The sequence below is a fragment of the Chromatium okenii genome (assembly GCF_002958735.1).
Taxonomy (GTDB): Bacteria; Pseudomonadota; Gammaproteobacteria; order Chromatiales; family Chromatiaceae; genus Chromatium; species Chromatium okenii_A.
The window spans coordinates 931512-987384 of sequence record NZ_PPGH01000037.1 but is presented as its reverse complement, the minus strand read 5'-3'; the positions used below and the strand labels follow the sequence as shown (position 1 = coordinate 987384).

General features: G+C 51.0%; 59 protein-coding genes, 1 tRNA gene and 10 pseudogenes (2 of these 70 only partly in view). 33 read left to right on the top strand and 37 right to left on the bottom strand.

The genetic code is table 11. The annotated features are described in order from the left end of the window. The 4 genes and pseudogenes from CXB77_RS16625 to CXB77_RS16610 all read left to right on the top strand — a co-directional run. A protein-coding gene (locus CXB77_RS16625; RefSeq protein ID WP_105074702.1) for a type II toxin-antitoxin system Phd/YefM family antitoxin crosses the window boundary here: on the top strand, positions 1 to 43 show its end. 233 nt of this gene lie to the left of the window's left edge; 43 of the gene's 276 nt are visible here — the last part of the coding sequence; the start codon falls outside the window, past its left edge; its stop codon occupies positions 41 to 43. 166 nt (positions 44 to 209) lie between these two features. Next, positions 210 to 1192 (top strand): annotated as a pseudogene (locus tag CXB77_RS16620) (IS701 family transposase). A 21-nt stretch (positions 1193 to 1213) separates the two neighbouring features. Further along, entirely contained in the window at positions 1214 to 1705 is a 492-nt protein-coding gene (locus tag CXB77_RS16615) for a Rha family transcriptional regulator (protein WP_105074701.1), read from the top strand. Further along, entirely contained in the window at positions 1706 to 1999 is a 294-nt protein-coding gene (locus CXB77_RS16610) for a hypothetical protein (protein WP_105074700.1), read from the top strand. An 87-nt stretch (positions 2000 to 2086) separates the two neighbouring features. Here CXB77_RS16610 and rng read toward each other — a convergent pair whose 3' ends face one another. From rng to rlmH, 3 genes are read right to left on the bottom strand one after another with little or no spacing between them, the layout of a single operon-like run. Next, entirely contained in the window at positions 2087 to 3544 is a 1458-nt protein-coding gene (gene rng / locus CXB77_RS16605; protein WP_105074699.1) for a ribonuclease G, read from the bottom strand. Positions 3545 to 3576: 32 nt separating this feature from the next. Beyond that, positions 3577 to 4194 (bottom strand): Maf family protein, encoded by a 618-nt coding sequence (locus CXB77_RS16600; RefSeq protein ID WP_347338169.1) that lies wholly within the window; start codon positions 4192 to 4194, stop codon positions 3577 to 3579. Further along, entirely contained in the window at positions 4187 to 4657 is a 471-nt protein-coding gene (gene rlmH / locus CXB77_RS16595; protein WP_105074811.1) for a 23S rRNA (pseudouridine(1915)-N(3))-methyltransferase RlmH, read from the bottom strand. Before rlmH ends, CXB77_RS16600 begins: the two co-directional genes overlap by 8 nt. Positions 4658 to 4802: 145 nt before the next feature. On the opposite strand from rlmH, the gene tatA reads away from it, so the two are divergent. The 6 genes from tatA to CXB77_RS16565 all read left to right on the top strand — a co-directional run bounded on the left by tatA (position 4803) and on the right by CXB77_RS16565 (position 10318). Then, the gene (gene tatA / locus CXB77_RS24125) at positions 4803 to 5057 is read left to right on the top strand and encodes a twin-arginine translocase TatA/TatE family subunit (protein WP_105074697.1); all 255 of its coding nucleotides are present in this window, start codon (positions 4803 to 4805) and stop codon (positions 5055 to 5057) included. A 38-nt stretch (positions 5058 to 5095) separates the two neighbouring features. Then, positions 5096 to 5446 (top strand): Sec-independent protein translocase protein TatB, encoded by a 351-nt coding sequence (gene tatB, locus CXB77_RS16585; protein WP_105074696.1) that lies wholly within the window; start codon positions 5096 to 5098, stop codon positions 5444 to 5446. A 154-nt stretch (positions 5447 to 5600) separates the two neighbouring features. Continuing rightward, complete coding sequence (locus tag CXB77_RS16580; RefSeq protein WP_242445798.1) at positions 5601 to 6911, top strand: citrate transporter; 1311 nt, start codon at positions 5601 to 5603, stop codon at positions 6909 to 6911. 84 nt (positions 6912 to 6995) lie between these two features. Then, positions 6996 to 8534 (top strand): ATP-binding protein, encoded by a 1539-nt coding sequence (locus tag CXB77_RS16575; protein WP_105074809.1) that lies wholly within the window; start codon positions 6996 to 6998, stop codon positions 8532 to 8534. Beyond that, the gene (locus CXB77_RS16570) at positions 8534 to 9199 is read left to right on the top strand and encodes a response regulator (protein ID WP_105074695.1); all 666 of its coding nucleotides are present in this window, start codon (positions 8534 to 8536) and stop codon (positions 9197 to 9199) included. Before CXB77_RS16575 ends, CXB77_RS16570 begins: the two co-directional genes overlap by 1 nt. 93 nt (positions 9200 to 9292) lie before the next feature. Further along, positions 9293 to 10318, top strand: coding sequence for an IS630 family transposase (locus CXB77_RS16565; RefSeq protein ID WP_105074390.1), 1026 nt, complete (start codon positions 9293 to 9295; stop codon positions 10316 to 10318). A 124-nt stretch (positions 10319 to 10442) separates the two neighbouring features. Here CXB77_RS16565 and lysS read toward each other — a convergent pair whose 3' ends face one another. Both lysS and prfB read right to left on the bottom strand, forming a co-directional pair. Continuing rightward, positions 10443 to 11960, bottom strand: coding sequence for a lysine--tRNA ligase (gene lysS / locus CXB77_RS16560; protein ID WP_105074808.1), 1518 nt, complete (start codon positions 11958 to 11960; stop codon positions 10443 to 10445). A gap of 20 nt (positions 11961 to 11980) precedes the next feature. After that, positions 11981 to 13079, bottom strand: a protein-coding gene (prfB, locus tag CXB77_RS16555; RefSeq protein WP_105074694.1) for a peptide chain release factor 2 whose coding sequence is annotated in 2 segments (ribosomal slippage) — positions 11981 to 13003 and positions 13005 to 13079 — 1098 coding nt in all. Because the reading frame shifts where the segments join, the coding sequence is not laid out codon by codon here. 23 nt (positions 13080 to 13102) lie between these two features. Between prfB and CXB77_RS24120 the strand changes: the two genes are divergently transcribed. The 10 genes from CXB77_RS24120 to CXB77_RS16515 all read left to right on the top strand — a co-directional run bounded on the left by CXB77_RS24120 (position 13103) and on the right by CXB77_RS16515 (position 22015). Next, a complete protein-coding gene (locus tag CXB77_RS24120) occupies positions 13103 to 13417 on the top strand; it encodes a DUF2065 domain-containing protein (RefSeq protein ID WP_338032726.1) in 315 nt (104 codons plus the stop codon). Further along, complete coding sequence (locus tag CXB77_RS16545) at positions 13418 to 14617, top strand: ATP phosphoribosyltransferase regulatory subunit (RefSeq protein ID WP_105074693.1); 1200 nt, start codon at positions 13418 to 13420, stop codon at positions 14615 to 14617. 33 nt (positions 14618 to 14650) lie between these two features. Next, positions 14651 to 15949 (top strand): adenylosuccinate synthase, encoded by a 1299-nt coding sequence (locus tag CXB77_RS16540; protein ID WP_105074692.1) that lies wholly within the window; start codon positions 14651 to 14653, stop codon positions 15947 to 15949. A gap of 50 nt (positions 15950 to 15999) precedes the next feature. Further along, a complete protein-coding gene (locus CXB77_RS16535) occupies positions 16000 to 17652 on the top strand; it encodes a methyl-accepting chemotaxis protein (protein ID WP_105074691.1) in 1653 nt (550 codons plus the stop codon). A gap of 3 nt (positions 17653 to 17655) precedes the next feature. Beyond that, positions 17656 to 18876, top strand: a complete 1221-nt coding sequence (locus CXB77_RS16530; protein WP_105074690.1) for a DUF2868 domain-containing protein — start codon at positions 17656 to 17658, stop codon at positions 18874 to 18876. A gap of 346 nt (positions 18877 to 19222) precedes the next feature. Further along, positions 19223 to 19357, top strand: coding sequence for a hypothetical protein (locus CXB77_RS23360; protein ID WP_277949425.1), 135 nt, complete (start codon positions 19223 to 19225; stop codon positions 19355 to 19357). Beyond that, positions 19329 to 19508, top strand: a complete 180-nt coding sequence (locus CXB77_RS20485) for a hypothetical protein (RefSeq protein ID WP_197711086.1) — start codon at positions 19329 to 19331, stop codon at positions 19506 to 19508. Before CXB77_RS23360 ends, CXB77_RS20485 begins: the two co-directional genes overlap by 29 nt. A 22-nt stretch (positions 19509 to 19530) precedes the next feature. Then, entirely contained in the window at positions 19531 to 20079 is a 549-nt protein-coding gene (locus tag CXB77_RS16525; RefSeq protein ID WP_197711098.1) for a DUF2868 domain-containing protein, read from the top strand. Beyond that, positions 20079 to 21515 (top strand): GTPase/DUF3482 domain-containing protein, encoded by a 1437-nt coding sequence (locus CXB77_RS16520; protein WP_105074689.1) that lies wholly within the window; start codon positions 20079 to 20081, stop codon positions 21513 to 21515. Before CXB77_RS16525 ends, CXB77_RS16520 begins: the two co-directional genes overlap by 1 nt. After that, complete coding sequence (locus CXB77_RS16515; RefSeq protein ID WP_105074688.1) at positions 21515 to 22015, top strand: hypothetical protein; 501 nt, start codon at positions 21515 to 21517, stop codon at positions 22013 to 22015. The genes CXB77_RS16520 and CXB77_RS16515 overlap by 1 nt, the downstream gene beginning before the upstream one ends. A 59-nt stretch (positions 22016 to 22074) precedes the next feature. Here the strand turns inward: CXB77_RS16515 and CXB77_RS16510 are convergent, their stop codons facing one another. The 6 genes from CXB77_RS16510 to CXB77_RS16485 form a co-directional block, all read right to left on the bottom strand. Then, complete coding sequence (locus CXB77_RS16510) at positions 22075 to 22653, bottom strand: isochorismatase family protein (RefSeq protein WP_105074687.1); 579 nt, start codon at positions 22651 to 22653, stop codon at positions 22075 to 22077. Between the two features lie 234 nt (positions 22654 to 22887). Beyond that, positions 22888 to 23628, bottom strand: coding sequence for a beta-ketoacyl-ACP reductase (locus tag CXB77_RS16505; protein ID WP_105074806.1), 741 nt, complete (start codon positions 23626 to 23628; stop codon positions 22888 to 22890). 87 nt (positions 23629 to 23715) lie between these two features. Further along, the gene (locus CXB77_RS16500) at positions 23716 to 24129 is read right to left on the bottom strand and encodes a phasin family protein (protein WP_347338167.1); all 414 of its coding nucleotides are present in this window, start codon (positions 24127 to 24129) and stop codon (positions 23716 to 23718) included. 61 nt (positions 24130 to 24190) lie between these two features. Continuing rightward, entirely contained in the window at positions 24191 to 24667 is a 477-nt protein-coding gene (gene phaR / locus CXB77_RS16495; protein ID WP_105074804.1) for a polyhydroxyalkanoate synthesis repressor PhaR, read from the bottom strand. Positions 24668 to 24754: 87 nt separating this feature from the next. Beyond that, the gene (locus tag CXB77_RS16490) at positions 24755 to 26083 is read right to left on the bottom strand and encodes an MFS transporter (RefSeq protein WP_105074686.1); all 1329 of its coding nucleotides are present in this window, start codon (positions 26081 to 26083) and stop codon (positions 24755 to 24757) included. A 157-nt stretch (positions 26084 to 26240) separates the two neighbouring features. Beyond that, positions 26241 to 27425, bottom strand: coding sequence for an acetyl-CoA C-acetyltransferase (locus CXB77_RS16485; protein ID WP_105074685.1), 1185 nt, complete (start codon positions 27423 to 27425; stop codon positions 26241 to 26243). Between the two features lie 127 nt (positions 27426 to 27552). Here CXB77_RS16485 and phaE point away from each other — a divergent pair, with 127 nt between their 5' ends. Together phaE and CXB77_RS16475 are read left to right on the top strand one after the other, a co-directional pair. Further along, positions 27553 to 28611 (top strand): class III poly(R)-hydroxyalkanoic acid synthase subunit PhaE, encoded by a 1059-nt coding sequence (gene phaE, locus CXB77_RS16480; protein ID WP_105074684.1) that lies wholly within the window; start codon positions 27553 to 27555, stop codon positions 28609 to 28611. A 15-nt stretch (positions 28612 to 28626) separates the two neighbouring features. Beyond that, positions 28627 to 29694: a class III poly(R)-hydroxyalkanoic acid synthase subunit PhaC gene (locus CXB77_RS16475; protein WP_105074803.1), complete on the top strand. Its 1068-nt coding sequence runs from the start codon at positions 28627 to 28629 to the stop codon at positions 29692 to 29694. Positions 29695 to 29772: 78 nt separating this feature from the next. Here CXB77_RS16475 and CXB77_RS16470 read toward each other — a convergent pair whose 3' ends face one another. Beyond that, complete coding sequence (locus CXB77_RS16470; RefSeq protein WP_105074683.1) at positions 29773 to 30291, bottom strand: OmpH family outer membrane protein; 519 nt, start codon at positions 30289 to 30291, stop codon at positions 29773 to 29775. Between the two features lie 252 nt (positions 30292 to 30543). Between CXB77_RS16470 and CXB77_RS22525 the strand changes: the two genes are divergently transcribed. From CXB77_RS22525 to CXB77_RS24115, 4 genes and pseudogenes are all read left to right on the top strand, one after another. Then, the gene (locus CXB77_RS22525; protein WP_242445797.1) at positions 30544 to 31515 is read left to right on the top strand and encodes a PDC sensor domain-containing protein; all 972 of its coding nucleotides are present in this window, start codon (positions 30544 to 30546) and stop codon (positions 31513 to 31515) included. An 89-nt stretch (positions 31516 to 31604) separates the two neighbouring features. Further along, complete coding sequence (locus CXB77_RS22520) at positions 31605 to 32408, top strand: GGDEF domain-containing protein (protein WP_242445796.1); 804 nt, start codon at positions 31605 to 31607, stop codon at positions 32406 to 32408. Then, entirely contained in the window at positions 32408 to 32764 is a 357-nt protein-coding gene (locus CXB77_RS22515) for a glutaminyl-peptide cyclotransferase (RefSeq protein ID WP_242445795.1), read from the top strand. Before CXB77_RS22520 ends, CXB77_RS22515 begins: the two co-directional genes overlap by 1 nt. After that, a pseudogene (locus CXB77_RS24115) lies at positions 32658 to 33167 on the top strand (glutaminyl-peptide cyclotransferase). The gene CXB77_RS22515 and the pseudogene CXB77_RS24115 overlap by 107 nt, the downstream one beginning before the upstream one ends. Before the next feature lie 10 nt (positions 33168 to 33177). Here the strand turns inward: CXB77_RS24115 and CXB77_RS16455 are convergent. The 5 genes and pseudogenes from CXB77_RS16455 to CXB77_RS19960 all read right to left on the bottom strand — a co-directional run bounded on the left by CXB77_RS16455 (position 33178) and on the right by CXB77_RS19960 (position 35003). After that, complete coding sequence (locus CXB77_RS16455; RefSeq protein ID WP_105074682.1) at positions 33178 to 33459, bottom strand: hypothetical protein; 282 nt, start codon at positions 33457 to 33459, stop codon at positions 33178 to 33180. A gap of 60 nt (positions 33460 to 33519) precedes the next feature. After that, positions 33520 to 33742: pseudogene (locus CXB77_RS24805) on the bottom strand (methyl-accepting chemotaxis protein); the annotation flags it as partial. Between the two features lie 172 nt (positions 33743 to 33914). Further along, on the bottom strand, positions 33915 to 34568 hold the full coding sequence (locus tag CXB77_RS16445; protein WP_172452717.1) for a methyl-accepting chemotaxis protein: 654 nt from the start codon (positions 34566 to 34568) through the stop codon (positions 33915 to 33917). 112 nt (positions 34569 to 34680) lie between these two features. Further along, positions 34681 to 34848, bottom strand: a complete 168-nt coding sequence (locus CXB77_RS19965; protein WP_172452716.1) for a hypothetical protein — start codon at positions 34846 to 34848, stop codon at positions 34681 to 34683. Then, positions 34842 to 35003: a hypothetical protein gene (locus CXB77_RS19960; RefSeq protein ID WP_172452715.1), complete on the bottom strand. Its 162-nt coding sequence runs from the start codon at positions 35001 to 35003 to the stop codon at positions 34842 to 34844. The genes CXB77_RS19965 and CXB77_RS19960 overlap by 7 nt, the downstream gene beginning before the upstream one ends. 230 nt (positions 35004 to 35233) lie before the next feature. On the opposite strand from CXB77_RS19960, the gene msrA reads away from it, so the two are divergent. After that, on the top strand, positions 35234 to 36499 hold the full coding sequence (gene msrA / locus CXB77_RS16435) for a peptide-methionine (S)-S-oxide reductase MsrA (protein WP_105074678.1): 1266 nt from the start codon (positions 35234 to 35236) through the stop codon (positions 36497 to 36499). Here the strand turns inward: msrA and CXB77_RS19955 are convergent. From CXB77_RS19955 to CXB77_RS16415, 6 genes and pseudogenes are all read right to left on the bottom strand, one after another. Continuing rightward, positions 36496 to 37041 (bottom strand): annotated as a pseudogene (locus tag CXB77_RS19955) (diguanylate cyclase domain-containing protein); the annotation flags it as partial. The gene msrA and the pseudogene CXB77_RS19955 overlap by 4 nt on opposite strands. 72 nt (positions 37042 to 37113) lie before the next feature. Further along, positions 37114 to 37473: pseudogene (locus tag CXB77_RS22500) on the bottom strand (PAS domain-containing protein); the annotation flags it as partial. Positions 37474 to 38044: 571 nt separating this feature from the next. Continuing rightward, positions 38045 to 38590, bottom strand: a pseudogene (locus tag CXB77_RS20480) (diguanylate cyclase domain-containing protein); the annotation flags it as partial. Between the two features lie 75 nt (positions 38591 to 38665). Beyond that, positions 38666 to 39139 (bottom strand): annotated as a pseudogene (locus tag CXB77_RS22495) (PAS domain-containing protein); the annotation flags it as partial. Between the two features lie 63 nt (positions 39140 to 39202). Continuing rightward, entirely contained in the window at positions 39203 to 39388 is a 186-nt protein-coding gene (locus CXB77_RS19950) for a hypothetical protein (protein WP_172452714.1), read from the bottom strand. Between the two features lie 240 nt (positions 39389 to 39628). Beyond that, positions 39629 to 39964: a PAS domain-containing protein gene (locus CXB77_RS16415; protein ID WP_105074675.1), complete on the bottom strand. Its 336-nt coding sequence runs from the start codon at positions 39962 to 39964 to the stop codon at positions 39629 to 39631. 105 nt (positions 39965 to 40069) lie between these two features. On the opposite strand from CXB77_RS16415, the gene arsB reads away from it, so the two are divergent. Further along, positions 40070 to 41140 carry an ACR3 family arsenite efflux transporter gene (arsB, locus tag CXB77_RS16410; protein WP_105074674.1) on the top strand — a complete coding sequence of 357 codons (1071 nt, stop codon included), beginning with the start codon at positions 40070 to 40072 and terminating at the stop codon, positions 41138 to 41140. A gap of 86 nt (positions 41141 to 41226) precedes the next feature. Here the strand turns inward: arsB and CXB77_RS19945 are convergent. The 3 genes and pseudogenes from CXB77_RS19945 to CXB77_RS16400 form a co-directional block, all read right to left on the bottom strand. Beyond that, positions 41227 to 41802 (bottom strand): annotated as a pseudogene (locus tag CXB77_RS19945) (diguanylate cyclase domain-containing protein); the annotation flags it as partial. Between the two features lie 72 nt (positions 41803 to 41874). Continuing rightward, positions 41875 to 42234, bottom strand: a pseudogene (locus tag CXB77_RS22490) (PAS domain-containing protein); the annotation flags it as partial. Positions 42235 to 42642: 408 nt separating this feature from the next. Further along, positions 42643 to 45654: a chemotaxis protein CheB gene (locus CXB77_RS16400; protein ID WP_105074672.1), complete on the bottom strand. Its 3012-nt coding sequence runs from the start codon at positions 45652 to 45654 to the stop codon at positions 42643 to 42645. A 153-nt stretch (positions 45655 to 45807) separates the two neighbouring features. On the opposite strand from CXB77_RS16400, the pseudogene tsaD reads away from it, so the two are divergent. From tsaD to CXB77_RS16380, 4 genes and pseudogenes are all read left to right on the top strand, one after another. Next, a pseudogene (gene tsaD / locus CXB77_RS16395) lies at positions 45808 to 46832 on the top strand (tRNA (adenosine(37)-N6)-threonylcarbamoyltransferase complex transferase subunit TsaD). A 67-nt stretch (positions 46833 to 46899) separates the two neighbouring features. Next, positions 46900 to 47367: an outer membrane lipid asymmetry maintenance protein MlaD gene (mlaD, locus tag CXB77_RS16390; protein ID WP_105074671.1), complete on the top strand. Its 468-nt coding sequence runs from the start codon at positions 46900 to 46902 to the stop codon at positions 47365 to 47367. A 4-nt stretch (positions 47368 to 47371) separates the two neighbouring features. Beyond that, entirely contained in the window at positions 47372 to 48001 is a 630-nt protein-coding gene (locus CXB77_RS16385) for an MlaC/ttg2D family ABC transporter substrate-binding protein (RefSeq protein ID WP_105074670.1), read from the top strand. Positions 48002 to 48006: 5 nt separating this feature from the next. Beyond that, a complete protein-coding gene (locus CXB77_RS16380; protein WP_242445794.1) occupies positions 48007 to 48324 on the top strand; it encodes an STAS domain-containing protein in 318 nt (105 codons plus the stop codon). A gap of 3 nt (positions 48325 to 48327) precedes the next feature. Here CXB77_RS16380 and mutM read toward each other — a convergent pair whose 3' ends face one another. From mutM to CXB77_RS16350, 10 genes are all read right to left on the bottom strand, one after another. Next, on the bottom strand, positions 48328 to 49164 hold the full coding sequence (gene mutM, locus CXB77_RS16375) for a bifunctional DNA-formamidopyrimidine glycosylase/DNA-(apurinic or apyrimidinic site) lyase (RefSeq protein WP_105074800.1): 837 nt from the start codon (positions 49162 to 49164) through the stop codon (positions 48328 to 48330). Between the two features lie 22 nt (positions 49165 to 49186). Next, complete coding sequence (locus CXB77_RS16370) at positions 49187 to 50266, bottom strand: hypothetical protein (protein WP_105074669.1); 1080 nt, start codon at positions 50264 to 50266, stop codon at positions 49187 to 49189. Then, positions 50263 to 50499 (bottom strand): hypothetical protein, encoded by a 237-nt coding sequence (locus CXB77_RS22485; RefSeq protein ID WP_242445793.1) that lies wholly within the window; start codon positions 50497 to 50499, stop codon positions 50263 to 50265. The genes CXB77_RS16370 and CXB77_RS22485 overlap by 4 nt, the downstream gene beginning before the upstream one ends. 260 nt (positions 50500 to 50759) lie before the next feature. Beyond that, a complete protein-coding gene (locus CXB77_RS22480) occupies positions 50760 to 50936 on the bottom strand; it encodes a hypothetical protein (RefSeq protein ID WP_242445792.1) in 177 nt (58 codons plus the stop codon). 40 nt (positions 50937 to 50976) lie between these two features. Continuing rightward, positions 50977 to 51174, bottom strand: coding sequence for a hypothetical protein (locus CXB77_RS22475; RefSeq protein WP_242445791.1), 198 nt, complete (start codon positions 51172 to 51174; stop codon positions 50977 to 50979). Then, complete coding sequence (locus tag CXB77_RS22470) at positions 51162 to 51647, bottom strand: DUF7088 domain-containing protein (protein WP_242445790.1); 486 nt, start codon at positions 51645 to 51647, stop codon at positions 51162 to 51164. The genes CXB77_RS22475 and CXB77_RS22470 overlap by 13 nt, the downstream gene beginning before the upstream one ends. After that, positions 51647 to 52072 carry a hypothetical protein gene (locus CXB77_RS22465; protein ID WP_242445789.1) on the bottom strand — a complete coding sequence of 142 codons (426 nt, stop codon included), beginning with the start codon at positions 52070 to 52072 and terminating at the stop codon, positions 51647 to 51649. The genes CXB77_RS22470 and CXB77_RS22465 overlap by 1 nt, the downstream gene beginning before the upstream one ends. Then, positions 52069 to 52380, bottom strand: a complete 312-nt coding sequence (locus CXB77_RS22460) for a hypothetical protein (protein ID WP_242445788.1) — start codon at positions 52378 to 52380, stop codon at positions 52069 to 52071. Before CXB77_RS22460 ends, CXB77_RS22465 begins: the two co-directional genes overlap by 4 nt. Then, positions 52377 to 53294, bottom strand: a complete 918-nt coding sequence (locus tag CXB77_RS16355; protein ID WP_105074799.1) for an ABC transporter ATP-binding protein — start codon at positions 53292 to 53294, stop codon at positions 52377 to 52379. The genes CXB77_RS22460 and CXB77_RS16355 overlap by 4 nt, the downstream gene beginning before the upstream one ends. A 117-nt stretch (positions 53295 to 53411) precedes the next feature. Next, positions 53412 to 53487 (bottom strand) — tRNA-Asn (locus CXB77_RS16350). Between the two features lie 129 nt (positions 53488 to 53616). Here CXB77_RS16350 and CXB77_RS16345 point away from each other — a divergent pair. Continuing rightward, positions 53617 to 54492, top strand: a complete 876-nt coding sequence (locus CXB77_RS16345) for an SDR family oxidoreductase (protein WP_105074668.1) — start codon at positions 53617 to 53619, stop codon at positions 54490 to 54492. Here CXB77_RS16345 and CXB77_RS16340 read toward each other — a convergent pair. Continuing rightward, positions 54481 to 55873, bottom strand: partial view of an ABC transporter transmembrane domain-containing protein gene (locus tag CXB77_RS16340; protein WP_105074667.1) — the 3' portion only. Its footprint extends 395 nt past the window's final position; only the last 1393 of its 1788 coding nucleotides appear in the window; its start codon lies beyond the right edge, outside the window; its stop codon occupies positions 54481 to 54483. The genes CXB77_RS16345 and CXB77_RS16340 overlap by 12 nt on opposite strands.

The window sequence follows — 55873 nt, the reverse complement described above, 5'->3', positions numbered from 1 at the left end:
GGAACATCCCAAAGCGGTACGACCGGAATTGAGACCCTTGTAGGAGTTACGCAGTTGAAAAGTTAATCTACTGATTTATCAAGAAAACTTTTTTTGCGCCACACAAACTAGATTCTAATAAAATCAGGTATTCAGAAGAAGCCGTTTAACCACAGATTTTACAGTGTAAGTGTTGTACCATTAAATAAAAATAGCCTTAAAATACAAAGATGAACGCCACAAAATGTGTTGAACAAGATTATATCCAGTTTTTAATCGCTACTCCGCGAACATGTAGCTATACCGAGGCGGCTAAGGTGTCACCAAAACTCGAATTACCACCCGCACATGATTCATTTACGCGATTGTTAAAGCGATTAGAACCCAACTCCGAAGCGTTGTGGAGAGAAGTTGCGCCTGAAATTATAAAAGATAGCGGTGTGTTGGTTATTGATGATTCGACACTTGACAAACCATATGCCAAAAAAATGGATTTGTTTGGTCGTCACTGGTCTGGAAAACATCATGCCGCAGTAAACGGAATTAACCTTATCACTTTATTGTGGACAGATGGTGATAGTTATATTCCTTGTGATTATCGCATTTTTGATAAAAATACCGATCATTTGACCAAAAATGATCACTTTAGAGCAATGTTTAAAATTGCAAAAGAAAGAAGCTTTAACCCGACTGTTGTAGTATTTGATAGTTGGTATTCTAGTTTGGAAAACCTAAAATTAATCAAGGAATTAAAATAGATTTGGCTGACGCAACTCAAATCAAACAGGCTAATAAATCCTGATCGAACTGGAAACAAAGCTGTTAGCGAATGCTCTCTTTCGACCAAAGGAGAAATTGTTCATCTGAAGGGTTACGGTTTAATAAAAGTATTTCGGATTGTTGCTAAAAACGGCGACACGGAGTACTGGGCAACCAATGATCTTTCAATGTCGAATTTGACGCGCCAAAGTCTGGCTGAAAAACGCTGGATGATTGAAGTTTATCATCGTGATCTCAAACAAAATTGCGGTGTAGAACGTTGTCAAGCTCGCTCAGCAATCGCATTGGTCTTGCTATTCGCGCTTTCGTGCGTTTAGAACGCTACTTCTATCGAACTGGAATAAGCATCATGGAAGCTAAAAATAGAATCGTGCGTAATGCCGTGAAACTTTATTTGTCAGCTCCATTGTACGAATTGTTGCCAACTGCGTAACTCCTACTAAGGTTATCCGTCATGGAAACTAGCAACACCTTCACCGTTTTTTCCCTTAGCATGACCTCCCGCGAAATCGCAAGCCTCGCTAATAAACGCCACGACAACGTGCTCCGCGACATTGACGCACTCACAGAAACGCTCTCCTCAGAACTGAAATGTGGCTTCAAATCAAGCACTTATATTTCAGGCGATCCACCACGCGAGTACCGTCAATTTATCCTCGACCAATTTTCCTACAATTTAATTTTAGAGCGTTATAAAGGTTTGCAGCGTGTTCCCAACAGACTGCAAGAGGAGGCTGCATTAAAAACGATAGAGCAGCTTTTGAAAATAAAACTCATAAGACAATATAAAGTGTTGTCTTATCGTATTGATGGTTATGATCCTATCAACAACATTGCTTATGAAATAGACGAGCCAGATCATAAGCACAACAGATCAAAAGACAACGATAGACAAAAACATATAGAAAAAATACTAGGCTGTTCCTTTGTTCGTATTCAACTGTAATTGCAACATCGCAATGGCGTTCCGCAAGGTTATTTATCTCGATCTCAGGCGCATGTTTTACACGGCGTCGGTTTATCCGAAAAAGTTTTTCATCTCGCGTTACATCAACTTGAAGTGCCGACCACGCCGTATATTCATCATGCTGAAGATGGCAATGACGTTGCGACTTTTGCTTATTTGGAGAGCGATATTGCCGATGCAGTGCGGACATTTATTGATGATGCGATTCAGGTCACGCGCTGCATGTGTGAATCGCCATTATTGAATGGCAGACGCTTTCGCTACTTTAAATAGCAATGTAACGCTAATGCAGCGTTAACGGAACAACGTTTATTTTACGCAGCAGCGCATTTTTTATTAAGGCGCTGCTGCGTAATGACATCAAATCAATACTACATCATATTGCTCTTGCGTATACAGCGCCTCTGCTTGCAACCGAATAGGATGACCAATAAATGCTTCCAATTCGGCAAGATGCGCTGATTCTTCATCAAGCATTCGATCTACTACTTCCTGCGATGCCAGCACCAATAGCGTTTCTACATCGAATTGCCGTGCTTCTCGCAAAATCTCACGGAAAATTTCATAGCAGGTGGTTTCCGCAGTTTTAATGGAACCGCGCCCGCCGCAACATGGACAGGGTTCGCATAACACATGCTCCAATGATTCGCGGGTGCGCTTGCGAGTCATTTCCACTAAACCTAATGATGACACCTCGGTAATGTGCGTTTTTGCATGATCGCGGGCGAGGCATTTTTCTAATGCACGCAGCACTTGGCGCTTGTGTTCATCCTCATCCATATCAATAAAATCAATAATGATAATGCCGCCAAGATTGCGCAGTCGCAATTGCCGACAAATGGCTTGCGCGGCTTCAAGATTAGTTTTGAAAATCGTTTCTTCGAGATTACGATGACCAACAAATGCGCCGGTGTTAATGTCAATAGTGGTCATGGCTTCAGTTTGGTCAATCACTAAATGACCACCGGATTTCAAACATACTTTACGCAATAAGGCTTTTTTAATTTCTTCTTCAATGCCGTATAAATCAAATAACGGACGTGCACCCTGATAATGTTCAATACGACCTTGAATTTCTGGAATGTAATTTGCGGCAAAAGGCAGTGCCTGTTCAAACATGGCGCGAGAATCAATCCGAATACGTTCTACTTCTGGTGTTACCAAATCGCGCAGCGCCCGCAGTGTTAAGGGTAAATCATCGTGAATTAATTGAATGTTAGTGGCTTGGGCGCAGCGTTGTTGAATACCGCACCACAGTTTGGCTAAAAAGTACATGTCATTAATTAATACTTCTTCATTCACGCCTTCCGCGGCAGTGCGCCCAATAAAACCGCCTTCATTCGGATGCGCATCGACATGACGCTGCAAAATGTCGCGCAGTCGTCGTCGTTCTTCTTCATCTTCGATCTTTTGGGAAATACCGGTATTGCGCAGCGTGGGCATACACACCAGATAGCGCGAGGCGAGCGAGACATTGGTGGTTAATCGCGCACCTTTGGAGCCGAGTGGGTCTTTCACCACCTGCACCATTAACATGTCGCCTTCGTGCACCAGCTCATGGATTTGATCGGTGCGAATGTCATGCAGTGCCGCGCTGAAAATATCGGAAGCGTGGAGAAATGCTGCCCGCGATAGTCCAATATCGACAAATGCTGCTTGCATTCCCGGCAGCACTCGGCACACGCGCCCTTTGTAGATATTGCCAACTAAACCAGCACGTTCGGCACGTTCGATGATGATCTCCTGCACCACACCGTTTTCGACCACAGCAACCCGAGTCTCAGGCGGCGTTACATTGATGAGGATTTCTTCAGTCACGGAATCACGATCTCGATGGATGGATAAAGTTGTCAGTTTTCAGTTGGCAGCATGAGCGCGATTCCTGCCTGTTTGAGCAAACGCCCGGTTTCACAAATCGGCAATCCCATGACGCCGGAATAGCTGCCGTTAAGTGCGGTTACGAATAACGCGCCATAACCCTGAATGCCATAACTTCCGGCTTTATCTAGCGGCTCTCCAGTGCGGCAATACCACGTAATTTCCGCCTCACTCAGGGTGCGAAAAGTGACATCGCTTTTACTGAGTGCCAGCCATTCTTGCGGTTTGGGAGTGGGAATCAGTAGTGCAACTGCAGTCAATACCTGATGACGACGCCCGGACAACAGTCGCAACATCGTTGCTGCATCGTGCACATCACGCGGTTTTCCTAAGATACGCGCATTGCAGATAACAGCGGTATCCGCTGCCAATATCGGACGCAGTGGCAACTGCTGCGCCACCATTTCCGCGCTACCGGTGTTCGCCTTGAGTCGCGCCATGCGTTGTACATAATCACGCGGCGCTTCGGCAGGCAGCGGCGTTTCATCACAATCAGCATCAATCACCGCAAACTGTACGCCAATTTGGGTGAGCAACTCCGCTCGGCGCGGTGAACTGGATGCGAGATAAAGCTGCGGAAATTTAGCCACGATGATAAGGATGCCCTTGTAACAGCGTCCAAGCGCGATAAAGCTGCTCGGCGACGATAACCCGCACCAGCGGATGCGGAAATGTCAAGGCTGATAACGACCAACGCTGTTCGGCGCGACTTAAACAATCTGCTGCCAAGCCGTCCGCACCACCAATTAATAACGCGCAATCCTGCCCAGCGGCTAACCAATGCTTGAGCTGCAATGCCAGCGTTTCCGTACTCCAACATTGTCCAGCCACATCGAGCGCGATCACGCCCGCACCTTTCGGAATTGCTTTCAAAATGCGTCGCCCTTCATCCTCGCGGGCCTGCGCGGCGACCGTGGTTTTGGTGCGCCGCACCGATTCAATTTCTACCAGTTTAAGTGTGCATTCGGGCGGAAGCCGTTTGGCGTATTCGCTATAACCAGTGGCAACCCAATCGGGCATTCGTTGTCCAACACAGAGAAGATGAATACGCATAATGACCTGAATTGATAATGGGAATGACGCAATTGGCAACAGGAAACGCCATGTTCACTGATAACTGAAAAATTCTTTCAGCGGTGACATGTCGTGATTCGGTTATAATCAAAACACTGCTTTTTCAGATACAACGGAGTAATTTATGGGACTTGGCGGCGTTAGCATTTGGCAGTTATTGATTATCTTGCTCATCATTGTGCTGATGTTTGGCACGAAACGTTTGAAAGACATCGGCTCCGATCTCGGCAGCGCCGTGCGCGGATTCAAGAATTCCATGTCCGATGCGGAAAAAGGTAATGACGACACTGCGACCACTGCAACAGGTGCTGATGCGCCAGCAACCGCGAAAACCCAGCCAGCTTCCGATAAAGATCGGGATTCGGCAGCGCGTTCGTAGTCAGTGACTGCGCTAACACAGCAACAGGATTTACTCCCATGTTCGATGTTGGTTTTTCGGAACTGGTGTTGGTCGCCATCGTTGCGCTGCTGGTCGTTGGTCCAGAGCGTCTGCCTAAAGTCGCACGGGTGGCGGGTATGTGGCTGGGACGTGCTCGTCGCACCCTCGGCGCAGTGAAACAGGAAATTGACCGCGAAATGAAAGCGAGCGAACTTGCCGATATTCTCAAACAGCAGGCGCTTTCGCAGTCGGTTGAAAGTATTATTGAAATGTCCACGCAAACTTCCGCCGCGCCAGTGACTTCCACCTCGGCGATACCTATTCCCGCAGATTCCGCAACTACTGCGCCAACATCAGTGCCCACTGATCCAACGACGCACCGCGACTAACCGATCTCCTGTTCGACCTTCCCGCTGTTCAAAACCCCGTCAGCAGTGCTGTTACCACAGCGCCGGTGACGGGAAATTTGTGTTTCGACACATTCACTTAAATGAGGCTAACCGTTTGAATTATTTTGCACTTTCGATCACTCGCATCCGTATATTGAGCCTGATCGCACTGATAATCATTCCCTTTGCTGCCAGCGCCGCGACCCATGAAATCACGGTGTTTGGTATTCCAACCGAATTCATCCTGTTCGCAGTAACGCTGCTCGGCGTGGCGCTGTTCCACCATCACACGCTGCCGGTCGCACTCAGCGGTTTAACCGCAATTATCCTGTATAAACTTGCATTTACGGGTTTTCATGCTGGCGCGGGACTGGCGGGTCTCGCCGGACACATGGCGGGCGAATGGGTCATCTTGACCAATTTACTGGGGCTGCTACTCGGATTCGCACTGCTGGCGCGACATTTTGAAGACAGCGGCGTTCCACAAATTCTGCCGCGTTATCTGCCCGATGGCTGGCTAGGCGGGCTGGCGCTGTTGGTGGTGATCTTTGTATTGTCGAGCTTTCTCGACAACATCGCCGCTGCGCTCATCGGCGGCACCATCGCCCTGACCGTGTTTCAGCGGAAAGTACACATCGGCTATCTCGCCGCCATCGTCGCAGCATCCAACGCGGGCGGTTCCGGCAGCGTGGTCGGCGACACCACCACCACGATGATGTGGATTTCCGGCATCGCACCGATCGAAGTGTTCCACGCCTATGTTGCCGCTGGCGTTGCGCTCGTCGTTTGCGGAATTCCCGCTGCAATTCAACAACATCGCTTCTCGCCCATCGTCTGCGATGCCCCAGCCGGCGCAACCATCGACTGGCCACGCTTGGGCATTGTCGCGTGGATTCTTATTGCCGCTGTCGTTACCAACATCGTAATGAATCTCGGTTTCAAAGAATTAGCCAGCGCATTTCCAGTACTTGGCATTGCAGTATGGGTCGCTATTTTATTGGCAACGCGAATACGCCAACCAGAATGGAGCCTATTGCCCGAAGCATTAAAAGGCAGCTTATTTTTATTGACGCTGGTCATTTGCGCCTCAATGATGCCGGTTGAACGTTTACCAGAAGCATCATGGCATTCTGCATTAACGCTGGGCTTTGTTTCCGCCGTATTCGACAACATTCCATTAACGGCATTAGCCATTAAACAAGGTGGTTTTGATTGGGGAATGCTGGCGTATGCCGTCGGTTTTGGTGGCTCAATGATTTGGTTCGGCAGCTCGGCCGGCGTTGCATTATCGAATATGTACCCTGAAGCGAAATCCGTTGGCGCTTGGCTGCGTCACGGCTGGCATGTTCCATTAGCATATGTGATTGGTTTTGCTGCGTTAATGCTGACACTTGGCTGGCAACCACATCAAGCGAAACCCATTACAGCCGCAATTGAAACTGCACCACATTTCAATCCACAATAGCACCGTGATTTCATCACATTCGGATTAACCGAATTGACTGAACCCACCGCTCCAACTCCATCTGTTGCTGATGTCGCGGCGCTCATGCGCCGCGCACATCTGCAACGTCCGCTATTAACCCTCATTGGCGCATTAGCATTGCAACTAGGCTTGGCACTTTGGTCAAGGTCAAACTTTAATCCAATAGCGACGTGGTTAAACCTACTCTTAATCTTGATTAGTGCAGGTAGTGTCGCCATCATTTGGTGGCAATTGCGCCAGCAATTATTCATTTCACTAGCGCGACTTGAACAATCTTTAACACTGGTTTGTCAAGGCGAACCCAATGCCAGTGACGCATTAAAAGACAATGGCGTATTAGCACGAATCGCGCAGGATATTCGCGCTTTGAATGATGAATTAACCGACCTTTATGAAGATATGGATAACCGTGTCGCACGGCAAACTATGCGTTTAGCGCAGAAAACTGCCTCACTCAAAATTCTTTACGATGTTGCTGCCGGCATTCAACAAACAGAAAGCATTGAAGAATTACTACTGCGTTTTTTGCGCGTATTGAAAGAAATGATTAACGGACGTGCTGCAACCGTGCGTTTGATATTGCCAGACGGCACACGGCGATTAATAGGTTCTATTGGTCTAAATAATATATTAGTACATGAACAAGACATGACTCCAGTAGAGCTTTGTTTATGCGGAAAAGTACTTACTCCCGGCGATATTTTATGCGACAACAACATTCGTTATTGTGCGCGTAACGGTCGGCGCATGTTTAAAAGCACTGAAATTGAAGCGGTGAAAGTGCCATTAAAACATCGCGGTGAATTGCTGGGCATATACGTTATTTTTGTCGATCGGGCTGGTGTCACTGCGCGAGAAGACATTATGGATATGCTATTTACAGTGGGTCATCATCTCGGCGTGGCGATTGCAAAACAGCGTTCTGATGCTGAAACGCGCCGACTTTCAATTATTGAAGAACGCAACTCTCTGGCGCATGAATTACATGATTCACTGGCACAAACATTAGCGAGTTTGCGTTTTCAATGCCGAATGCTCACCGATTCATTGGCGACAACACCTATTTCTGAAGAAGCGCACAATGATTTAATCCGCATTCGCAATGGTCTTGATGAAGCGCATACTGAATTGCGCGAATTGCTGACTAGTTTTCGTGCACCACTTGATCGGCGAGGATTAGTTCCAGCATTGGCAAAACTCAGCAATCGCCTTGGTCTCGAAACCGGCGCACATGTCTTATTTCAAAACGATTGCCGACCCTTTGAATTATCTGCAACCGTCGAATTACAATTGCTGCGTATTGTTCAGGAAGCACTCACCAATATCCGCAAACACGCACAAGCGCAAACGGTGCGGGTATTATTAACCCGCATTGTTAATGGGCGCTATTTACTTTTAATTGAAGATGATGGCGTTGGCTTTAGTACACCTACACATCGGCAACATTCTGGCGAGCGTATTGGATTATCTATTATGGAAGAACGCGCTCGGCGCATTGGTGCGACACTGACATTAGAAAGTGAACCAAGCGAAGGCACTCGCATTGAAATTGTATTTGAAATCAATCGGCGCAATACTCGCCATTTGCCGGAAATTATGTAATGCGCGTTTTATTGATTGATGACCACGCTTTATTCCGTTGTGGACTGCAAGAATTATTAGAACGACGTGGTTTAGAAGTGATTGCAGTTGGCGATGCCGCGAGCGGATTACAGCGCGTGATTGATACCAGTCCAGATGTGATTTTGCTCGATATGCGAATGCCACAGCTTTCAGGATTGGAATTGTTACGCCAATTACGTGCCGCGCAGCAAATGATGCCAATTGCGATGTTAACCACCAGTGCCGAAGAACGCGATGTGATTGAATCATTGCAAAGCGGCGCACAAGGCTATTTATTAAAAGATATGGAGCCAGAAGCATTAATTGCTGCGTTGGGTGAAATTGTTCAGGGGCGAACAGTGGTTGCACCAGAATTGGCAATTGTATTGGCGCGAGCAGTGCAGGCAGAAGCGCGAGGCATTCAATCCAGTAGCAGAATTGCTGATTTAACCCCCCGCGAGCAAGAAATTCTGTGTCATCTGGCTGAAGGTCAGAGTAATAAAGCAATTGCGCGGCAGCTTGGTATTTCTGATGGTACGGTCAAATTGCACGTTAAAGCAATTCTGCGCAAACTCGATGTTCATTCACGGGTTGAAGCAGCGGTGATTGCGGTGGAACGAGAATTATGTAATCGAAGTTTAAATCATGGAAATCATGGGCAGTAATACCAGTTGAAAGCGCATCTATACCCTTTTCATTTAGCTTTTTCGTTAATATGCTTGGTGCAATCAACTAAGTGATGTTGTGGAATTCTACCTATGATTGACTACCACCTTCCAACAGATAAACTAAACGAGTTGCGTAATTTGCATCGGCATACCCGCAATAAACGAGAGGCTGACCGAATTAAAGCTGTCGTTCTTTTAGCCACAGGCTGGACTGCCGAACAAGTCGCCGAAGTCTTGCAAGTAGACCCTAATACTGTGCGCAATCATTTTAAGCGTTATCAGCAAGGCGGCATTGAATTACTTGTGCATATTGCTTTTCGTGGCTCAGAGTGTTTGCTTGACGATATAGAACTCGCTCTTCTCAACAACCACTTACAAGAAAACCTTTATCTGACGGCAAAAGAGATAGCTCATTGGGTTGAAAATACCTTTGAAGTGACCTATACCGAAAGCGGTATGACAGCACTGTTGCATCGTCTTGGTTATGTTTACAAAAAACCGAAGTTGATTCCAGGAAAAGCTGATCCAGAAGCGCAAAAAGAATTTTTAGTTGAATACGAAAAAGTTAAAGAAAACAAAGGCGAAGAAGACCCAATATACTTTATGGATGCGGTACATCCTCAACATAATCCAGTGATCTCCAATGCTTGGATTAAGCGTGGTGATGAACAAGAAATTCGTTCTAACACTGGTCGTAAACGTATCAACATTAACGGTGCTATGAGTCTAGATAAGCTAGAACCAGTCGTGCGTTATGACGACACAATCAATTCAGAATCTACTATTGCACTATTGAAACAATTGGAGCAGTTACATCCGACCGCTGCTGTAATCTACGTCATTTGTGACAATGCTCGCTATAATCGTTCAAAAGCGGTTAGTAAGTATCTTGAAACTTCACGAATTAAACTAATGTTTCTTCCACCTTATGCGCCAAACCTTAATCTTATTGAACGACTGTGGAAATTTTTCAAAAAGAAAATTCTCTACAACCGCTATTTTGAGTCATTCGATGATTTCAAGTTTGCCTGTCAATCGTTTTTTAGTAACGCAAATCAATACCATGATGAAATACTGTCGTTAATGAGTGATAAGTTCACTATTATCGGAGATTAAGAACCGAAAATCTGATATTAACTTGGTATAATTCGTAAACAACCGAGTTTATTTTATACAAATTAATCAACATAAAAAAACCGCCAACGGCAAACCGAGGCGGTTTTTTCTAGCAATAAGAATTCTATTCTGGGCGCATGTGCGGAAATAACAACACATCCCGAATGGATGGCGCATCCGTGAATAACATCACCAGCCGATCAATGCCAATTCCTTCTCCCGCAGTGGGCGGCAAACCATGTTCCAACGCTCGAATATAATCGGCGTCAAAATACATTGCCTCTAAATCACCGGCATCTTTTTCCGCGACCTGTTGGCGAAACCGTTCCGCTTGATCTTCGGCATCATTCAATTCTGAAAAGCCATTCGCAATTTCACGTCCGCCCACAAAAAACTCAAAGCGATCAGTGACCAGCGGATTGTCATCATTGCGCCGCGCTAATGGTGAGACTTCCGTGGGATATTCAGTGATAAACGTCGGATTCATTAAGCGACTTTCCACCGTGTGCTCGAATAATTCAATCTGCACCTTGCCTAAACCCCAATTTGGTTTGACGGCAATTTTTAAGCGCGTGGCGACCGCAGTTGCTCGCGTTAAATCATCCACATCAGCTGCGTTTAATTCGGGATTGAATTGTAAAATCGCCTCACGCACCGTCAATCGCGCAAACGGTTGGGCGAAATCATAGCATTCACCTTGATAGGTGATGTCAGTACGACCGAGCACCGCAATTGCCATCTTGCGCAATAAATCCTCGGTCAAATCCATTAAATCGCGGTAATCGGCATACGCCTCATAAAATTCAACCATCGTGAATTCAGGATTATGCCGCGTGGATAACCCTTCATTGCGGAAATTGCGGTTAATTTCATAGACTTTTTCGAGTCCACCCACCACCAGCCGTTTCAAAAACAATTCTGGCGCAATGCGCAAAAACAATTGCATATCCAGCGCGTTGTGATGCGTCACAAATGGACGCGCTACTGCGCCGCCGGGAATGGTTTGCATCATCGGCGTTTCTACTTCGAGATAGCCGCGTTGATTCAAATAATCGCGCACGAATTGCACCACGGCGCTGCGAATCCGAAACGTCTCCCGCGTCGCACTATTCATAATTAAATCGAGATAACGCTGGCGATAACAGCTCTCTAAATCAGTCAAGCCGTGAAACTTTTCTGGCAGCGGACGCAGTGCTTTGGTTAATAAGCGCAGACTGTCGCAGCGAATGGATAACTCGCCAGTTTTGGTTTTGAATAACACGCCAGTTGCGCCCACGATGTCGCCCAAATCCAACTCATGTTTGAATTGTTCGTAATGCGCCTCACCAATGCCATCACGTTGCAGAAAAATCTGCATTTTTCCAGACATATCCTGCACATGCGCAAAGCTGGCTTTACCCATCACGCGCCGCGTCATTAACCGCCCGGCAATACTGACCTGATGCGCAGCGGTCGCCAATGTTTCCGCATCTAATTCAGCGTATTCATTCAGTAAATCGGCAGCCAAACTATCGCGGCGGAAATCATTCGGAAAGGCATTGCCGCGCTCGCGCAGATGCGCCAATTTATCACGCCGCTGCGCGATTAACTTATTCTCATCCTGCACCGATGCAGCGCCAGCCGTTAAATCCTGTTCATTCATTGGTTCACTCACTCCGGTCATCACAGACCACTCTTCAAACTCGCTTCAATAAAGGGATCAAGATTCCCGTCTAATACTGCCTGCGTATTCGCAGTTTCTACGCCGGTGCGCAGGTCTTTAATCCGCGATTGATCGAGCACATAAGAACGAATCTGGCTGCCCCAACCAATATCAGATTTGGTCTCTTCCAGCGCCTGTTGCGTTGCTTGGCGCTTCTGCATTTCCAATTCATACAGCTTGGCTTTGAGCTGCTTCATCGCTTGATCTTTATTCTTGTGTTGTGAGCGATCATTCTGGCATTGCGTCACAGTATTGGTCGGTAAATGGGTGATCCGCACCGCCGATTCTGTACGATTGACGTGCTGACCACCTGCGCCGCTGGCGCGATATACATCAATGCGCAAATCTGCCGGATTGATGTCAATTTCAATGCTATCGTCAATTTCCGGTGAGACGAATACGGATGCAAAAGAGGTGTGGCGACGATTGCCAGAATCAAATGGCGATTTACGCACTAAACGATGGACGCCAATTTCAGTGCGCAGCCAGCCAAAAGCGTAATCACCATCAAATTTAATGGTTGCCGATTTAATTCCCGCCACTTCGCCCGGTGAGACTTCCATCAATTCGGTTTTGAAGCCGCGCCGCTCGCCCCAGCGTAAATACATCCGCAAGAGCATTTCTGCCCAATCTTGCGCTTCGGTGCCGCCCGAACCGGATTGAATATCCACAAACGCATTATTCGGGTCCATTTCACCCGCAAACATGCGCCGGAATTCTAAATCCGCCACTCGCGCTTCATGAATTTGTAAATCGGCAACTAATGAAACAACGGTGGTTTCATCATCTTCAGCCACTGCCAGCGCCAGCAATTCATCTGCATCCGTTAATGCCGCAGTTAATTCGTCAACGGTGAGGACAATCGCTTCTAATTGCGCCCGTTCTTTGCCCAGCGCCTGCGCTCGCGGCGGATCATTCCAAATGCTGGGGTCTTCGAGTTCGCGCAGGACTTCGACGAGACGTTCTTGGCGGTTGACGTAGTCAAAGATACCCCCTGAGGGCAGTCACGCGACCCTGCAAATCATTGATTTGAGAAGTAATTGGGTTGAGATCAAGCATGTTGCGGCTCCAGTGCGGAAAAGTTGCGCATTATAGACGCTGCGCTCCAGCGGCGAGCGCGGCACTGCACAGAGCGCAATCTGGTTTTGCGTTATTCTTACGCATCAATTTTGGCTGCCGGTCACGCCATCACCCGTTTGTGGATTGCAGATTCCATGCACGATTTTCTCGTCGCTTTTGCGCTGCTGTTAATTTTTGAAGGCATCTGGCCATTTCTCAATCCTGCGAGTTTTCAACGGGCGCTGGCTGCCATTGCAACCGAACCCGCAGCGGCGTTGCGCCTCGGCGGACTGCTGACGATGGCGTCCGGTCTCGTCCTTCTTTATCTGGTGAATTGAATGACTGCACGCAACGAAGAACGCTGGCTGCTGCCGGCTGGCATTGAGGAAGTGCTGCCCGCTGAGGCGCACATCGTTGAGGCGCTGCGGCGCGAATTACTCGATCTGTACGCCAGTTGGGGCTATGAGCTGGTGTTTCCGCCGTTCATTGATTATTTGGAATCGCTGCTGACCGGCACCGGGCAAGACCTTGATTTACAAACCTTCAAACTCACCGATCACCTCACCGGACGCTTGCTCGGCATTCGCGCCGACATGACGCCGCAAGTAGCGCGGATTGATGCCCATCATCTGCGCCGCGACACGCCGACCCGCCTTTGTTATCTCGGCACCGTGCTCCACACCCAAGCCGATGGTTTTGCCAGCACCCGCAGCCCGCTACAAATTGGTGCAGAGATTTACGGTCACGGCGGCATCGCCAGCGAGCTGGAAATTTTGCGGCTGATCGTGTTGACGCTGCGCACCGCTGGCATCGCCGACAGCTATCTTGATCTTGGGCATGTCGGCATTTATCGCGGGCTGGCGCGGCAGGCAGAATTAGACGCAGTGCAGGAACACGCGCTGTTTGACGCGCTGCAACGCAAAGCGATTCCCGAAATTACCCAGTTAATCAACACGTTTGGCGTGACCGGCGCAGTGGCGGACATGCTGCTGGCGCTGGCGGAATTGAACGGCGCAGCCGCGTTGACCGAAGCCGCAACGGTACTACGCGCAGCAGCCGCGCCAGTCCGCGCTGCCGTCGATGAACTGCGCCAGCTCGCCGCTGAACTCAACCGCTGGCATCCTGAAATCTCAGTTCACTACGATCTCGCCGAGCTGCGCGGCTACCATTACAAAACCGGCGCAGTCTTTGCGGCTTTCGTGCCCGGCTGGGGCTTGGAAGTGGTGCGCGGCGGGCGCTATGACGACATCGGGCAAGTCTTCGGACGCGCACGACCGGCAGTCGGCTTTAGCACCGATTTGAAAAGTTTGCTGCAACACGGGCACGGACTCGCCGCCCGTTATCAACTGCTGCCGCCAATCACCGCGCCTTGGTCAACCGATCCGGCGCTCCACGCAGCGATTGACCAGTTACGCGCCAGCGGACGGCGCGTCATTCAGGCGCTGCCGGGCGCAGTGCCCGAGACGGCGCAGCACGAGATGCAGCAGTTGGTGCTGCGCGATGGGCGCTGGGAAATACAAGCAGTTTCAACGCTTTAATCATTCAACCGACATTTTAGGAAGGCGCAAGCGATGGGCAATAACGTGGTAGTCATTGGTGCTCAGTGGGGCGACGAGGGCAAGGGCAAGGTCGTTGACTTGCTCACAGATCGGGCAGCGGCGGTGGTGCGGTTTCAAGGCGGCCACAACGCCGGGCACACGCTGGTCATCAACGGCGTTAAAACTGTGCTGCATCTGGTGCCTTCCGGCGTGCTGCGCGAGAACGTGCGCTGCTTGATCGGCAACGGCGTGGTGCTCTCACCGGCGGCGCTGTTTGAAGAATTGGCGATGTTGGAACAAGCCGGAGTGCCAGCGCGAGAACGGCTCGGCATCAGTGCCGCCTGCGCCTTGATTTTGCCGTATCACATCGCGCTCGATCAGGCCCGCGAGCTGGCGCGGGGAGCCAAAGCGATTGGCACGACTGGACGCGGCATTGGGCCGGCGTATGAAGACAAAATCTCGCGGCGCGGCATTCGGTTGGGCGAATTGCTCAACGCAGCGCATTTTGCCGAGCGGCTGCGCGAAGTGCTTGATTATCATAACTTTGCGCTGGAGCATTATTTCAAAGTCGCGCCGGTGGATTATCAAGCCGTGCTGGATGAAGCGCTCGGACACGCCGAGGCGCTGCGCCCGTTGATCGTCGACGTGCCCGGCTTGCTGCACGAGCTGCGCCAGCAGGGTCACGATATTTTGTTTGAAGGCGCACAGGGCGCACTGCTCGATATTGATCATGGCACTTATCCGTATGTCACCTCGTCCACCACGACCGCTGGTGGCGCAGCGAGCGGCAGCGGCGTCGGGCCGCGTGATTTGGATTACGTCCTCGGCATCGTCAAGGCCTACACCACTCGCGTCGGCGCGGGGCCGTTTCCGACCGAATTATTCGACGCAGTTGGCGACCGGCTCGGCGAGCGCGGCAACGAGTTTGGCGCGACCACCGGACGCAAACGGCGCTGCGGCTGGCTGGATATGGTGGCGCTGCGCCGCTCGTTTGTGCTCAACAGCGTGACCGGAATTTGCATCACCAAATTGGACGTATTGGACGGTTTAGACACGGTGAAAATCTGCACCAGCTACGTCATGGACGACGGCACTGAATTGGCTGCGCCGCCGGTCGGTGCCGATGATTTTGCCCAGTGCCAGCCGCGTTATTTGGAATGCCCGGGCTGGTCAGAATCGACCTTCGGCGTGACGACGTGGGCAGAGTTGCCAGCAAATGCGCGGGCATATTTGGACAAGATTGAAGAATTAAGCGGCGTCCCAATTGATATTATTTCAACCGGGCCTGACCGTAATGAGACGCTCATTCGGCGCAATCCGTTTGATGTGTAATTGGCGAATGGAATAAGTATCAGTGTTTAATTCAAGCGGCGGGGTTTCAAATGAAATGGTTTCATAATCTTGCGTTCCGTTATCAATTGATCCTGCCGCTGGCGCTGTTGGCAGTGTTATTCGCGCTGTTTGCGTGGAGCACTTGGCGGCAAGTGAATACGCTCGGCGCAGAGATTGCCGATTTAACAAAAACCGATATGCCGGTGATTGTCGATTTATTAGAAGCGGATCGGGATTTATATCAGGCGCTGGTGGCAGAACGGACGCTGCTATTTGCCGAGGCGAATTCGCCGCTGGCGAGCAAATTGGTCGCGCAAAATGATGAAAACATCGGGCAAGCGCGAGAACGCACCGGACGCGCTGCGGCAAAAATTGCTGCCAGTCATCTCGCTCAAGTGGAAGGAATTAACAGCAAAATCAGCGCCTTTAATGACAATTTCCGGCGCTGGGAAACGTTGAGCCGTCAGGCGGTGGCGGCGCGAAATACGGGCAATCAGGCTGCGATCACGCTCACTTTGGGGCAGGCGCGAGAGGCGTTTGACCAAACGCGAGACGTGTTGGATCAGCTTGAAGGCATCGTGATTGAGATCGCGCAGACTGCTGCCGAGCGCACCGAGGCGGCGGTGAGCGCCAGCCGGATGCAAACGTTGACGCTGCTGGGCGTGGGCTTGGCGGTGCTGGTGTTGATGATGTTGATTGTGCCGCCGTTGATTGTGCAGCCGCTGCGCCAGATTGTGTTGCGGATTCAAGATATTACCGAGGGCGATGGTGATTTGACGGCGCGGCTGCCAGAAGAGCGCACCAACGAAATCGGACAATTGGCGCGGGTGTTTAATCGGTTTCTGGCGCATTTGCAGGAATCGGTCGTGCAAACGGTGCAGGCCGCCGAACAGGTCGATGCCGCTGCCGAACATCTGGCGCACATTGCGACCGATAGCGATCAGGCGGTCATGCAGCAAGTCGATCAAATTCAGTTGGTTGCAACGGCGATGCACGAAATGACGGCGACTGCCAACGAGGTCGCCAATAACACTGCGCAAGCGGCTGACAGTGCGCAGGCGGCGGATGAGGGTGTGCGCAGCGGGGCGCGAGTGGTGAGCGAAGCGGCGGCTGCAATTCAACAACTCGCTGACATTGTTGAAAAAGCAGTGACGGCAATTGCGGCGCTGGAATCCGACACGACGCGCATCGGCGCAGTGTTGGAGGTGATTAAAAGCATCGCCGAGCAAACCAGTTTGCTGGCGCTCAATGCGGCGATTGAAGCGGCGCGAGCGGGTGAAAGTGGACGCGGTTTTGCGGTGGTGGCGGCGGAAGTGCGCAATCTGGCGTCGCGGACGCAGCAATCGACCGGCGAAATTGAGGCGATGATTGCGGCGTTGCAGGCGAGCACGCGCACAGTGGTTGGCGTGATGCAGCACGGGCGCGGCATGGTGGACACGACGTTGGAAAAATCCGCGCAAGCCAGCCAATCGTTGACGGAAATCACGCAGGCGGTGGGACGGATTAACGCAATGACGACGCAAATTGCCACTGCGACCGATGAACAAATTGCGGTGACTGAGGAAATCAGTCGCAATACCTCGCGCATTCAAACGCTTGCCGATCATGCGTCCGCTGCCAATCGTAAAACTGCGCACGCACGGGCGGATTTGGTGTCGTTTGCGCAGGCGTTGCGTCATGGTTTGGCACATTTCAAGGTGTAACTGATGAAATTTCCGCACTTTCCCGCGTTGGCATTGCTGGCAAAACGTTTCGGTTGGCGTCGTGCTGAGTGGACAATCACCGATCTCATTGATTTTGAATACTATCTTGAGAGCGATGAGCAGATTTTGCGTGAGCAACCGGCTGCTCGCAAAGTGCTGGCGCAACGGGATCGTGCACTGTATTTAGAAAATTTCCCTGATGATAAATCCACCCCAGCCCCCCTTTTCCAAAGGGGGGAGGAAGAAGCAAAGCCTTCCGTTGATAAATCCACCCCACCCCTTTTGGGAAAGGGAGAGGAAAAGCCCCCCTTTGAAAAAGGGGGGTTGGGGGGATTTAAGCCACACACGCCCGCGCATCGCCGCAGCAGTTTGCGGCGCTGGCTGACGGCGCGGCGCAACACGGAAGACCCGCGCCTCGCACCGCTGCTGCCCGGCGGTGTGTTTGCTAGTGCGCAACAATTGGGAACGCTGGCGCTGGCAGCGACTGGTTTTCTCATTGGCATCGGCGTCGCATCGGCGTTGCTGAATTACGACGGGCATCGTCCGATTGATGTGTCTTCTTATGTGCTTCTGCTGGTGCTGGTGCAATTTCTCTTTGCAGGTTTCGCAGCTTGGGCGTGGACGCTGCGCTCATTGCGCCGCGATGACGACATGCAGGGCAAAGCATGGCTGTTAATGCAAGTCATTCGCCCGTTGTTGACGCGAGCAGCGCAGTGGTTGCAGCGCCAGCGCCTCGGTCATTCCAGTGCCGACATCCGCGATCGCGCACTGGCGACGCAGGGTTTGCTCAAATCACAATTCACTATTTACGAACCAGTGGCTTATTTTCCGCTGTTGATTCCGGCGCAGATGTTTGGCGTGGCATTCAACGTCGGCGCAATTGTGACCACGATTTTTCTGGAATGGTTTACCGATTTAGCGTTTGGCTGGGGCAGCGCCAATTTCCATCCCGAGACGATTCACGATTTGGCGCAGATGATTGCGATCCCGTGGAGCGGATTGTTTGGCGAAGGCGTGGGTTATCCGACGTTGGAGCAGATCACTGGATCGCAGATTCATCTGGAACAATGGGCGAGTGCAGCGGCAACCTTTCATCCTGATCCTGAGCATCTGCGCTCGTGGCGGTGGTTTTTGGTGCTGGCGGTGGTGACGTATGGATTGCTGCCGCGTTTGATTTTATTGGGTTTATCGGTGCTGATGCAGCGGTTGGCGCTGGCGCGCTGACCTTCACGCACGGGCGCAGTCAGGCGTTGTATGCGCGAATGTTGACGCCGATTTTGGACACGAGCGCCACGGTGATGACGCCGGCGCGGAAATGCCGATCCCAGCGCCGCTGTTGCCACATTCGCGGCGGTCGGGTTTGGTCGGGCCGCTGCCGACAAAAGCTGGCGAGCAACCATTGTGAGTGTGCGACCTTGGCGGGAAAAACCGCTTGAAAAATCCCCCCAACCCCCCTTTTCCAAAGGGGGCTTGATGCGCCGCCCGTTGCAGAAGTGAAACCGATCGTCGAACCAGAGCCGGTGCGCGAACCGGAAGCACCGCCAATTGTTGCGCCAGTGCGTCCGCAGAATTGGTGATTGAACCTGCGCCAGTGGTTGAATTAAAACCGCTGCCGCCGGTGATTGAACCTGAGCCAGCAGTGGAAATTGTGCCGGAGCCAATCGTCGAATTGGTGATTGAAGCCAGAGCCAGAACCAATAGTTGAATTAAAACCGCTGCCGCCGGTAATTGAACCTGAGCCAGTGGTAGAAATTGCATCGGAGCCAATCGTCGAATTGGCGATTGAGCCGGAGCCAGCACCAATCGTCGAATTGGTGATTGACCGGAGCCAGCCAATTGTTGAAATTGCGCCGTGATTGACCTGAGCCGCCGGAGCCAATAATTGAATTAGCGATTGAACCTGAACCAATTGTTGAAATTGAACCAGAACCTATTGCAATTCCGCCGACCATTGAAAGCGCAACCACTTTTGCGCCGGATGCCTGTTTATTGCTGCTGCATGTCGATGTCGATGACGTGCTGGAACCGGAAGATCGCCCGCGTTTGGCGCAACTGCTGCTGCAACTGACCGGCTGGCAAGTTGCTGCGTCTGCGACTTTTGGTGCAGGCAGTACGATGACAGCGCGAGCATTGGATATTTTGGAACGCGGACAATGGCAAGCACCGCCGCCGCGCATCGCCGTCATTCAAGACGGCTCGCAACCGCCAATCACCGAAAATCTATTGTTTTTGCGTGAGTTACGCGCTGCGGCGGGCGCACAGGCGCAGATGCTGCTGGCGCTGATTGGCGATCCAGAAGATGAAGATCGGCTGCCTCCGCTGCGGGCGTTCGATTACACCGATTGGCAGCGCAAACTCGATCAGATGGCCGATCCCTATTTGCGGTTGGAAATGCTGGCTCCGCCCAGCGACGACGGAGAAGATTAATGGCGGCGAAGATTCCACGTTTGGCAATCATGGGACACCCGAACGCGGGAAAGTCCTCGGTAGTAGCGACCCTGACCGAAAACGATCAGGTTGCCATTGATAAACGCGCAGGCACGACGACTGAATCGGATGTGTATCCGGTGGTGATCGACGGCGTGACCGTGATTGAGTTTATTGACACGCCCGGCTTTCAAAATCCCAACGCAATTCTCGAATGGTTTCAAGCCAATCTCGACACCCGCGATCTGGCTCGCGCCTTTGTCGCCGCGCATCGCGCCGATCCGCTGTTTTCCCACGATTGCGCATTATTGGAACCCGTCGCCGAGGGCGCTGGCATCATTTTGGTGGTTGATGGCTCCAAACGCATTAAAGAAAAAGATCGAGTAGAAATTGAATTACTGCGTTTAACAGCGCGTCCACGGATGGCGATTTTGAATAATTTAACCAATCAAAATCGTTATATGAGCCAATGGCAAGATGCGCTCGGAAAAGCCTTTAATTCGGTGCGCGAATTCAATGCACATCGAGCGACCTATTCCGAACGCATTAAATTGTTGGAGGCATTAAAAAGTATTGATCAACGCTGGGAAGCACTGCTTGAAAATGCGATTGATGCGTTTAAAAAAGATTGGGAACGGCGCACCGATCAAGCAGTTGGCGCTATTCTTGATTTATTAAAAGAGGCGCTTTCGTATCGCGTTTCAAAAACCGTCAAAGACAATAAAATCGTCTTCAAAAGCGGGCGTGATCGCGTTAAAGCGGAAATCATGGACGAATTTGAAGATGGATTGCGGCGCATGGAAATTGCCGCACAAGCGCAAATTCGCGCTCATTTTCGCCATAACGTGTGGAATGTCGCCTCCGATTCAATTCTCAATCAAGATTTACTCTCGGATGAAGTCGGGCAGGCGCTGGGATTATCACGGCGGCAATTGGCATTGGTCGGCATGGCGGCTGGCGCAGCATCGGGCGTCACCATTGATTTAGCCACTGCCGGACATTCACTCGGTACGGGCGCATTTTTTGGCGCAGCAGCCGGTGGCGTCCTCGGCATGGTCGGCGGCAAGGTGCTGGCAAAATTGGATATTGAACGCGCCCCTGGAACGCACCGTTTTACGATGGGACCGGTCACTAACCCACGGTTTCCCTTCGTGTTATTGGATCGCAGCATTTTGTACAGCGCCCGCGCCATGAACTGGGCGCACGGTCGCCAAGCTGCCGAAGAGGATGCGCCCGACCGCGTGCCTGAAAAAGTCATTGATAAACGAGGATTTACCGAAGAATTGAGCAGCGCCCAGCAGCGTGAATTGGCGCGTTTTTTCAGTGCGGCGCGGCGCGGGCGCGATTTGGAACGCGAAGATGTGTGCCGCACGATTATTAAAAACGTCCTGCGCGGAGTCGCATTGAGCGAAATCGACAGTCGTGGTGATCTATGATGAATTTTCAACTTGTAATCACCATCGTTTCTTTTGCAATGATTAACGTTGCTCATGCTGCGAAATGCCAAGGACCCGATGGCAATTGGTATCCATACAACAGCCCGCAGTGCGATATTGTTTCTCAGGATGAAATTGATCCGAGAATTGAATTAGAACGTGCTGCCCAAGTTCGAGAAGATAAGCGATTAGAATATGATGCTAATTTTCAACAGCAACGCATTGATTTATTACGCTTAGAACAGCAGCGAAAAATGATGGAGCTGCAGTATTCGAGTCACGCACAAAATCGAGCATTGCGTATGGATGAGCGCAAAGTTGATCTATTGGAAAATGAAGTGAATGCGGATCGCCAATACACAAAAGAAATACAGAATGATGAGCGTATTCAACGCAATATCAGTAACATTCAACAAACAATTGACATCAGAAAAGATGCGGAGGCTGCGCGTTTAGGTGTGACTCGCCAGCAATATGATGTGATTAGAAATAAGTATTAAACCGTAGGTTGGGTTGCCGCTATTGGCAACCCAACAATTGACGCTACAGCGAACGCTATTTATTTGAACAACGACCACACGTCGCGGAATTGGGCATCACTCGAATCGCCCAGCCATTCAAATCCCACTGATTCGGTGCACAGCACTTGAATTCCGCCCTGACGCATCCGCGCCAGTACATTTTCTTTATGTGCTGAATTGCGCGAAATAATTCCATCCGCAGGCACAAATACTTGATAACCCCAGCGTTGCAGACCGGAAACGGTTTGCGCAATACAGATGTGCGCTTCCATTCCGACCACAATTAATTGCCGCCGCGCTGGATGCAGTGAAATGTTGCGTTCAAAGCCGGGCGCAGTGCAGCAGGAAAACGCCGTTTTTTCTGTAGGATCAGCGGTTTGCGGTAAATTGGCATGAATCGATTCAATGATTGGTCCCAACCCTTTGGAATAGTGCTGCGTGGCAATGACCGGAATGCCGAGCATCTTCGCTGCCGAAACTAAACGATTGATATTGTTGACGACTTGCGTCAATTCATCGGGCTGCATCGCAGCAGCTAACCGCTCCTGCGCGTCAATAATTAACAGTTGCGAGAGTGTGCGCTGACACAGTGGCATCTGGGCTTGGGGCGTCGTCATTCAAAAGTCCTCTTGTTTGTTGATTTAATGCGATGTCCGAACGTTAACGCGCTGTGAGTTTGCGCTATGCGGTCGCAAGGGATCAAGAATCGACGCAGTGAATGCCAAAATGCGGGCAAAAAAAACGCCCAGCGGGGGTGCTGGGCAAAGAACGTCTCATTGATGAAAGAGACGAGGAGGACACGGAAATGAAATTGTGGCGACCGATTCACAAGCCGGTCGCGCCAGTGTTCGTTAGTGCATAAACAAGCCGCCGTTGACAGGCAGATTTGCGCCGGTGATGTAGGCACTGTCATCGCTCGCTAAAAATGCAATTGCTGCTGCAATTTCAGACGGTTGCGCCATGCGCCGCATCGGAATTCCGTTGATGATGCTGCTGCGTACTGCGTCATCAATCGCCAAAGTCATCGCCGTTTCGGTGTAGCCGGGCGATACGGTGTTAACGGTCACGCCCTTGGCTGCGCCTTCCTGCGCCAGCGCCATCGTGAAGCCGTGCATTCCAGCTTTGGCTGCTGAATAATTCGCTTGACCAAACTGTCCGCGCTGACCATTGACGGATGAGATATTGATAATCCGCCCAAAACCGCGCTCTAACATGCCTTCCCAAACTGGGCGGGTCACGTTGAAAATACTGTTTAAATTCACATCAATCACTGCGTTCCAGTGCGCTGCCTCCATCTTTCTGAAGGTCTTATCGCGGGTAATGCCAGCGCAATTGACCAAAATGTCAATCGGGCCGTGTGCAGCAGTGATTTCGTTCACCATGCGGGTGCTGTCTTCAAACGACGACACATCAGCAGCGATGGTGGCGATGTTCAAACCTTCTGCGGTACGCGCCTGTTGCCAAGCAATGGCAGCGTCTGCCTCAGACGGATGATGATTCGCAATAACGGTGTAACCGTCGGTCGCTAAACGGGTACAGATTGCTGTGCCAAGACCGCCAATTCCGCCAGTCACCAATGCGATACGTGCCATGTTTGTTCCTCCAAAATCTTGTTTATTATAAAATTGTGCATCCGCTGCTGGTTCAAAATGATCCATCCGTGGATCATCGACTTGCAATCAAGCCGTCGTAGTGTGCTGGCGCAGATCAGCCGTCATTTCTGCCGTGTTCTTTTCCAGCCACACGCGATAATCATCACGCGCTTCGTTGACCAGTTGCAGCGTGGTTTTGCTTTCCGTCATCACCCGCTCGCTGAGTTCTTTGGTCGCTTCGATCTGACCTTGAAAAAACTCGTTGTAGCCCTTGGCTTCAGTGGCGAGCTTGGTCAGGCGCAGGGTGTGATCCATGTACAGCGTCAGAGCATCCATCTGACGGGTCGCCATCTTCTCGAAGATGCGCATATTCAGTTCGCCGAGGCTGGTCAGGCGCTCAACGTTCTTGTTGGTCAGTTCGTTTACGGTGTTCAAAGTCTCGGTTGTTGTCATCGTCAGTCTCCAAGAGAGATTGTGCAGTGCAGCAATGTTGCGGTGCACAATAAACGTCTCGGCGTTTCAGGTCAACACCCAATTTGCAAATTTTTTGCCGTGCTCGCGGTCATGCGGAATCGTCCTCTTTTTTGGGACGTTTCGCGCCAAAGTTAAACCCCGCTGCTCGCATGAAATCCTGTTGTAAATCAGCCCAAATCTCGACATTTTTCTGAGTCATGCGCGTCATCGCCTCAAACGGATTTTCCGTCCACGACTGCGTCATTTCCTGCTGCTGCTTGGCAAATAGATCAAGTGATGTCTCCAAATAACGGGTAAACATTCCCTGCAATGTACCGCCGTAAAAACGAATGATCTGCGCCAGCATATTGGCAGTAAAAAGTGGTTCACCACCGCTTTCTTCCTCCAGCATGATTTGCAGCAAAATCGCCCGAGTAATATCGGCGTCATTTGCCGTATCTAATACACGAATCGGAATACCCGTCATCACTAAATTGCGGACATCCGCTACCGTGATATAGCGACTAACTTGCGTATCGTAGAGCCGCCGATTGGGATATTTTTTAATGAGGCGTTCGCGTTGCAATTCCATTGGTTTTGTCCAGCTAATACCAAACAGTTGAAAATGTGCTGCATCATTGCCATGCGTCGTTGATGCAGCAAATGTTTAATGTCAAGCAATTGGTACAGGCGGTGCGTCATCCGCAGTCGGCGGGCGATGATGTTGAATGCGCACATAAACACTCGCCACCAATAATAAAATGTTGACGAAGCCAATCACCACGAAAGGTGCTCGCGGATCAACGTGATCGAAAAGCTGCCCACCAATTGCGGTCATCAATAGAATACCAATCGCGCCAGCGACATTAAATGCGCCTAATACTGCGCCGCGTTGTGCGAGTGGCGCTTCTTGTCCAATGAGCGATTGACCGCCAAGAAAAACGCTAATTTGCCCAATGCCCAGCAGAATGAAAAAGATCATGCCGTGTTTTGCTAAAGGGTCATCGAGCAGCAGTAAAGCTAAATTGCCAATGGCGGAAAGTCCCATACACACCGCCAAGGCGCTCACGCGGTCAATGCGATCGAGCAGCGGACCTAAAATTGGTGCCCACACCAGCGCAGCAATTTGTGCGATCACGAAAATAAAAGTTCCGCCCATCACTGCTGCGGCCGGCTCTAAACCAGCTGCTTTGCCGGCCAGTGTGCCCCATAAAATCAAAAATACTGCGTTGACCGATTGATCGCCACGCGCAATGAACGCTGCTGAATAAGCTAATAAAATGCGCGGATTGCGGGCTTGCGCAAAGCCACTGAGGAGCAATTCGCGTACAGTCGGGCGCTCGTCGTGACATATCGGGACACCGGGTTTCAAACCCCACCATGTCATCACTGCGACCGCAATTGCCAGCCCAGCCACGATGAGGTGCGTCATGCGTCCGGCAGTGATGCCATCAAATCCTGCGTTGATGAACATTTTTGGAACGCTGCCAAAGCCTTGGCTGATGATGACCACGCCCAAACCACTCAATACGCCGACTGCGGCGACCAATTTGCCGCGTGAACATTCGGCAGGGTAATCCGCCATGACGGTGGAGAGTCCGCCAGCGACGGTGACTACGGCGAGTGCATAAATGATGCGATCTAAGTACAGCGCCGTGACTGATTCAGCGAACGGATACAGCACATAAGTCAGCGCCAGCAGCAAAAATCCTGCGGCATACACTGGTCGGCGTCCGATGCGATCCATCAGCACTCCGGCAGGTAAAAAGAGCAGCAGCGTCAGAATCTCAGTGAAAAACACCAAGTTGCCGCTGATCGCGCCCTGTTCGTTGGCGGGAATGTGCAAATGTTCATTCAGGATGTAGGTTTGACCGATTGAAATGAAGATCATCAAACCAATCGAAAAAAAGGCTGCCGCGAGAAATGTCCAGCCGTGACGGGCGTGAATGCCGGGCGCAAGTTGCAGGTGTCCGATGCGGACAGAAAGATGTTGATTGTGCATTGATTTCAAAAGTTAAATCCTAGGCGTAGATCGCAAGTCATCGCAACCTAACGAGATTTCGCATGACTTGCAATGAAAATGCACATCACAATGCGCTGACACTGACGCACAAAAAACCCCGCCGCAGCGGGGTTTTTTATCTCATGCAATCAACGCATTACATTCGCTCAACCGCCAGCGCCACGCCCTGACCACCACCGATGCACAGCGTCGCCAAACCTTTTTTCGCATCGCGGCGCTGCATCTCATACAGCAGCGTCACCAAAATCCGCGCACCGGATGCACCAATCGGATGACCGAGCGCAATCGCGCCGCCGTTGACGTTGACCTTCGATAAATCCCAGCCCATCTCTTGATTGACCGACATCGCCTGCGCTGCAAAGGCTTCATTCGCTTCGATTAAATCTAAATCGGCGGGCGTCCAACCGGCTTTTTCCAAACATTTGGTGGAGGCGGGAATTGGTCCCGTGCCCATGATTGCCGGATCAACCCCGGCGCTGGCGAAGGCGACCAGACGCGCCAGCGGTGTCAAACCCAGCGCCTTGGCTTTGGTTTCGGTCATCACGATCACCATTGCTGCGCCGTCGTTAATGCCCGACGCATTGCCCGCCGTCACCGTGCCATTTTTATCAAACGCTGGGCGCAGTTTGCCGAGCGTTTCTGCCGTTGTCCCTGCGCGTGGGAATTCGTCAGTGGCGAAAACCAACGGATCGCCTTTGCGCTGCGGAATGCTCACCGGAATGATTTCATCAGCGAAACGCCCAGCTTGAATCGCTGCTTCGGCTTTCTGTTGCGAGGCAGCGGCAAATTGATCTTGCGCGGCGCGATCAAAGCCATATTGCGTGGCGATGTTCTCGGCGGTGACGCCCATGTGATAGTTATTGAACGCATCCCAGAGACCATCAACGATCATGGTGTCTTTCAGTTGCCAATCGCCCATCCGCTGGCCGTCGCGGGAATGCGGCAGAACGTGCGCAGATTGGCTCATGTTTTCCTGACCGCCCGCAATCACAATGTCTGCATCGCCACAAGCCACTGCCTGCATCGCCAAATGCACCGCTTTCAATCCGCTGCCACAAACCTTATTGATGGTCATTGCTGGCACTTGCTGCGGTAAACCCGCGTTGAGCGTGGTTTGGCGAGCGGGATTTTGACCAACGCCAGCAGTCAAGACTTGACCGAGAATGACTTCATCAATCTGCTCCGGCGCAATGCCGGTACGCGCCAGCAATGCTTTCAAAACCGTTGCGCCAAGTTCGGTTGCAGGCAATGCGGCCAGACTGCCGCCAAAGGTGCCAACGGCGGTGCGTCCGGCGGCAACGATTACGATGTTTTCGCTCATGGGAATGGGAAGTCCTCTGAAATCTAATTGTGAAATTGATACGCGGTGCTGAATTCTACGCATCTTTGTTGCAGTGCACAAATCAGCATGTTAAGTTTCATCGAAAATAACCACGGAAAACAACCTCATGTCAAATGACAGCTTTTTTAACGACGATTGGCTGGCGCTACAGCGCAAGTATTGGGACAACTGGACGGCGATGAGTCAAAAAGCCATGGGCATGGGCGGCACTGCGCCATTGACCATGCCGTGGGAAAACGGGCTCGATCATTGGTGGAAGGCGCTGTCTCCAGCCGCACCGGATGCGTCCAAAGCATTCATGGAGCGGATGATGGAGCAAGGCAAGGTGTTTTTTCGGCTCGCCGAAACGCTGTCCGCCCAGCCGACTGATGCCAATACCAACACTGGCATGACGTGGTGGACACAAGCCCTTGAAGACATGCAGAAACGGTTCACCGTTTCGCTTGACGATGAAGGTAACGCCGCGCAGCGCATGATGTCGTTTTGGGAAATGCCGCTTGATAACTGGCAGCGGATGATGTCTTCGATGTCGCCCATGCCCGGCGATATGCTGCGCAACGTGCCGCACGATCATCTAAAAGATCATCTCCATCGCGCATTGGCTGCCCCTGGTCTCGGTTATACCCGTGAAGAGCAGGGTCAATATCAGGATTTAATTCGGCGCTCAATGGATTATCAGGCAGCATTGCAGGAATACATTGGCTTTTATAATCAATTGGGCATGAAATCTGTTCAACGCATGGCGCAGCGTTTACAGGAAGTTAGCTCCACTGAAAAACCAATTGATTCCGCTCGCGCTTTATATGATGACTGGGTGACATGCTGCGAAGCAGTCTATGCGGAAGAAGTAGCAACGCCAGAATACGCCAAGATTCACGGTCATTTGATTAACGCGCAGATGGCAATGAAAAAGCGCATGGCGATTATCGTCGATGAAAATCTCGGCACCATGAATATGCCCAGCCGCAGCGAATTACGCACTGTGCAGGATCGTTTACAGGAAACGCGCCGCGAAAATAAGCAATTGCGTCATCGGTTACACACTTTAGAAAAACAGGTTGCTGCATTGGTTGGTGATTCTGCATCTACATTGCCAACCGCAATTAAAACCACTGCGTCGGTTGCTAAAACGCCAGTGCGTCGCAAGCCAGCCCAGCCGGAATAAGGAGCAATACCGATGATGACGCCGATTAATATTCGCCCCGATCAACTTGCGCAAGAAATGCTGGATTACAGCCGCAAGCTGGGTCAGAGCATGGAAAACCTACTCAATGCCGAAGCCATTGATGAAGGTGTGAGTTCAAAGCAGATTGTGTATCAAGAAGATAAATTGACGCTTTATCGTTATGACACGCCAGAAGGTGTCACGCCGAGCGCCACGCCGCTTTTAATTGTATATGCGCTGGTCAATCGCCCATACATGACCGATATTCAGGAAGATCGTTCGACAATCAAAGGCTTGCTGGCAACTGGTCAGGATGTTTATTTAATTGATTGGGGTTATCCCGATCAAGCAGATCGCGCCATTACGCTTGACGATTATATCAATGGTTATATTGATAGCTGCGTCGAACATCTGCGTGAAGAACTCGGTGTCGATAAGGTGAATCTACTGGGGATTTGTCAGGGCGGTGCATTCAGTTTGATGTATGCGGCGCTGCATCCTGAAAAGGTGAATAATCTAGTGACGATGGTCACGCCAGTCGATTTCAAAACGCCGGACAATCTATTGTCTGCGTGGGTACAGCACGTCGATATTGATTTGGCAGTGGATACGATGGGCAATATCCCCGGTGAATTGCTCAATTGGAGTTTTCTCACGCTCAAGCCGTATAGTTTGATGGGGCAAAAATACGTCAACATGGTTGATATGCTTGATGATCCGAAGAAAGTGAAGAACTTTCTGCGCATGGAAAAATGGATTTTTGACAGCCCCGATCAAGCGGGTGAGACCTTCCGGCAGTTCATTAAAGATTTTTATCAACACAACGGTTTTATTAACGGCGGTGTGTGGTTAGGTCAGCATGAAGTTGATTTAAAAAACATCACCTGTCCGGTACTCAACATTTATGCGCTGCAAGATCATCTTGTGCCACCAGATGCGTCGAAGGCATTGAATGGACGCACTAGCAGCAACGATTACACCGAATTGGCATTTCCCGGTGGTCACATTGGGATTTATGTGAGTGGCAAGGCGCAGAAAGAAGTCACGCCAGCAATTGGCAAATGGCTGAATGCGCGACCCTAAGATGTAGTGAAAATTGAATGACGTTTAATAAAAACCCCGATCATTTGATCGGGGTTTTTTATGATTCAGCGAAACGCTTTATTTCGCTCGTGAATTCAGTTCTTCAATGACATCGGCAGTAATATCCAGCGTTGAATCAAGATACAGCATTCCCGCTAATCCGCGTTCAACCACCATCGACAGCTTTTTCTTTTTCGCTACGGTATTCACTGCTTCACGCGCCGGCGCGACGATTTCACGTCCTTTAATTTGTTGCGCCTTCGCTAATTCCTGCTGCAATGGTTGCACCTTTTTTTGATACGCTTCAATACGCCCAACCAGCTCCTTTTCTTGTTTCGCCGCCTGATCTTTACTCATCAACGCTTTATCGCGCTCAAACGCCTGTTGCAGTGCATGAATTTCTTTTTCTTCCTCTGCAAATTTACGTGCTTGTGGTTCAAACTCCTGCCGCAATTGTTCCTGCAACCGCTTTCCCAACTTGCTTTGTTCCAACACCTGCTGCATATCGACCGCACCAATACCGATATTATTGGCAGCCAGCACGGGGAACGTTGCGAATAGTGACAACGTCAGCGCAAATAGAATCGAACGAGACATGCAAAACGCTCCGAAATGATGAATCAGTGCAAGATTGTAACCATATGCAACAGTTGATGCAGCGCAATTGTGGCATATTGTTGACGATGTGCACACGGTTAACCGTGATTATCTTACAAAAAATCAATAAAACAATCCATACTTTATAACCGTATTTCATAAAAGGTATTTATGACAAGGTCAATACAAAAATCCGCAATTAGCTTGCAAAAATTGATTCATCGTAATTATTTGCGCAGTGCCTTACTGCAGATGTTTGTTATTGAAATTGTTCTGCTATTGCTCTACTTCGGCATCAATCAATATATTTCAACACGCAATCAAGAATTTTTATTAAAAGAGGTGACAACTAATTTACTCACTGTTGTTTCAAAAGAAGCCAGCAATATCAATTTACAATTACAAGAAATCACACGTCTTGCTCAACTCCTCCAACAAGAGCATCAAACTTTTTTTGCCCACAAGAACCATTGTTTTTTACCCAATGGTGAACCGAAATTCCGTCTTCACGACAACGGCGCGTATTATAAAACGGTAGATAATGGTGGTAGCAGTGTTTATTACGCTGCAACGACACCCATTGGAAAAGAAGAGCAACGCAAAGCGCGATGTAGCGAAAGCATGGATGTCTTATTTAAGTCCATCGTCAACACCAATTCGATTGTGAATCAAATCTATCTTAACACTTGGGACGAAATGAATCGCATTTATCCATTTATGCAGGATGCAGCCGAACGCTTTGGTCCAAGCTGGGATGTTAATGATCTTGCATTCTATTTTAGTGCAGATGCAGCGCATAATCCGCCACGCTCTCCTGTTTGGACAAATGCGTATCTTGATCCCGTTGGTCAGGGTTGGGTGATTTCAAACATTGTGCCGATTTATCGCGGGGATTTTTTAGAAGGAGTGACAGGCATGGATGTCACCATTGATCACTTTATTCAGAGCGTTCTGAACTTAAATCTATCTTGGGATGCGGCAGCATTTTTGGTCGATAAAACCGGCGCAATTTTAGCAATGCCGAAACAGATCGAGCAGATTTTTGGATTTCAAGAAACGCAACAACATAGTTATCAGGAACCAATTGTAACGACGATTGGAAAACCAATTGAATACAATATGTTAAAAATAAAAGACCAAAAAATTCGTGATCAAATGAAAGGCTTTTTGAATTCACAAAATACCATTTTAGAATTGCTATTTCTGATAAAACCTATTTTTTGATTCAAACAAAAGTTTCTGAAACGGGATGGAACATTTTGGTATTAGTCCATCAAGATGATGTGTTTGCGCCGATCGAAAAATTGCGCAGCATGAGTAATCACATCGGCTATGTTGCAATTGGCGTGATGATTATTTTTTATGTGTTCTTTTTTATGTTGTTGCTGTTTAATGTGCGCAAATTAGCCAACAAAATTGTGACACCAATTCACACGCTTTCCGAGGCAACGACCGATCTCAATCGTTGGAAACCACACGAGCAGACATTCCCAACTGTTGGCATTTTAGAACTCGATCAATTGAATCATAATTTTAATAACATGGTTAACGAGCTGGATGCACGTACAGATCAATTAGCCTCTGCGAAACAACGCGAACGGTTAAAAGATCAACAGGCAGAAGTATTAGAGCAACTTGCAACGACTGATCTCTTAACGGAAATTTATAATCGGCGCAAAATAGAAGAAATCTTAACTCACGAATTGATGCGTTCAGATCGTTATCAGGAATCGTTTGGAATAATTCTATGTGACATTGATCATTTCAAAGCGGTTAATGATCAATATGGTCATCTCACTGGTGACAAGGTACTTTTTACCACCGCACAGTTATTAAAAACGCATTTGCGTAAAACGGATGCAGTGGGACGTTGGGGCGGTGAAGAATTCCTTGCTATTTGCCCCGTCGCTACGCGTATTGAGATTCAACAGATTGCGGAAAAACTACGCCAAGCGATTGCCGATCATCAATTCCCAGTGATTGGGTCTAAAACCGCCAGCTTTGGTGTCGCTATTTATCAACAGGATGAATCAATGTTGGAATTAATGAACCGCGCAGATGAGGCACTGTATTGCGCCAAAGCTGCCGGACGTAATCGCGTTGAAATTGCGTCCTAATGCGCGAGTATTTCATTGCACTGTTGATGCTTTACACAGCAATTGCTGCGCCCGAAACGCGCATCACTGCGCCGATTTACGGTGTGCGTGTGGTCGCCACTTTTCCACACGATCCAGCGGCATTCACGCAGGGCTTGGTCATGGTTAATGGGCAATTATTTGAAAGTATTGGACTTTATGGAAAATCGGCGCTGCGGCGCGTGGATTTGCGCAGCGGTCGCGTGGCGCAGGAAACGCGATTGGCGGCGAATGTGTTTTGCAGAAGGGCTCACCGCGTGGCGCGGGCAACTGGTGCAACTGACTTGGCGCGAAAACATCGGGCTGATTTACGACCGCGAGCAGCTTCAACCGATTGATTATTTTGAATATAGCGGCGAGGGCTGGGGCATCACCAGCGATGGAACCCAGTGGATTATCAGCAACGGCAGCGCGGAATTGCAGTGGTTTGATCCAGCAACGCGGCGGTGGTGCGGCGGGTGACGGTGCACGATGGTGAGCGCCCGATTACGGCGCTGAACGAATTGGAATGGATTGACGGCGAAATTTGGGCGAATGTCTGGCAGCAAGACGTGATTGCGCGGATTGATCCCGCCAGCGGCGCAGTCAACAGTTGGCTGAATTTGCGATTTATTGCCAGCCGCTGCGCGATCTAGCCGCGATGCCGTACTCAACGGCATCGCTTACGACAAGACCAATCAACGGATATTTGTCACTGGCAAAAATTGGTCAACGTTGTATCAGATTGAGCCAACACCTTGAAAACGCGCAATTAAATCGCGTAATTTACTGGCCAACACGCCAACCCTTCCACGCGCTCCTGCGCCAGCAAAATATCTTCATCGTTACGCTGTGCCAGCTTGCCCATGTTGTCCACGTTATTCGCCAGCGCCTGATTGATTCCAGACTGTTGATTTGTTTGCTGATTGACTTCAGACACGCGTCCGAGAATGTCCTCGGCATGGCTGCGAATGGTTTCAATCGCGCTCGCAGCCTCCCGCGACAGCGCCACGCCGCGATTCACCTGCTCGGAAGTCATGCCGACCGTTTTCACTGCCAGCGCACTTTCCTGTTGAATGGTGTTAATCGTCGCCGTGACTCACTGGTGGCCTGCGCGTGCGATTCGCCAGTTTGCGCACTTCATCGGCGACGACTGCAAACCCGCGTCCTTGTTCACCAGCGCGAGCAGCTTCAATCGCTGCGTTGAGCGCCAGCAAATTGGTTTGATCGGCAATTTCGCGGATGACATTGATAATGGTGCTGATTTCGCGGGAACGCTCATCCAGCCGCCGCACTCCTTCCGCCACTGCCTGCATCGTGTGGTCAATTTGACCAATTTCTTGTGCAGTTTGATTGACGGTCGTAGATGCCGCCGCAGTCACGCGCCCGGTGTTTTGCGCCAGCTCTTGCAACTGCACGGCTTGCCGCGCCACGCCAGTAATGGCGTTGGTGCTCTCGCTCATATCGTGGCGCATATCCGTTGCAGCGTTGAGTTGTTGCCGCGAATTACTAACCACGCCATCGGTTGCGGCGCTCAATTCCTGCGTCGTCGCGTTGAGATGCCGACTTTCCTCGGCGATGGCGACGACCAAATCCGCACCGTCCCATAAACGCATTAAACGCTGCGCCAATCACGCCGATTTCATCGTGACGTTCCACTTGCACTTGCTGGCTGACATCGCCATTCCAATCCGACAGCGTTTGTGCGAGCACTTGCAGCGGACGAATCAAGCGCGTTAACAGCGGCCAAATCAGCGCCGCCAAAATCAATAATCCGACTGCGCCAATTAACGCAGTGAACAGCATCATCTGTCGCGCATCTGCCAGCGCTGCTTCCAATGGAAAAGTCAGTAATAACGCCCAAGTGTTCATCGCCTTGCCCGGGGTGATTGGGCGTATCAGCGACATCAAGCCGGTGTCAGTGACGAATTGATACGGCTTGCCAGCTTTGATTGCGGCGAGTGCTTCGGCGGGTAAATCGTTGGCGGGTTGTCCCAAACGGCTGCTGTCTGGATGACTGGCGTAGAGACCTGCATTTGACAGCAGGCTGGCGCTGCCAGAACCAAAGGGGCGCACATCCTCCAAGATATTTTGCAATCCCAGCAGCGGATAATCTGCGCCCACTGAACCGAGAAAACGTCCTTCGCTGAGAATTGGCACCATCAGCGACACCATCAGCACCGGGCGTCCACCGATGGAAAATGAATAGGGTTCGCTTGCCCATGGCTGCTAGTTTGCTTGGGAATGTTGTACCAATCTGCGGTTTCGTACTCGGTCACAGCTCGACTTTGACCATGCCGCCAGCCCGATTCCAATAGGGAATGTAACGTCCAGTAGCGTCGTTTTCCGGCGCAACATTCACAAACTCCGCATCGCGTCCATCAAACGCATTCGGCTCCCAATACGATCCCAAACCGACCAACTGCGGATTCGCTTCTAACACTGCAGCGTTGACTGCCGAGGCAACGCACGTTCTGGGCGCTGCTGATGAATCGCAAACACCGCCAGCGCCAGCGATTCTGCCACTGCGTAGGAATGCGTAAATTCCGCCCCAATACGATTGGCGTAGGTGTCGCCCATATCGCGGATGGTTGCCAACGCTGCTCACGGCGGAGCTTTGCATTAACACGGCGACAGTGCTAAATGCCAATAAAAACAAAAGTCCACTGCCGCCCAGCATCCAGAAAAACAGTCGTGCTCGAAGTGATTTCATTGGAATAACTACCGTTTGAAAGTTGTGATCGTGTTGTCCTGCGCCGTGCCAGCCTTATGTTAACAAGATCGTCATAAACGGCAGCAGCAACGTATTTAATGATGGATATTTCAAAATGAACACAATCAACCAATTGAGCTTAGGAGTCGTGATGATGGTCGTATCAGGAATGGCAACTGCGAGTGTGGATTCAATCACGCTGGGCATGGGCTGCTTTTGGGGCGCAGAAAAACGCATGGCGGCGCTGCCCGGCATCGTCGATGTCGAATCTGGTTATGCCAATGGCGATGCGGAAATAACCAATTATCACGACGTGCTGGCGCTGGAGCAGCAACTCAAGCGTGGGAAAACCACCGCTCGCAATCACGCCGAAGTGATTCAGGTGCGCTTTAATCCCGCGCAGACCAGTTTGCGTAACATTTTGATTACATTCTGGGAAAATCATAATCCAACGCAGGGCGATCAACAGGGCAATGATCGCGGCAGCAATTATCGCAGCGCGATTTACACCAGCAGCGCCGCGCAACTGGCTGAGGCGTTGGCCACCCGTGATGAATATCAAGCGGCGTTGACTGCGGCGAGTTTGGGCAAAATCACGACGGAAATTGAACCGTTGCGTCATTACAACCGCGCTGAAGAAGATCATCAGGATTATTTACAAAAACATCCCAACGGCTACTGCGGACTCGGTGGCACGGGCGTTGCCTTTCCACGCACCGCTGCCGCGCCAGCCGCTGTTGCGCCCGCGCCGTTAGCTGCTGCTGAACTGCATTTTGATCGGCAATTGATCGCGTTTGAGTCAGCAGATTGTGGATTTTGTCGGCAATTCGATGCCGATATTCTGAACCAGTGGACGGCAGCGACGCCGATCCGCGCTACGCCGGTTGCGCAACCGCCAATCGGGTGGACGCTGGCGCAGCCGCTGTTTGCCACACCGACGATTGTCTTGTTTGAACAGGGAAAAGAGGTGTCGCGCTTCACCGGTTATCAAGGCGATCAAGCGCGATTTTGGCATTGGCTGGGATTGCAACTGTTGACGCCAGAGCAGCAGAAAATCGCGTTTGAACAGGGCACGGAGCGCCCGTTTACCGGCTCGTATTTGGACGAAAAGCGCCCCGGCGTGTTTGTCGATCCGGTCAGTGGCGCAGCGTTGTTTCGCAGCAATGCCAAGTTTGAAAGCGGCAGCGGTTGGCCGAGTTTTTTTGATCCGCTGCCCGGCGCAATCACGCTGCACGAGGACACTGCGCACGGAATGCACCGCGTGGAAGTGCGCAGCGCCAGCTCCGGCATTCATCTGGGACATGTGTTTGAGGATGGTCCGCTGCCGTCCGGTAAACGTTACTGCATCAATGGGAAGGTGTTGCGGTTTGTGCCGGATTAAAAAAACTGGTAATGATTTTTTCCAGTCAATTTAACGCGATACATCGCTTGATCGGCTTGGCGCAGCAGTTGATCGCCATCCACGATTTCTGCCTGCGGGTAAAAGGTGACGCCGATGCTGGCCGACACCTGAAGTACTGCGTCGCCAAGCAGCACGGGCTGCGAAGCTGCGGCCAGCAGCCGCGACAGCATCGGCACACAATCTTTTTCCATTGTTAAATCAACGAGTACTGCGACAAATTCATCTCCGCCAATTCGCGCCAGCGTGTCGCCTTGCCGCAGCATTTGTTTCATCCGCGCCGCAATCGCAATTAAAAACTGATCGCCAACGTTGTGACCGTGAGTGTCGTTAATCGCCTTAAAACCGTCGAGATCGAGATAGGCCAAAGCTAAACGTTGACCGTGTCGCTCGGTCTGCGCCATGTCTTGCACCAGCCGATCCGCCAGCAAAACGCGATTCGGTAAAGTAGTCAGTAAATCGTAATAAGCGATGTGTTCGAGTTGATGTTGATATTCTTTGAGCATACTAATATCGCTGAATACGATACGGTGAACGAATGCACCGGGATTTAACCATGGATTGAGCAATGGATATTGATCGACGCTGGCTTCTAAACACACCCAGAAAAGAGTGCCATCGACTTTCACCATACGCAGTTCACATCTTTGCGGCGTTTCACTCAAACCCCGCTTAAATAAATCGGATTGAATGGTTGCTGCGTTATTGGCTAATTGTTTACGGTATAGATAAAAGCGATCTTGATCTTCTTTACACACAAAGCGAGTAAATGACTGTTCCACCAGCGCACCTTTGGATACGCCGAGCATTAATGCGGCAGTCTGATTAATTTCTAAAATAATCCCCGTTTCGGAAAGTGTGCAATAGCCAATTGGTGCGCGATCATAAAGATCAAAATAACGGGCGCGAACAAGGTCTAATTCTTCGTGTGCATGACGCAAATTGTCATTTTGCATCATGAGTTCGATTTGATGCACCCGCAATTCGTGAATGACTTGCAAAATCTCCGCAGGCGTGAGCGCAGCGATATTTGCATCTGTGGCGCTGGCTGCGAGTAAACCAATTGGCTTATTCCGAATGTCCATTTCCGCTTGCTGGCGCAGCGTCTGTTCCGCGTTCGATGATGGAATTAACATAATTCCGGTGCGCTCTGACCGGTTAAATTTTGATTAAATAGAATGTTAGCCACCAGTTGGCAGTTGGCAGTTGGCAGTTGGCAGTTGGCAGTTGGCAGTTGGCAGTTGGCAGTTGGCAGAAAATTGTTGTCGGGATCGCCGTAAATGCAAGCGAAATTGACTGATATTTTGAGATAAAGCATCTTGCAAATTGCTGATTGTTTTCAACATGTTGAAGCTCCATCACGACGATTTACTAAGAGTCTCGCGCCCATTCCGTCGTTGCCAGTGCGTACACCAGCCGTTACTTACTATGCACTAGCCTCGCTTCGTGTTTGTTAATTAAAAATAGTCCGCCGCCCGGCGGAAAACGTTACTGCATCAATGGGAAGGTGTTGCAATTTGTGCCGGATTAAAAAAACTGGTAATGATTTTTTCCAGTCAATTTAACGCGATACATCGCTTGATCTGCTTGGCGCAGCAGTTGATCGCCGTCCACAGCTTCCGCCTGCGGATAAAAAGTGACGCCGATGCTGGCTGATACTTGCAGCACGGCATCGCCAATCCGCACAACTTGGGAAGCTGCCGCCAGCAGCCGTGAAAGCATTGGCACACAATCATTTTTTGTTGTTAAATCAACGAGTACAGCAACAAATTCATCACCGCCCAGCCGAGCGAGCGTGTCGCCTTGTCGCAGCATTTGTTTCATCCGCGCTGCGATCGCAATTAAAAACTGATCGCCAACGTCATGTCCATGCGTGTCGTTAATCGCTTTGAAACCATCGAGATCGAGATAAGCGACCGCCAACTGTTGTTCATGCCGCTCGGTCTGCGCCATATCTTGAAGCAGACGATCCGTCAGCAATAAGCGATTCGGCAAGGTGGTTAGCGGATCGTAGTACGCGATGTGTTCAAGCTGGCTTTGATATTCCTTGAGCGCGGTGATGTCACTCAACACGATGCGGTTCACCAGTGCTCCAGCGGGAGCCACCCACAGATTGGTTGATGGATGCAGATCGGTGGTCGCTTCCAGCCGCACCCAAAACACCGAGCCATCCACTTTCACCATTCGTAATTCACAGCTTTGTGGTGTGCCTGCCAAGCCGCGACTGAATAAATTTGCACGGGGTATTGCAGCAGTTTTTGCCAACTGTTTGCGGTACAAATAAAAACGGTCTTGGTCATCTTTGAGAATAAACCGCGTGAATGACTGTCCGACCAGCGCACCTTTTGACACGCTTAACATCACGGCTGCCGTTAAGTTGATTTCTAAAATCAATCCCTTTTCAGAAAGTGTGCAATAGCCGACTGGGGCGCGATCGTAAAGATCGAAATAACGCTCTCGTGCAATTTCAGCGTTCCGCAATTCCTCGTTTTGCAGCGTCAATTCAACTTGATGCACTTGCAGTTCATAGATGATTTGTTGAGTGTGATTGGATGCAAGCGGTGGATTTTCCAATCTACCGTCAATTTGTTCTTCGGCCTGTTGACGCAGACCTGCTTTCATTGATGGATCTAACACCATTCCGGTGCGCTCTGGCCGGTTAAATTATTTGTGTTAAACATGATGTTAACCACCAGTTGCCAGTTGCCAGTTGCCAGTTGCCAGTTGCCAGTTGCCAGTTGCCAGTTGCCAGTTGCCAGTTGCCAGTTGCCAGTTGCCAGAAAATTGTTGTCGGGATCGCCGTAAATGCAAGCGAAATTGACTGATATTTTGAGTTAAAGCATTTTGCAAATTGCTTTTATTTTTCAACATTTTGAACCTCCACATCATGACGATTTACTGAGATTACCGCGTCCATTCCGTCGTTGCCAGTGCGTACACCAGCCCCGCCTCGTTAATCAGCGCACTAACCGTAATCCACACCTCTAAAATAGACCGTTTTTTAGTTAAACGTTGGCTGCAAAACGGTTTTTAATTTGTTAACCGAACGCCGCGGCGGCAACCGCGCCAAATCATCCGCTCGCCGCTCAACTGGAATGCGCTCGCAGGTATTCAGCCGCACCGCATCGTGATCGCATCGTGGGCATCGCGCACAATCACCGCCAGCCGCAGCATGTCGTTGGATTGGCGCAACGATTCTCGCGCCTGCACGATTTCGGTGAGATTGACAAAGGTAATCACTGCGCCCTCAATCACATTTTCCAACGTGCGATACGGATGAATCCGCAGCGCGTACCACACGCCAGTCGTCGTTTGCACTTCCAACTCGCGGGGAATTAGCGTGTCCGTCACCAGCCGGTCATAACCAACCAGATTAGATAAAATGTGCCCAATTGGTCGTCCAATATCATATGGTAAAGAAATTGCTCGATCTTTCCGCGTATTCATTTATCATTTCACCATCCTCACGGCGAGCCACTGGAATTCTTTATCGACTGGTGTCAGCAGTGTTGCAGGCGCTCAATCTTGAAATGAATTAATAGGATCAATGAAATGTCAACGCAATGTGAAACGACAGCAAAACGTGCTGCTGGTGCACCAATGAATCTATTTGAACGCTGGCTCACGCTGTGGGTGGCGCTTTGCATCATTGCGGGAATTGGGCTAGGTCAGATATTTCCTGCACCATTTCAATGGTTAGGACAATTGGAAATTGCACAGGTCAATCTGCCGGTCGGCGTATTGATTTGGGTGATGATTATTCCGATGCTGATGAAAATTGATTTTGGCGCATTGCATCAAGTGCGTTCGCATTGGAAAGGCATTGGCGTCACGCTATTTGTTAATTGGGCGGTTAAACCGTTTTCAATGGCACTATTGGCGTGGTTATTTATTCGTGTTTTATTCGCTGACTGGCTGCCAGCAGAACAAATAGACAGCTACATTGCAGGCTTGATTTTGCTGGCGGCTGCGCCCTGCACCGCAATGGTATTTGTCTGGAGTCGCTTGACTGGTGGCGATCCTTATTTCACGCTGTCGCAAGTGGCATTGAATGACGCCATTATGATTGTAGCTTTTGCACCGATTGTTGGTTTATTACTCGGCTTATCATCCATTATTGTGCCTTGGAATACGCTGTTAATCTCAGTGCTATTATACATCATCATTCCGGTCATCATTGCGCAACTCTGGCGGCGTTATTTGCTCACTGATGAGCAAGCACGTTTTGATGCCACTTTAGACCTGCTGGGTCACGCTTCAATGATCGCGCTGTTAATGACTTTGGTGTTGCTGTTTGCTTTTCAAGGTGCGGTGATTCTCAAACACCCATTGATTATTTTACTGCTGGCAGTGCCGATTTTAATTCAAGTATTTTTTAATTCGGCGCTGGCGTATTGGTTAAATCGCCAAATTGGAGAAAAACACAGCATTGCTTGTCCCTCAGCATTGATTGGCGCTTCCAATTTTTTTGAATTAGCAGTGGCAGCGGCAATCTCACTCTTTGGCTTTGAATCGGGCGCAGCACTGGCAACGGTCGTGGGCGTATTGATTGAAGTGCCAGTGATGTTATTGGTGGTGCGAGTCGTCAATCGCACCAAAAATTGGTACGAAATTGAGCGTTAAATTCATTCACTCCGATCAGTTAATTTGTCTCGCGTTGTGTTCGTTAATTAAAAATAGTCCGCCGCCCAGCGGTAAACGTTACTGCATCAATGGGAAGGTGTTGCGGTTTGTGCCGGATTAAAAAATCGGTAATGATTTTTTCCAGTCAATTTAACGCGATACATCGCTTGATCGGCTTGGCGCAGCAGTTGATCGCCATCGACGCGTTTCGCTTGTGGATAAAAGGTGACACCGATGCTGGCCGACACCTGAAGTACTGCGTCGCCAAGCAGCACGGGCTGCGAAGCTGCGGCCAGCAGCCGCGACAGCATCGGCACACAATCTTTTTCCATTGTTAAATCAACGAGTACTGCGACAAATTCATCTCCGCCAATTCGCGCCAGCGTGTCGCCTTGCCGCAGCATTTGTTTCATCCGCGCCGCAATCGCAATTAAAAACTGATCGCCAACGTTGTGACCGTGAGTGTCGTTAATCGCCTTAAAACCGTCGAGATCGAGATAGGCCAAAGCTAAACGTTGACCGTGTCGCTCGGTCTGCGCCATGTCTTGCACCAGCCGATCCGCCAGCAAAACGCGATTCGGTAAAGTAGTCAGTAAATCGTAATAAGCGATGTGTTCGAGTTGATGTTGATATTCTTTGAGCATACTAATATCGCTGAATACGATACGGTGAACGAATGCACCGGGATTTAACCATGGATTGAGCAATGGATATTGATCGACGCTGGCTTCTAAACACACCCAGAAAAGAGTGCCATCGACTTTCACCATACGCAGTTCACATCTTTGCGGCGTTTCACTCAAACCCCGCTTAAATAAATCGGATTGAATGGTTGCTGCGTTATTGGCTAATTGTTTACGGTATAGATAAAAGCGATCTTGATCTTCTTTACACACAAAGCGAGTAAATGACTGTTCCACCAGCGCACCTTTGGATACGCCGAGCATTAATGCGGCAGTCTGATTAATTTCTAAAATAATCCCCGTTTCGGAAAGTGTGCAATAGCCAATTGGTGCGCGATCATAAAGATCAAAATAACGGGCGCGAACAAGGTCTAATTCTTCGTGTGCATGACGCAAATTGTCATTTTGCATCATGAGTTCGATTTGATGCACCCGCAATTCGTGAATGACTTGCAAAATCTCCGCAGGCGTGAGCGCAGCGATATTTGCATCTGTGGCGCTGGCTGCGAGTAAACCAATTGGCTTATTCCGAATGTCCATTTCCGCTTGCTGGCGCAGCGTCTGTTCCGCGTTCGATGATGGAATTAACATAATTCCGGTGCGCTCTGACCGGTTAAATTTTGATTAAATAGAATGTTAGCCACCAGTTGGCAGTTGGCAGTTGGCAGTTGGCAGTTGGCAGTTGGCAGTTGGCAGTTGGCAGAAAATTGTTGTCGGGATCGCCGTAAATGCAAGCGAAATTGACTGATATTTTGAGATAAAGCATCTTGCAAATTGCTGATTGTTTTCAACATGTTGAAGCTCCATCACGATGATTTACTAAGATTCTCGCGTCCATTCCGTCGTTGCCAGTGCGTACACTTGACCCGTTTCGTTAATTAGCGCACTCACCGTAATCCACACTTCCAGAATAGACCCTTCTTTCGTTAAACGTTGGCTGCAAAACGGTTCTAATTTGTTTACCGAACGCAGCGGCGGCAACCGCGCCAAATCATCCGCTCGCCGTGCAACTGGAATGCGCTCGCGGGCATTCATCCGCAGCGCCTCAGCTTCGCTCCAGCCGTACAGCCGCACCGCGCCGGGATTCCACGCCAAAATCTGCCCCTCTAAATCCTGCATCGTGATGGCATCGTGGGCATCGCGCACAATCACCGCCAGCCGCAGCATGTCGTTGGATTGGCGCAACGATTCTCGCGCCTGCACGATTTCAGTGAGATCGACAAAGGTAATCACCGCGCCCTCAATCACATTTTCCAACGTGCGATACGGATGAATCCGCAGCGCGTACCACACGCCAGTCGTGGTCTGCACTTCCAGCTCACGGGGAATCAGCGTGTCCAGCACCGCCTGCGTGTCCGTCACCAGCCGGTCATAGCCGACCAGATTGGACAAAATGTGCCCAACTGGTCGCCCAATATCACTCAGAATTAAATTGATGATCTGCGTCGCCGCTGGCGTAAAACGCAAAATGCGCAATTGATGATCGACATAAATTGTGCCGATGCCCGTACCCGCCAATAAATTATTCATATCGTTATTGGCGCGTGATAAATCCGCCACGCGGTTTTGCAATTCAGCATTGACCGTCGCCAATTCTTCATTGACCGATTGCAATTCCTCTTTGGACGTTTCCAACTCTTCGTTGGTGGATTGCAATTCCTCGTTAACCGATTGCATTTCCTCATTAGAGGATTTCAATTCTTCATTGATGGTTTCCAACTCTTCATTGGAAGTCTGGAGAAATTCCTCTTTAGAGCGTAATTCTTGTTTTAGCGCCACAATTCGCGCATCAACGTTCGTATTTAATTCGGTATTTGCAGTGGTATCTTCAGATGCCATCGCCAGCGTAACGGCTGGCGTTGGTGTTAACGTCACCAAATACAACACAACGTCATTGCTAAAAGTCGCGGCGGTCATCACTTGGCGAATACTCAAATCAACGCGAGTGAAATCGCCATTGGTTTTCACCTGTAATCCGTTGCGCTGTACCGTTTCTCGCGTTTCCACTGCCTGATGCAGCGCCAGCGTCAATTCATGTCGCAACCCTTCTCGCGCCATTTTGAGCAGATTGTTGACGCCGATTTCGCCCGGTGCGGGTTCCAAATACTGACCGCTGCGTCCATGCAAATAGAGAATGTCGCCCTGCGCATTGATCAATGCGGCAGCAACGGTCATCGCTTGCAGCAGCGCCTGTTCGGTCATTTCGCGCAGTGACGGCAGCGTGGATGCGATGTGTTTGGCTGGCGGCAGTGGTGGCAACGCGGTCGCGCCGACGGGCAGCATTGGCGGTAAAAATCGCTCCAGCGACGGGCGCAGTGCGCCGTAGTGATCGTTTTGCCGCCGATAAATTTTCTGTTTGCGATTCGTCACGGTAAACAAGTCATTGAATTCGCCCACTGTTTCTGAAGTGCCCAGCACCAGCGTTCCGCCGGGCTTGAGCGCGTAGTGAAACAGCGGCATCAGCTTTTTTTGCAACTCTGCGCCGAGATAAATCAACAAGTTGCGGCAGCTAATCAGGTCAAGTTTGGAAAACGGCGGGTCTTTAATCAGGCTGTGCGGCGAAAAGATCAGCAGATCGCGGACGGTTTTGTGAATCCGATACGCATCGCCGCCCGGCTCCAGCGTGAAAAATCGCGCCATGCGTTCCGGCGACAAATCAACCGCGATGCTGGCGGGATAAATGCCGGCGCGAGCAAACGCGATGGCTTGGCTGTCGATGTCGGTTGCAAAAATCTGTACCCGAAACCGCTGCCGCAGCGTTTGCTGCTGTTCGGCCAGCAACATGGCGAGCGAATAGGCTTCTTCACCAGTGGAGCAACCTGCGACCCAAATGCGGATCGGCGTATCGACTGAACGGTTGACAAAGAGCGTCGGAATCACCGTTTCTTGAATGTAATTGAACGCAGCAGGATCGCGGAAAAAGTTGGTCACGCCGATTAGCAGGTCACGAAATAGCGCCTCTACTTCACCGGGAATCTGTTGTAACTGCGTGACGTAGCTGTAGAGGTTATCGACCTGATGCACCGCCATTCGCCGCTCAATGCGGCGATGAATGGTGCTGGGTTTGTACTGCGAAAAGTCGTGACCGGTTTGGGCGCGGAGCAGCGCAAAGATTTTTTGCAGCGCGTGATCCGTCTGCGGAGCCAAAAGCGTGCCGGAATGATGTGGGCGACTGAAGGCGTGAACCACATACGCGATGAGCTGGGCGGGCATTTCCGCTGGCGGCAGCTCGTAATCCACCAAGCCAGTCGCAATCGCGCTGCGTGGCATCCCGTCGTATTCGGTGGAATCTGGTGTCTGCGCCATGACCAAACCGCCCTCGCCTTTGATCGCCCGCACGCCTAACGTGCCATCGCTACCGGTGCCAGACAGCACGATGCCGATGGCTTTGCTGTGTTGATCAAGCGCCAGCGAGCGGAAAAAGTAATCAATCGGCAGCCGCTGCCCACGCGGAGCGATGGGTTCAATTAATTGCAGTGCGCCGTTGATAAATAGCATGTCGCGGTTAGGCGGAATGATGTAAGCGCAATTGGGCTGCACTACCATTCCATCCTCAACTTCAAACACCTGCATTCGCGTATAGCGCCGAATTAAATCGGTGAGAATGCTTTTGTGATCGGGCGCTAAATGTTGCACCAATACAAAGGCCATGTTGGGATCGGTATCGGCGGGCATTCCCGAAAAGAACGCTTCAAACGCGCCTAATCCTCCAGCGGATGCGCCAATGCCAACAATCGGAAAGTCTTCTTGAGGTGATGTAGATGTTTCTGCTGGCGCGGTGGGCGCAGCATCATCTGGTGTGAACACGACATCTTCGTTATCTGTATTCATCTGATTTTCGCCAGTAAGCTGCGTTTAAGTGATTTTCGGGTTTTCAGTATTCAGTTATCGGTTGTCAGTAAAAAGCACGTTGTCGCCGATAATTGACAATTGACAACTGACAACTGTTTATTGGTGTGCTTTCTCTATTCTGGACGAAAAAACATGCGCGTGTTGGGAATTGAAACATCCTGTGACGAAACAGGAATTGCAATTTATGACGGCGAACGCGGATTGCTGGCGGATGCGGTGTACAGTCAAACCGCAATTCATGCGCAATACGGCGGCGTTGTGCCGGAGCTGGCATCCCGCGATCACATTCGCAAAACGCTGCCATTGATTCGGCAAGTGCTTGATGAAGCTGGACTTGCTGCCAGCGCAATTGATGGCGTGGCGTTTACGGCCGGTCCCGGCTTGATTGGCGCGTTATTAGTCGGCGCAGCGCTGGGGCGCAGTCTCGCGTGGGGCTGGAATGTGCCAGCCATCGGCATTCATCACATGGAAGGACATTTACTCGCACCGCTGCTCGAAACGCCCGCGCCAGAATTTCCGTTTGTCGCGCTGCTCGTGTCCGGCGGACACACGCAACTAATTGATGTGCAAGCAATTGGGCGCTATCGGCTGCTCGGCGAATCGCTTGATGATGCAGCGGGCGAAGCGTTCGATAAAACCGCCAAAATCCTCGGTTTGCCATATCCGGGCGGGCCAGAGTTAGCCAAGCTCGCCGCACTGGGGATTCGACACGATTCCGCTTTCCGCGTCCGATGACCGACCGTCCGGGTTTAGATTTCAGTTTCAGCGGCTTAAAAACTTTTGCCCTCAACACTTTACATCAGGAATTGCCCAACGCCAGCAATCCGGCGCAAACCCGCGCTGATATTGCACGAGCGTTTGAAGACGCAGTCGTCGAAACATTGGTGATCAAATGTCGGCGGGCGCTGCGCGAAACCGGACATCGGCGGCTGATTGTTGCTGGCGGCGTTAGCGCCAATCAGCGGCTGCGCGAACGGTTGACGGCGGCTATTGCTGCGGAACGTGGCAAGGTGTTTTATCCGCGTCCGCTGTTTTGCACCGATAATGGCGCGATGATTGCGTTTGCGGGCTGGCAGCGTTTAATGGCTGGGCAAATGGAACCGCTCACTTTTAAGCCAAAAGCACGTTGGGCGCTGACCGAATTGCCGCCGCTGTAATGCTTGAAATGCCGTTTTTTGTGGCACACTTTCAACATAATTAACAACTGATTAAGACGAATTACGCATGAGTAAACGCTACGGAATTGAGGTAATGGTCGGCATCTTTATGGTGCTCGGTGTGCTGGCGCTGTTTTTTCTGGCAATGCGGGTCAGCAATTTCAATGTGAACACCAGCGCCGAGGGTTATCGCGTCACAGCGCGGTTTAGCAACATCGGCAGTATTAAAGTGCGTTCGCCGGTCACGATGGCAGGAGTGCGCATTGGGCAAGTGGAAGCAGTGCAGTTTGACAAAGCCAGTTATGAAGCGATTGTGACATTGCGCATTGATGCTGGGATCGACACTATTCCCGCTGATACCTTCGCCAATATCTTCACCTCCGGCTTGCTGGGTGAACAATATCTGGCATTAGCGCCGGGCGGCAGTCCCGATTATCTGCGCGACGGCGATGAAATCTCCAACACCCAATCGGCGCTGGTGTTAGAACAAATGATCGGACAACTCCTTTTCAAAAAAGCTCAAGAAGGCGGTTAAGTTAATGATTTTCCAACAACATCGTTCGTTTTTATGGATTTTAGTGGTGCTGCCGTTGCTGGTGAGCGCCAATTTATTTGCGGCTTCCGCCACAGATGATGCGACTGCGCTCGTTCAGCGCACCGCCGAGAAAATCCTCAAAACGTTGGAAGCACGCCGCGCCGAGGTTGAACGCAAACCGGCGCTGATTTACGGAATGGTTGAAGACATCGTCGCGCCGCATTTTGATTTTGAGCGGATTACGCAGGGCGCATTGGGACAAGCGTGGCGACAGGCATCGCCCGATCAACAGCGCCAGCTCGTCACCGGTTTCAAACAGGTGTTAATTCGCACTTACGCCCGTTCATTGCTGAGTTATTCGGGTGAAGAAATTCGCTATTTACCATCAAAACCGGGCGGTCGTTCGGGCACTGTCACCGTTTCGACCGAAGTACAGCAATCGGGTACTGCGCCAATTACAGTGGATTATCGAATGCACAACGGCAGCGGTGCATGGCGGGTTTACGATGTTGTCATCAGTGACGCCAGTTTAGTCAGCAATTACCGCAACAGTTTTGCCAACGAAATTCGTCAGAGCGGCATTGATGGGCTGATTAGCAAGTTGAACGAGATGAATCAGCAAGGACGAGATTGAGCGCAGTGGCAGCATCTTCATCATCATTTGTATCTGTAAGTCCCGGATATTTCCGGCTGGTGGGGACAATTGAACTCAATGAAATTAAGCGGTTGAGCGCCGAAGCAGTGCTGCTGTGGCGTGAGCTGGCGCGAAATGGTTTGGATCAAGTCGAGATTGATTTGTCTGGCGTGGAATCGGCGAATAGCGCAACGCTGGCGCTGCTGTTGGAATGTGCGGAACTCGCCCGCGAGCGCAGCATTCGCCTGACTTATCGTGAATTGCCGGAGGCGCTGACCCGCCTCGCCACCGTTTCTAACTTGTTGCCGCTGTTAGAAAATTGACCGTCAACTGGCGACTTTTTGACATTGCGGGCAGAAAAAGCTCATCCGTTGTGCGATGGGCATCTGCTGCACCGGATGTCCGCAGTTGCAACAAGGTTCGCCCGTCCGCCCGTAAATCCGCAATGACGCAGTGAAATAACCGGGCTGACCATCTTCCCGCACAAAATTCCGCAACGTGGTTCCGCCTTGTTCAATCGCCGCAGTCAGCACGTTGCGAATTGCCCGCGCCAGCAACCGATAACCCGCCAAAGTGATGCGGTTGCACGGATAAGCGGGATGAATGCCGGCAATAAACAACGCTTCATTGGCGTAGATATTGCCGACGCCAACCACTACCGAACCATCCATGATGAACGCCTTCACTGCGACGCGCCGTTTCTGACTAAGTGCATGTAAATGCTCGCCACTGAACGCAGCATCGAACGGTTCTGGACCGAGCTTTTTGAGCAACGGATGCGTGGTTAATGCCACTTCCGGCGTTGCTTCCAACCACAGAAATAATCCGAACCGGCGTGGATCGTGAAAGCGCAGCAGATAGCCAGCGTGCAACGTTAAATCCAGATGATCGTGACGCTCCGGCGGTGTGTTGGCGTTGGCGATGCGCAAACTGCCAGTCATTCCCAAATGCACCAGCAAACAACCACGCTCCAGTGCAATCAAAATGTATTTCGCACGGCGACTGAGTACGCCGATTTTTTGACCGCTGACCTGCGCCGCAAAATCCGGCGGAATCGGCTGGCGCAACCGCGTTTCGCGCACTGCAACGTGCGTAATGCGCTGATCTTGCAAATGCGGACGAATGCCGCGCAACGCAGTTTCCACTTCGGGTAATTCAGGCATCAGCGTGATCGCTATGGTGGTGTTAACGGAAAGTCGCTGCATCTGGCGCCGCAGCAGGTTCAGGTGCAAACGGATCATCGCCAAAACCGCTGGGCGCATCCTTATCTGGTTCGCCATAAAGTTTGCGTGTCGGTGCTGGCGCTGCGTCTTCATCGAGCGGCTGCTCACCGTCTGGCGTTAAGCGCACCGCTGGCGGTTCAAACGCAGCATCACTTGGTATCAGCGCATCGGGATCGGAGGGCAGCGTATTCTCCGCCGCCGCGTTTGGCGCTGCTGCCGTCGTTGAATCTCCAGTAGGATCAATCGCTTCTGGGTCTGGCGTCAGTACTGGCGCAGTTGTTAACACATACAGCAGCGACGGTTTGGCATGTGGCGTTGCTGGATTGGTCGGCAAATTCAAGCGCCAGCGCCGCCGATCTTCCGATACCGCAAATTGCCACTGCGCACCATCCGCTGCGCTCAATTCCACCAGCGTTGCCGCAGCATCACGCGGCGTATCCGCCACCAATTCCAACCGTTCCGCAGTCATCGTTGCCAGCGTCGCCAACGTATCTGCCGCCAGCGCTACTCCGTTAACTCGCCCAAACACTGGCGTAAATCCACGCGGCAACAATTGGCGCGACAGATACGCCAGCGGTGGCGCAATCAACGCCGGATAAATCCGATCTTCAATGAGATGCACCAGCCCCGCGCTTTCGACATAACGATGATATGCGACTGGATCAATGCCACCGAACGCAAACTCCAGCGTATTCAAGCGCAAACGCAGTTTCGGCGGCGTTAAACTAAGTTGCTCGCGGTCAGCCGATTGCGCCGGAAAGCTGCGCTGAACGGGCGTGTCCAAAATCGCCAGCAACCGATTGATTTGATTTGGATCAGCATCAAGCTGCAAGGGCGCTTCCATACGCCAGCCGGTCGGCGCTCGTCCCAGCGTGATCGTCGGCTCGCCGTCGCGGACAATTTCAATCACCAGCAAATCCGCTGCGTTTAATTCGGTTAGCAGCGGCGGTGTTCGCGCTGTGGTTAAATCGCGCTGAATCAACAGGATCAAGCCGATCACCAGCGCCAGCAACGCGATGTTCATCAACCAACGTCCACTCATCGATACCGCCCGCGCCGCCAGCGCACGATCAAGCCCATTCCGAAAAATAGCCCCGGCACTCCCACCAACGCGCCCAAACCAATCAACGTGCGTTGCAGATCATTGAGCGTCAACGGCACTGCTGCGGGCGGAATGGGTGGCAATTCCAATAGCGCATCTTCCCGACTGAGCCAGCGCAGTAGCCGCAAACCCAGAGCGCGATTGCCGTTGCGACTGAGAAACGCATTGCTCAAAAAATCGCCGTCACCGACGATTAAACCCGCTGTTCGCGTTCCGCTGCGGCGCTGCCGTCATTCGGTAAAGTTCGCGTCAATGCCAGCACAACGGGAATAGGTCCCGGCATTTCGCCAATCAATTCATCGCGGTCAACACGATTGCTAATTTTCCGATTTCATTCCAACTTTGTTTGCTCGTGCGAGATATGAAGACAGCGTCCAGCCGGGCGCTACTGTCGGCTCAAAACCAATACAACCGGGCAATACGGCTGGCGCAGTTAAATCGCTGCCGAGCGCATCATTTGGATAATCAGTAATGACTGCCGCTGCGGATTATCTGCGCCCACACTTGCCGCTGCTGCATCGACTACCACGCCCGGCAATACCGTTAAACCCAATTGCGCCAATAGCGGTTCCAATCCATTTAATGTGCCGGGATCAAGTAACCACAGCAAATTACCACCGCGATCTAAATAGCGCGTCAGGCTTTCTACTTCATTCGGAAAAAAAGCTGATTTGCGGTGTTGATAATATGACCAAACGCGTATTATCTGGAATCGTTTTTAAGCGCGTTAAATCGAGTGAACGGGCTAAATAACCCTGCGCTTTTAATTCGCGCCCAAAACGTCCTAAATCAATTGGCGTATTGCTGTTAATTGCCCGTTCACCGTGACCTTCAATCACGCTACCCATGGTGTGCGCGTTTCTGTCAACCGCGAAATTGCCGCACTAATCGCCCGTTCACTAATATCACTGAGCGTTTCCCGCCGTCCGCGATATTCCAATAAAAGCTGTCCAATCAACGATACTTCAGCATCGCGTGCCTGTTCTGGGAAACGTTGCGGATCGACATAATTGATTTCTAACGTCGGCAACGCCCGCTGATACCGAGCGAGAAAACGTTTAATGCGCAGACCAAGTGGATTATCAGCCGCTGCAAAAACGGTAATACGCAGCGGCGCATCTAATCGTTTAATAATCGCTAAACTTTCATGCGTGAGGCTATTGCTGGCGGTTTGCGTCCAATCCCAAGCGCGATCATGTCGCGCTGCCAGCCAGCCTGCGCAAATTACCGTTGCCAATAGCAAAGTAACAAAGATTGCATCTGCTAATGGTCGTTCTAAACGATGGAATTGTTTCCACACTTGCGGAATGATGCGGCTCATTACAAACGCCGATTGACCAAGCGACGCTGGGTCAATAATAAAAAGAAGAGAGTAAATAATAGAAAATATGCAAGATCGCTCATGCGCACCGTGCCGAGTAGAAACCAAAAAAGATGTTCATTCCATGACAGCCAGCCGAATAAAGATAGCGTTTTTATGGTCAGGATTTCAGCGCGACCAATAATTGAAAAAATTAGCAAAATCGCAAAGGCTATCAATACGGCAGCGCCGGGTTGCGCAGTCAAACTAGAAGCATACAATCCAATGGCAGCAAATAATAATGTTGCTAAACATAATCCCAACGTTGCTGCGGCAATTTGCCATAAATCCAATTCTGCGCTGCCGATTAACATCAGTGCATTTATTGCAGGTAATAAACACAGCGGCAGAATTAACAGCATTAAGCCGATAAATTTGCCAATCACGACCGATCCGAATCGTACGGCGCAGCGGCAATTAAATCAAAGCTGCCATCGCGGAATTCACTGCTGAACATGCGCATTGCCAATATCGGCGCAGTGAGCATGGTAATAACGGCGGCAAATCCAAATAGATTGAGCGTCAATTCTTGCGTCAAACTCACTTGCCGAGCCGCAGCGTCTAAACCGCTAAAACGTTCAATCACTTGCAAAAAAATCCACGCCAGCACAAGTTGTCCCGTGCCGAATAGAATCCACGGTAACGGGGTGACTAATCCGCTGCGAATTTCGCGCCCAGCGAATACGCCGATCATCGTCCTTCCTCTACGCCAATCAGATCAAAAAAGGCGCGTTCTAAATCGGTGCGTTCTGGAATTAATTCGCGCAAGTGCAATCCTGCATTCATAATTTGCTGCGCTAATTGTGCGGAATCTGTGCCATCTTCAAGTAATACGCGATAGCGATCTTCACCAATAGCAACTGCGCCAGTAATGCACGGTAAGGCAGTTAATTTGAGTAATGTTGAACCAGTACCCAATTGCACACGCCAGCCATAAATAGGTTTGTCGTCATTCAGATAATCATTAAAACAAATGCGTCCTTGATGCAGAATAACGACGCGATCACAGACGGCTTGCACTTCGGGTAATAAATGGCTGGCTAAAATGATTCCGCTATCGCGTGCTAATTCACGAATCAATCCGCGCAGTGCTCGCATTTGCACGGGATCAAGTCCTTCAGTTGGTTCATCGAGAATTAATAAACGGGGCTGGTGCAAAATGGCTTGCGCAATACCGAGCCGTTGCCGAAAGCCTTTTGATAGTGCAGAAATCAAGCGTTTTCCGCTGTCTTCCAGTCCACAGCGTTGTTTTGCATCATCAATTGCAATGGTGATGCGCCGACGTGGCAGGCGATGCAGTCGAGCGCAAAAGCGCAGATATTCATCAACGCGCAATTCGGGAAGCAGCGGTGGGCGTTCGGGTAAATAACCGAGATGGCGTTTGGCTCGCAGCGGATGTTTCGCAAGATTAATGCCTTGGATTTCAATTTGTCCGTAATTCGGCGTCAATAGTCCGCTCATCAGGCGCAGACAGGTGGTTTTGCCTGCGCCGTTGGGACCGAGCAAACCTAAGACTTCGCCGCGTTCCAGCGACAAGTTGACCTCCGATAACACCGGATGGTTGCCAAATGAGTGGCTGAGATTGGTAACGCGCAGGAGTGTTTGCATAATCCGAAAAGATAACCTGTCAACGCTTGCTTGCCAACGCAGCGGCGTGGTCATTCAATTGAAGCACTTTAGACAATAAAAAAGGGTTAGCTCGTAAAGCTAACCCTTTCTTAAATTTGGCTCCCTGGGACGGGCTCGAACCGCCGACCTAGTGATTAACAGTCACCCGCTCTACCGACTGAGCTACCAGGGAATGTTGCGAGGCGCGAATACTAAAGATTGTGACGGGCAGCGTCAAGGCGCTTTGCTCGCATCGCTTGCAATCTTCGTTCTCGCCGCTGATCGTTAACGCCAATTCAAAGCAAACCCGGAACGAAAAACCATGACCAACAACATCATTATCGGCTGCGGCGAAGTGGGCTCGCGCTTGGCACAACAACTGCGCGAGCGCGGCGAACCCGTGCAAGGCGTGGTGCGCAGCGCGGCAAGTGTGGCGCGACTGGCGGCAGCGGAAATTCCCAGTATTCAACATGATTTGCTGACTGATGACGCGCCAGCACCAGCGTTGATCACGACCGGAACGCATCTTTTTCACTTCGCGCCGCCGCCAGAATCGGGCGTGATTGATTTGCACACGCAAAATTTGCTGCAACTGTTCACTCGCACCGGCCAGCCGCAGCGCATCGTTTACATCAGCACCACCGGCGTTTACGGTGATTGTCAGGGCGCGTGGATCGACGAAACCCATCCGGTGCAGCCGCAAGCTGATCGGTCGCGCCGCCGCTGGGATGCCGAACAACGGTTGCAGCAGTGGCGCGAAACTACTGGCGGCGAAGTGGTCATTTTGCGCGTGGCGGGAATTTACGATCCACAACGATTGCCGCTGGCGCGGTTGCAGCAAAGCATTCCGCTAGTGCGAGCGGAAGAAGCGCCCTACACCAATCGGATTCATGTTGATGATTTGGTGACTGTTTGTCTTGCCGCCATGGAGCGCGGCGTGAATGGCGCGGTGTACAACGTTTGCGACGGTCATCCCAGCACCATGACCGATTATTTTCTCGCGGTTGCCGATGCAGCGGGTTTGCCGCACCCGCCGCTGTTGCCGTTGAGCGAGGCAATGGAACAACTTTCGGCGGGGATGCGTTCGTACATGGCGGAATCGCGGCGGCTGTCCAATCGCAAACTGCGCGAAGAACTCGGCGTTGAATTGCGTTATCCCAATCTCGCCGCCGGATTGCGCGAGATTTCAGTCGGTTGACGATTGAAATTGCAGCGTCGCCAGCCGCGCATACAACCCGCCTTCCGCCATCAATTCCTCGTGACGACCGGCAGCGACAATTCGCCCTTGATCGAGCACCAGAATCCGGTCGGCGTTGCGCACCGTTGCCAGCCGATGCGCAATCACGATGCTGGTGCGCCCCTGCATCAACGTTTCCAACGCTTCCTGCACCAGCCGCTCACTTTCGGCGTCCAGCGCACTGGTCGCCTCGTCCAGCAGCAGCAAACGCGGATTGCGCAAAATGGTTCGCGCAATCGCAATGCGCTGGCGCTCGCCGCCGGACAACCGCACGCCGCGCTCGCCGAGATAGGTGTCAAAGCCCTGCGGCAGCCGTTCAATAAATTCCAACGCATGAGCAGCTTCGGCAGCTCGCCGCACATCGGCATCGCTGGCGGATTCCATGCCGTAACGAATGTTTTCCCACGCATTCGCTCCGAAAATCACCGGGTCTTGTGGCACCAGCGACAATTGCTGCCGCAATTCGTGTGGATCAAGTTGGCGAATATCGACGCCATCAAACCGAATCGCGCCCGCGCTCGGATCGTAAAACCGCAGCAGCAGTTGAAATAACGTGGTTTTTCCTGCGCCGGACGGCCCGACCAGCGCCAGCCGTTCGCCCGGCGCAACGGTCAACGTTAAATCGCTCAACGCCAGCGCATCGGGTCGCGCCGGATAAATGAACCGCACTGCATCAAACGCAATTTGTCCGCGTGGCGGTGACGGCAGCGTTAACGGCTGGGACGGCGGCAGAATAGCCGGTTGAATTTCGAGCAGCTCCATCAGGCGCTCGCTCGCGCCAGCGCCGCGCAGCAATTGCCCAATCAATTCGCTCAATGAACCAACTGCGCCAGCGACCACGACCGCATAAAATAGAAACGCGGAAAGTTCGCCGCCGCTCAACGCGCCGGTGAGCACCTGATGCCCGCCGATCCACAGCACCACGCCAATTGCGCCAAACGTCAGCATCGTCGCTGCGCCTGACAGCACGGCGCTGGTGAGCGACCGACTGAGCGCCACGTCAAATGCCGATTCAACTTGATCGCTGTAATGCGCCCGATCCACTGGCTCGTGACAAAACGCTTGCACGGTGCGAATGCCGTGAATCACCTCGTCCACATACGCGCCCACATCAGCGATCCGGTCTTGACTGGAACGCGACAATTTGCGCACTCGTCGCCCCAGCAACCACGTCGGCCCAATCACAAACGGAATGCCAATCAACACCAAACCGGTTAAGCCCGGACTGGTGAACGCCAGCATGACCAATCCGCCGAGCACCAACATCGACGTGCGCAATGCCATCGCCAGCGTCGAACCGACCACGACTTGCAGCAGCGCGGTATCGCTGGTCAACCGCGAA

Bases quoted from the DNA above. Each gene is read 5' to 3' on its own strand.
- CXB77_RS16445 (WP_172452717.1), bottom strand. From the start codon at position 34,568: ATGGTGCCAATTCTCAGCGAAGGACGTTTTCTCGGTTCAGTGGGCGCA.
- CXB77_RS22525 (WP_242445797.1), top strand. From the start codon at position 30,544: ATGTTTGTTATTGAAATTGTTCTGCTATTGCTCTACTTCGGCATCAAT.
- CXB77_RS16530 (WP_105074690.1), top strand. From the start codon at position 17,656: ATGAAATTTCCGCACTTTCCCGCGTTGGCATTGCTGGCAAAACGTTTC.
- CXB77_RS16615 (WP_105074701.1), top strand. From the start codon at position 1,214: ATGGAAACTAGCAACACCTTCACCGTTTTTTCCCTTAGCATGACCTCC.
- CXB77_RS16400 (WP_105074672.1), bottom strand. From the start codon at position 45,654: ATGAATACAGATAACGAAGATGTCGTGTTCACACCAGATGATGCTGCG.
- tatB (WP_105074696.1), top strand. From the start codon at position 5,096: ATGTTCGATGTTGGTTTTTCGGAACTGGTGTTGGTCGCCATCGTTGCG.
- phaE (WP_105074684.1), top strand. From the start codon at position 27,553: ATGTCAAATGACAGCTTTTTTAACGACGATTGGCTGGCGCTACAGCGC.
- CXB77_RS22515 (WP_242445795.1), top strand. From the start codon at position 32,408: ATGCGCGAGTATTTCATTGCACTGTTGATGCTTTACACAGCAATTGCT.
- mutM (WP_105074800.1), bottom strand. From the start codon at position 49,164: ATGCCTGAATTACCCGAAGTGGAAACTGCGTTGCGCGGCATTCGTCCG.
- tatA (WP_105074697.1), top strand. From the start codon at position 4,803: ATGGGACTTGGCGGCGTTAGCATTTGGCAGTTATTGATTATCTTGCTC.
- CXB77_RS16485 (WP_105074685.1), bottom strand. From the start codon at position 27,425: ATGAGCGAAAACATCGTAATCGTTGCCGCCGGACGCACCGCCGTTGGC.
- msrA (WP_105074678.1), top strand. From the start codon at position 35,234: ATGAACACAATCAACCAATTGAGCTTAGGAGTCGTGATGATGGTCGTA.
- CXB77_RS16540 (WP_105074692.1), top strand. From the start codon at position 14,651: ATGGGCAATAACGTGGTAGTCATTGGTGCTCAGTGGGGCGACGAGGGC.
- CXB77_RS16370 (WP_105074669.1), bottom strand. From the start codon at position 50,266: ATGAGTGGACGTTGGTTGATGAACATCGCGTTGCTGGCGCTGGTGATC.
- CXB77_RS16385 (WP_105074670.1), top strand. From the start codon at position 47,372: ATGATTTTCCAACAACATCGTTCGTTTTTATGGATTTTAGTGGTGCTG.
- CXB77_RS16345 (WP_105074668.1), top strand. From the start codon at position 53,617: ATGACCAACAACATCATTATCGGCTGCGGCGAAGTGGGCTCGCGCTTG.
- mlaD (WP_105074671.1), top strand. From the start codon at position 46,900: ATGAGTAAACGCTACGGAATTGAGGTAATGGTCGGCATCTTTATGGTG.
- CXB77_RS16475 (WP_105074803.1), top strand. From the start codon at position 28,627: ATGACGCCGATTAATATTCGCCCCGATCAACTTGCGCAAGAAATGCTG.
- CXB77_RS16490 (WP_105074686.1), bottom strand. From the start codon at position 26,083: ATGCACAATCAACATCTTTCTGTCCGCATCGGACACCTGCAACTTGCG.
- rlmH (WP_105074811.1), bottom strand. From the start codon at position 4,657: ATGCGTATTCATCTTCTCTGTGTTGGACAACGAATGCCCGATTGGGTT.
- lysS (WP_105074808.1), bottom strand. From the start codon at position 11,960: ATGAATGAACAGGATTTAACGGCTGGCGCTGCATCGGTGCAGGATGAG.
- CXB77_RS16505 (WP_105074806.1), bottom strand. From the start codon at position 23,628: ATGGCACGTATCGCATTGGTGACTGGCGGAATTGGCGGTCTTGGCACA.
- CXB77_RS16565 (WP_105074390.1), top strand. From the start codon at position 9,293: ATGATTGACTACCACCTTCCAACAGATAAACTAAACGAGTTGCGTAAT.
- CXB77_RS16415 (WP_105074675.1), bottom strand. From the start codon at position 39,964: ATGAATACGCGGAAAGATCGAGCAATTTCTTTACCATATGATATTGGA.
- CXB77_RS16510 (WP_105074687.1), bottom strand. From the start codon at position 22,653: ATGACGACGCCCCAAGCCCAGATGCCACTGTGTCAGCGCACACTCTCG.
- CXB77_RS22470 (WP_242445790.1), bottom strand. From the start codon at position 51,647: ATGAGCCGCATCATTCCGCAAGTGTGGAAACAATTCCATCGTTTAGAA.
- CXB77_RS22460 (WP_242445788.1), bottom strand. From the start codon at position 52,380: ATGATCGGCGTATTCGCTGGGCGCGAAATTCGCAGCGGATTAGTCACC.
- CXB77_RS16570 (WP_105074695.1), top strand. From the start codon at position 8,534: ATGCGCGTTTTATTGATTGATGACCACGCTTTATTCCGTTGTGGACTG.
- CXB77_RS16515 (WP_105074688.1), top strand. From the start codon at position 21,515: ATGAATTTTCAACTTGTAATCACCATCGTTTCTTTTGCAATGATTAAC.
- CXB77_RS19950 (WP_172452714.1), bottom strand. From the start codon at position 39,388: ATGTTGAAAAATAAAAGCAATTTGCAAAATGCTTTAACTCAAAATATC.
- CXB77_RS22475 (WP_242445791.1), bottom strand. From the start codon at position 51,174: ATGGGTAGCGTGATTGAAGGTCACGGTGAACGGGCAATTAACAGCAAT.
- CXB77_RS16470 (WP_105074683.1), bottom strand. From the start codon at position 30,291: ATGTCTCGTTCGATTCTATTTGCGCTGACGTTGTCACTATTCGCAACG.
- CXB77_RS16575 (WP_105074809.1), top strand. From the start codon at position 6,996: ATGCGCCGCGCACATCTGCAACGTCCGCTATTAACCCTCATTGGCGCA.
- CXB77_RS16520 (WP_105074689.1), top strand. From the start codon at position 20,079: ATGGCGGCGAAGATTCCACGTTTGGCAATCATGGGACACCCGAACGCG.
- CXB77_RS16545 (WP_105074693.1), top strand. From the start codon at position 13,418: ATGACTGCACGCAACGAAGAACGCTGGCTGCTGCCGGCTGGCATTGAG.
- arsB (WP_105074674.1), top strand. From the start codon at position 40,070: ATGTCAACGCAATGTGAAACGACAGCAAAACGTGCTGCTGGTGCACCA.
- CXB77_RS22520 (WP_242445796.1), top strand. From the start codon at position 31,605: ATGAGTAATCACATCGGCTATGTTGCAATTGGCGTGATGATTATTTTT.
- CXB77_RS16535 (WP_105074691.1), top strand. From the start codon at position 16,000: ATGAAATGGTTTCATAATCTTGCGTTCCGTTATCAATTGATCCTGCCG.
- CXB77_RS16355 (WP_105074799.1), bottom strand. From the start codon at position 53,294: ATGCAAACACTCCTGCGCGTTACCAATCTCAGCCACTCATTTGGCAAC.